General features: G+C 69.7%; 51 protein-coding genes (1 of these 51 cut by a window edge). 18 read left to right on the top strand and 33 right to left on the bottom strand.

All coding sequences use genetic code 11. The annotated features are described in order from the left end of the window. The 5 genes in view from ASD66_RS20960 to ASD66_RS20940 are tightly spaced (at most 1 nt apart) and all read right to left on the bottom strand, a layout consistent with a single transcriptional unit that may run on beyond the window. Nucleotides 1-86 carry the beginning of a type II secretion system F family protein gene (locus ASD66_RS20960; protein WP_056678802.1) on the bottom strand. 832 nt of this gene lie to the left of the window's left edge, so only the first 86 of its 918 coding nucleotides appear in the window; it begins with the start codon at nucleotides 84-86; its stop codon lies off the left edge, out of view. Then, nucleotides 86-955, bottom strand: coding sequence for a type II secretion system F family protein (locus tag ASD66_RS20955; RefSeq protein WP_056678806.1), 870 nt, complete (start codon nucleotides 953-955; stop codon nucleotides 86-88). The genes ASD66_RS20960 and ASD66_RS20955 overlap by 1 nt, the downstream gene beginning before the upstream one ends. Beyond that, entirely contained in the window at nucleotides 952-2268 is a 1317-nt protein-coding gene (locus ASD66_RS20950) for a CpaF family protein (protein WP_056678808.1), read from the bottom strand. The genes ASD66_RS20955 and ASD66_RS20950 overlap by 4 nt, the downstream gene beginning before the upstream one ends. A 1-nt stretch (nucleotide 2269) precedes the next feature. Further along, the gene (locus tag ASD66_RS20945) at nucleotides 2270-3049 is read right to left on the bottom strand and encodes a MinD/ParA family protein (protein WP_056892115.1); all 780 of its coding nucleotides are present in this window, start codon (nucleotides 3047-3049) and stop codon (nucleotides 2270-2272) included. Continuing rightward, nucleotides 3046-3801, bottom strand: coding sequence for an SAF domain-containing protein (locus ASD66_RS20940; protein ID WP_056678814.1), 756 nt, complete (start codon nucleotides 3799-3801; stop codon nucleotides 3046-3048). Before ASD66_RS20940 ends, ASD66_RS20945 begins: the two co-directional genes overlap by 4 nt. A 220-nt stretch (nucleotides 3802-4021) precedes the next feature. Here ASD66_RS20940 and ASD66_RS20935 point away from each other — a divergent pair, with 220 nt between their 5' ends. Continuing rightward, nucleotides 4022-4312: a WXG100 family type VII secretion target gene (locus ASD66_RS20935; protein ID WP_056678818.1), complete on the top strand. Its 291-nt coding sequence runs from the start codon at nucleotides 4022-4024 to the stop codon at nucleotides 4310-4312. A gap of 106 nt (nucleotides 4313-4418) precedes the next feature. Here the strand turns inward: ASD66_RS20935 and ASD66_RS20930 are convergent, their stop codons facing one another. Next, nucleotides 4419-8804: an FtsK/SpoIIIE domain-containing protein gene (locus ASD66_RS20930; RefSeq protein WP_056678821.1), complete on the bottom strand. Its 4386-nt coding sequence runs from the start codon at nucleotides 8802-8804 to the stop codon at nucleotides 4419-4421. Between the two features lie 233 nt (nucleotides 8805-9037). On the opposite strand from ASD66_RS20930, the gene ASD66_RS20925 reads away from it, so the two are divergent. From ASD66_RS20925 to ASD66_RS20915, 3 genes are read left to right on the top strand one after another with little or no spacing between them, the layout of a single operon-like run. Further along, nucleotides 9038-9415: a hypothetical protein gene (locus ASD66_RS20925; RefSeq protein WP_156388830.1), complete on the top strand. Its 378-nt coding sequence runs from the start codon at nucleotides 9038-9040 to the stop codon at nucleotides 9413-9415. Between the two features lie 4 nt (nucleotides 9416-9419). Further along, the gene (locus ASD66_RS20920; protein ID WP_056892114.1) at nucleotides 9420-12155 is read left to right on the top strand and encodes an alpha/beta hydrolase; all 2736 of its coding nucleotides are present in this window, start codon (nucleotides 9420-9422) and stop codon (nucleotides 12153-12155) included. 14 nt (nucleotides 12156-12169) lie between these two features. Next, the gene (locus tag ASD66_RS20915; RefSeq protein ID WP_056678831.1) at nucleotides 12170-12448 is read left to right on the top strand and encodes a hypothetical protein; all 279 of its coding nucleotides are present in this window, start codon (nucleotides 12170-12172) and stop codon (nucleotides 12446-12448) included. Nucleotides 12449-12595: 147 nt separating this feature from the next. Here ASD66_RS20915 and meaB read toward each other — a convergent pair whose 3' ends face one another. The 3 genes from meaB to ASD66_RS20900 are packed head-to-tail and all read right to left on the bottom strand — an operon-like array spanning nucleotide 12596 to nucleotide 17588. Further along, nucleotides 12596-13594 carry a methylmalonyl Co-A mutase-associated GTPase MeaB gene (meaB, locus tag ASD66_RS20910; RefSeq protein WP_056892113.1) on the bottom strand — a complete coding sequence of 333 codons (999 nt, stop codon included), beginning with the start codon at nucleotides 13592-13594 and terminating at the stop codon, nucleotides 12596-12598. Continuing rightward, nucleotides 13594-15765, bottom strand: a complete 2172-nt coding sequence (gene scpA / locus ASD66_RS20905; RefSeq protein WP_082599645.1) for a methylmalonyl-CoA mutase — start codon at nucleotides 15763-15765, stop codon at nucleotides 13594-13596. The genes meaB and scpA overlap by 1 nt, the downstream gene beginning before the upstream one ends. After that, nucleotides 15762-17588: a methylmalonyl-CoA mutase subunit beta gene (locus ASD66_RS20900; protein ID WP_056892112.1), complete on the bottom strand. Its 1827-nt coding sequence runs from the start codon at nucleotides 17586-17588 to the stop codon at nucleotides 15762-15764. Before ASD66_RS20900 ends, scpA begins: the two co-directional genes overlap by 4 nt. Before the next feature lie 150 nt (nucleotides 17589-17738). Between ASD66_RS20900 and ASD66_RS20895 the strand changes: the two genes are divergently transcribed. Both ASD66_RS20895 and ASD66_RS20890 read left to right on the top strand, forming a co-directional pair. Next, nucleotides 17739-18845, top strand: coding sequence for a glycosyltransferase (locus ASD66_RS20895; RefSeq protein ID WP_082599644.1), 1107 nt, complete (start codon nucleotides 17739-17741; stop codon nucleotides 18843-18845). Nucleotides 18846-18947: 102 nt separating this feature from the next. Then, complete coding sequence (locus ASD66_RS20890) at nucleotides 18948-20132, top strand: YibE/F family protein (protein WP_235530187.1); 1185 nt, start codon at nucleotides 18948-18950, stop codon at nucleotides 20130-20132. 116 nt (nucleotides 20133-20248) lie between these two features. Here the strand turns inward: ASD66_RS20890 and ASD66_RS20885 are convergent, their stop codons facing one another. Genes ASD66_RS20885 through ASD66_RS20875 form a run of 3 tightly spaced genes read right to left on the bottom strand, consistent with a single transcriptional unit; the run spans nucleotide 20249 to nucleotide 23798 of the window. Continuing rightward, nucleotides 20249-21025, bottom strand: coding sequence for a succinate dehydrogenase/fumarate reductase iron-sulfur subunit (locus ASD66_RS20885; RefSeq protein WP_056892111.1), 777 nt, complete (start codon nucleotides 21023-21025; stop codon nucleotides 20249-20251). After that, nucleotides 21022-22971 carry a fumarate reductase/succinate dehydrogenase flavoprotein subunit gene (locus tag ASD66_RS20880; protein ID WP_235530186.1) on the bottom strand — a complete coding sequence of 650 codons (1950 nt, stop codon included), beginning with the start codon at nucleotides 22969-22971 and terminating at the stop codon, nucleotides 21022-21024. Before ASD66_RS20880 ends, ASD66_RS20885 begins: the two co-directional genes overlap by 4 nt. Continuing rightward, the gene (locus ASD66_RS20875) at nucleotides 22971-23798 is read right to left on the bottom strand and encodes a hypothetical protein (protein WP_235530185.1); all 828 of its coding nucleotides are present in this window, start codon (nucleotides 23796-23798) and stop codon (nucleotides 22971-22973) included. Before ASD66_RS20875 ends, ASD66_RS20880 begins: the two co-directional genes overlap by 1 nt. A 150-nt stretch (nucleotides 23799-23948) precedes the next feature. Here ASD66_RS20875 and ASD66_RS20870 point away from each other — a divergent pair, with 150 nt between their 5' ends. The 4 genes from ASD66_RS20870 (at nucleotide 23949) to ASD66_RS20855 (ending at nucleotide 28460) form a co-directional block, all read left to right on the top strand. Beyond that, a complete protein-coding gene (locus tag ASD66_RS20870) occupies nucleotides 23949-24650 on the top strand; it encodes a succinate dehydrogenase cytochrome b subunit (RefSeq protein ID WP_056678843.1) in 702 nt (233 codons plus the stop codon). Nucleotides 24651-24665: 15 nt separating this feature from the next. Continuing rightward, nucleotides 24666-26720, top strand: coding sequence for a fumarate reductase/succinate dehydrogenase flavoprotein subunit (locus ASD66_RS20865; RefSeq protein WP_082563613.1), 2055 nt, complete (start codon nucleotides 24666-24668; stop codon nucleotides 26718-26720). A 26-nt stretch (nucleotides 26721-26746) separates the two neighbouring features. Continuing rightward, a complete protein-coding gene (locus ASD66_RS20860; RefSeq protein ID WP_056678846.1) occupies nucleotides 26747-27490 on the top strand; it encodes a succinate dehydrogenase/fumarate reductase iron-sulfur subunit in 744 nt (247 codons plus the stop codon). Between the two features lie 388 nt (nucleotides 27491-27878). Beyond that, entirely contained in the window at nucleotides 27879-28460 is a 582-nt protein-coding gene (locus ASD66_RS20855) for a hypothetical protein (RefSeq protein ID WP_056892110.1), read from the top strand. 59 nt (nucleotides 28461-28519) lie between these two features. Here ASD66_RS20855 and ASD66_RS20850 read toward each other — a convergent pair whose 3' ends face one another. From ASD66_RS20850 to ASD66_RS20820, 7 genes are all read right to left on the bottom strand, one after another. Further along, a complete protein-coding gene (locus ASD66_RS20850) occupies nucleotides 28520-29578 on the bottom strand; it encodes a YihY/virulence factor BrkB family protein (RefSeq protein WP_056892109.1) in 1059 nt (352 codons plus the stop codon). Between the two features lie 4 nt (nucleotides 29579-29582). Then, nucleotides 29583-30104, bottom strand: coding sequence for a 2'-5' RNA ligase family protein (locus tag ASD66_RS20845; protein WP_056892108.1), 522 nt, complete (start codon nucleotides 30102-30104; stop codon nucleotides 29583-29585). Nucleotides 30105-30113: 9 nt separating this feature from the next. Then, a complete protein-coding gene (trpS, locus tag ASD66_RS20840; protein ID WP_056678858.1) occupies nucleotides 30114-31175 on the bottom strand; it encodes a tryptophan--tRNA ligase in 1062 nt (353 codons plus the stop codon). A 12-nt stretch (nucleotides 31176-31187) separates the two neighbouring features. After that, nucleotides 31188-32429, bottom strand: a complete 1242-nt coding sequence (locus ASD66_RS20835) for an MFS transporter (RefSeq protein ID WP_200950137.1) — start codon at nucleotides 32427-32429, stop codon at nucleotides 31188-31190. A 121-nt stretch (nucleotides 32430-32550) separates the two neighbouring features. Then, entirely contained in the window at nucleotides 32551-36123 is a 3573-nt protein-coding gene (locus tag ASD66_RS20830; protein ID WP_056892107.1) for an ATP-binding cassette domain-containing protein, read from the bottom strand. A 122-nt stretch (nucleotides 36124-36245) separates the two neighbouring features. Continuing rightward, nucleotides 36246-36986 carry a D-Ala-D-Ala carboxypeptidase family metallohydrolase gene (locus ASD66_RS20825; RefSeq protein ID WP_056892106.1) on the bottom strand — a complete coding sequence of 247 codons (741 nt, stop codon included), beginning with the start codon at nucleotides 36984-36986 and terminating at the stop codon, nucleotides 36246-36248. A gap of 171 nt (nucleotides 36987-37157) precedes the next feature. Further along, nucleotides 37158-39374, bottom strand: coding sequence for an NADP-dependent isocitrate dehydrogenase (locus tag ASD66_RS20820; protein ID WP_056892105.1), 2217 nt, complete (start codon nucleotides 39372-39374; stop codon nucleotides 37158-37160). Nucleotides 39375-39563: 189 nt separating this feature from the next. On the opposite strand from ASD66_RS20820, the gene ASD66_RS20815 reads away from it, so the two are divergent. After that, complete coding sequence (locus ASD66_RS20815; protein WP_082563615.1) at nucleotides 39564-40757, top strand: MIP family channel protein; 1194 nt, start codon at nucleotides 39564-39566, stop codon at nucleotides 40755-40757. Nucleotides 40758-40854: 97 nt separating this feature from the next. Here the strand turns inward: ASD66_RS20815 and ASD66_RS20810 are convergent, their stop codons facing one another. Beyond that, nucleotides 40855-41568, bottom strand: a complete 714-nt coding sequence (locus ASD66_RS20810; RefSeq protein WP_156388829.1) for a hypothetical protein — start codon at nucleotides 41566-41568, stop codon at nucleotides 40855-40857. A 98-nt stretch (nucleotides 41569-41666) separates the two neighbouring features. Here ASD66_RS20810 and ASD66_RS20805 point away from each other — a divergent pair, with 98 nt between their 5' ends. After that, entirely contained in the window at nucleotides 41667-42647 is a 981-nt protein-coding gene (locus ASD66_RS20805) for a malate dehydrogenase (protein WP_056892103.1), read from the top strand. 98 nt (nucleotides 42648-42745) lie between these two features. Here ASD66_RS20805 and ASD66_RS20800 read toward each other — a convergent pair whose 3' ends face one another. The 3 genes from ASD66_RS20800 to ASD66_RS20790 form a co-directional block, all read right to left on the bottom strand. Beyond that, on the bottom strand, nucleotides 42746-43180 hold the full coding sequence (locus tag ASD66_RS20800; RefSeq protein ID WP_056892102.1) for a DUF3017 domain-containing protein: 435 nt from the start codon (nucleotides 43178-43180) through the stop codon (nucleotides 42746-42748). Nucleotides 43181-43182: 2 nt separating this feature from the next. Further along, the gene (locus tag ASD66_RS20795) at nucleotides 43183-44034 is read right to left on the bottom strand and encodes a bifunctional methylenetetrahydrofolate dehydrogenase/methenyltetrahydrofolate cyclohydrolase (protein WP_056679502.1); all 852 of its coding nucleotides are present in this window, start codon (nucleotides 44032-44034) and stop codon (nucleotides 43183-43185) included. A 227-nt stretch (nucleotides 44035-44261) separates the two neighbouring features. Further along, complete coding sequence (locus tag ASD66_RS20790; protein WP_056892352.1) at nucleotides 44262-44747, bottom strand: GNAT family N-acetyltransferase; 486 nt, start codon at nucleotides 44745-44747, stop codon at nucleotides 44262-44264. Between the two features lie 89 nt (nucleotides 44748-44836). On the opposite strand from ASD66_RS20790, the gene ASD66_RS20785 reads away from it, so the two are divergent. Continuing rightward, on the top strand, nucleotides 44837-45220 hold the full coding sequence (locus ASD66_RS20785; RefSeq protein ID WP_056892101.1) for a VOC family protein: 384 nt from the start codon (nucleotides 44837-44839) through the stop codon (nucleotides 45218-45220). Nucleotides 45221-45237: 17 nt separating this feature from the next. Here ASD66_RS20785 and ASD66_RS20780 read toward each other — a convergent pair whose 3' ends face one another. Together ASD66_RS20780 and ASD66_RS20775 are read right to left on the bottom strand one after the other, a co-directional pair. Continuing rightward, nucleotides 45238-45771, bottom strand: coding sequence for a DinB family protein (locus ASD66_RS20780; protein ID WP_056678883.1), 534 nt, complete (start codon nucleotides 45769-45771; stop codon nucleotides 45238-45240). 69 nt (nucleotides 45772-45840) lie between these two features. Then, nucleotides 45841-46605 (bottom strand): VOC family protein, encoded by a 765-nt coding sequence (locus ASD66_RS20775; protein WP_056892100.1) that lies wholly within the window; start codon nucleotides 46603-46605, stop codon nucleotides 45841-45843. Between the two features lie 17 nt (nucleotides 46606-46622). Here ASD66_RS20775 and ASD66_RS20770 point away from each other — a divergent pair, with 17 nt between their 5' ends. Then, on the top strand, nucleotides 46623-47015 hold the full coding sequence (locus ASD66_RS20770; protein WP_056892099.1) for a YchJ family protein: 393 nt from the start codon (nucleotides 46623-46625) through the stop codon (nucleotides 47013-47015). 167 nt (nucleotides 47016-47182) lie between these two features. On the opposite strand, the gene ASD66_RS20765 is transcribed toward ASD66_RS20770, so the two are convergent. The 3 genes from ASD66_RS20765 to ASD66_RS20755 are packed head-to-tail and all read right to left on the bottom strand — an operon-like array spanning nucleotide 47183 to nucleotide 48878. Further along, the gene (locus tag ASD66_RS20765; protein ID WP_056892098.1) at nucleotides 47183-47818 is read right to left on the bottom strand and encodes a YigZ family protein; all 636 of its coding nucleotides are present in this window, start codon (nucleotides 47816-47818) and stop codon (nucleotides 47183-47185) included. Next, a complete protein-coding gene (locus tag ASD66_RS20760; protein WP_056892097.1) occupies nucleotides 47811-48077 on the bottom strand; it encodes a hypothetical protein in 267 nt (88 codons plus the stop codon). Before ASD66_RS20760 ends, ASD66_RS20765 begins: the two co-directional genes overlap by 8 nt. Before the next feature lie 21 nt (nucleotides 48078-48098). After that, complete coding sequence (locus ASD66_RS20755) at nucleotides 48099-48878, bottom strand: sulfite exporter TauE/SafE family protein (RefSeq protein WP_056679509.1); 780 nt, start codon at nucleotides 48876-48878, stop codon at nucleotides 48099-48101. A 160-nt stretch (nucleotides 48879-49038) separates the two neighbouring features. Between ASD66_RS20755 and ASD66_RS20750 the strand changes: the two genes are divergently transcribed. Continuing rightward, nucleotides 49039-49662 carry a TasA family protein gene (locus ASD66_RS20750; RefSeq protein WP_056892096.1) on the top strand — a complete coding sequence of 208 codons (624 nt, stop codon included), beginning with the start codon at nucleotides 49039-49041 and terminating at the stop codon, nucleotides 49660-49662. Nucleotides 49663-49711: 49 nt separating this feature from the next. Further along, nucleotides 49712-50629 carry a signal peptidase I gene (locus tag ASD66_RS24285; protein WP_082599642.1) on the top strand — a complete coding sequence of 306 codons (918 nt, stop codon included), beginning with the start codon at nucleotides 49712-49714 and terminating at the stop codon, nucleotides 50627-50629. 3 nt (nucleotides 50630-50632) lie between these two features. Here ASD66_RS24285 and ASD66_RS20740 read toward each other — a convergent pair whose 3' ends face one another. Continuing rightward, nucleotides 50633-51424, bottom strand: coding sequence for a response regulator transcription factor (locus tag ASD66_RS20740; RefSeq protein WP_056892095.1), 792 nt, complete (start codon nucleotides 51422-51424; stop codon nucleotides 50633-50635). Between the two features lie 111 nt (nucleotides 51425-51535). Between ASD66_RS20740 and ASD66_RS20735 the strand changes: the two genes are divergently transcribed. Further along, nucleotides 51536-52003, top strand: coding sequence for a hypothetical protein (locus ASD66_RS20735; RefSeq protein WP_056892094.1), 468 nt, complete (start codon nucleotides 51536-51538; stop codon nucleotides 52001-52003). 125 nt (nucleotides 52004-52128) lie between these two features. On the opposite strand, the gene ASD66_RS20730 is transcribed toward ASD66_RS20735, so the two are convergent. The 3 genes from ASD66_RS20730 to ASD66_RS20720 all read right to left on the bottom strand — a co-directional run bounded on the left by ASD66_RS20730 (nucleotide 52129) and on the right by ASD66_RS20720 (nucleotide 55123). Then, a complete protein-coding gene (locus ASD66_RS20730; RefSeq protein WP_056892093.1) occupies nucleotides 52129-52836 on the bottom strand; it encodes a hypothetical protein in 708 nt (235 codons plus the stop codon). 258 nt (nucleotides 52837-53094) lie between these two features. After that, nucleotides 53095-53628, bottom strand: a complete 534-nt coding sequence (locus ASD66_RS20725) for a hypothetical protein (protein ID WP_056678910.1) — start codon at nucleotides 53626-53628, stop codon at nucleotides 53095-53097. 97 nt (nucleotides 53629-53725) lie between these two features. Then, nucleotides 53726-55123 (bottom strand): cystathionine beta-synthase, encoded by a 1398-nt coding sequence (locus tag ASD66_RS20720; protein ID WP_056678913.1) that lies wholly within the window; start codon nucleotides 55121-55123, stop codon nucleotides 53726-53728. Between the two features lie 73 nt (nucleotides 55124-55196). On the opposite strand from ASD66_RS20720, the gene ASD66_RS20715 reads away from it, so the two are divergent. Then, nucleotides 55197-56216, top strand: a complete 1020-nt coding sequence (locus tag ASD66_RS20715; protein ID WP_056892092.1) for an SGNH/GDSL hydrolase family protein — start codon at nucleotides 55197-55199, stop codon at nucleotides 56214-56216. Nucleotides 56217-56332: 116 nt separating this feature from the next. Here the strand turns inward: ASD66_RS20715 and ASD66_RS20710 are convergent, their stop codons facing one another. After that, nucleotides 56333-56770, bottom strand: a complete 438-nt coding sequence (locus ASD66_RS20710; protein ID WP_056892091.1) for a hypothetical protein — start codon at nucleotides 56768-56770, stop codon at nucleotides 56333-56335. Between the last annotated feature and the right edge of the window lie 10 nt (nucleotides 56771-56780).

Raw genomic sequence — 56780 nt, 5'->3', positions numbered from 1 at the left:
GCCGCGGGGCTCATGAACAGCAGTGCTCCGACCAGCACGCCCGCACCGACCAGGGCTCCGGCCAGCATCACCAGGATCTGGATCATCAGTCACGCCCCTTCGCGTCCAGGCTGCGCAGGAAGCGCTCCGGTGCCTCGAAGACCGACAGGCGACGCAGCCACATGATGCCGGCCGCGAAGAAGGCCAGCACGACGAGCAGGACGAGCTGACCGACCGGCGAACCGTACGGCTCGACGTACGCCGGGTTGAACAGCGCGAGGCCGACGACGAAGGCGATGGTGACGCCGACGACGATCTGCACACTGCGCTGGGTGCTGCGGCGCCCGGCGTTCACCCGTTGCCGCATCTCCAGCTCCTGACGTGCCGAGCCGGCCAGCGACGTGAGCACTCCGCGCAGGCCGGGGCCGCGGAGCCTGGAGTTGAGGATCAGCGCGGCAATGATCAGGTCTGCGCCGGAGTCGTCCATGTCGTCGGCGAATCGCTGCAGTGCCATCGGCAGCGGCACCCGCACCCGCAACCGGTCCGAGAGCGCGAACAGGTCTGAGGCGATGGCGGGTGAGGCGGCGTGCGCCGTCGCCGGGATCGCCTGCTCCAGGCCGACTGCTCCGGCCACGGTGTCGCGCAGGGACTCGGTCCAGGCGGCGAGGGCCTCGATCCGGGCCACCCCTTCTCGGGCGGCCCGGGTGCCCCCGAAGAGCCGGTCCCAGAACAGCACGAGCGCCGCGCACGCCAGGGCCACGACGATCCATTGCGTCAGGAGCAGCACCAGGAGTCCCGCACCGATGGCGAGCGGCAGCGTCCGGCCGGCCCCCTTGAGCTGGGCAAGGAGCTGTGAGGGTGCCGCCGCAACGCGCTCGGCGGGTCGCGGCGTGAGGGCGTGGACGAGCAGGAGCACACCACCCCCGACGGCGGCGCCGATGAGGATGACCAGGAGCAGGGTCGGGCTGGTGGTCACGGCGCCGTGTCCAGCCAGGTCGGCGCTGCCCCCGGGACATACCCGACCGCGGCCAGGTCATCGAGGCAGGAGATGCCCGCGGCCGGCTCAGCGACACCGTCGCGGCCGAGGGCGAAGACCTCGCTGGAGAGCACCCGCCCGTCGACGCCGTTGACCTCCCGGACAGAGGTGACGGTACGCCGGAGCAACCCACCCGCGGCGAACGTGTTGATCCGCTCGATGAAGACGACGAAGTCGATCGCGCCGCCGATCAGCATCATCGTGGCATCGGCGGGGAGCCGTTCGGCGCTCTGGATCGCGTAGGTGCAGATGCGGTTGAACACCTCGGCCGAGGAGTTCGCGTGGATGGTCGACAGGGAACCGTCGTTGCCCTGGCTCATCGCGTTGAGCATGGTCACGATCTCGTCGCCGAGCACCTCACCCACGATGACCCGGCTGGGGTTCATGCGCAGCGACCGGCGGACGAGCTCTCCCATCACGATCGCGCCCTGTCCCTCGGTGTTGGGCAGCCGCTCCTCGAAGGAGACCACGTTGGGGTGGAGGTCGGGGAACTCGCCGAGACCGAGCTCGAGGGCTCGCTCCACGGTGATCAGTCGCTCGGCCGGTTCGATCTCGTTGGCCAGGGCGCGCAGCAGCGTGGTCTTCCCCGCGTTGGTGGCGCCGGCGATCATGATGTTCTTCCTGGCCCGCACTGCGGCGGAGAGGAAGGCAGCCAGCTCGGGCGACATGGTGCCGTAGCCGACGAGGTCGTCGAGCATGACCCGGGACAGGCGAGCGCGACGGATCGACAGTGAGGGCCTCTGGCACACGCCCATCACCGCGGAGAGCCGCGACCCGTCCGGCAAGCGGATGTCGAGCTGCGGGTTGGAGGTGTCGAAGGCGCGGCTGGTCAGGCCGCTGTAGGCGCCGAGGGTCTGGACCAGCTCGATCAGCTCTTCGTCACTGTCGGCAACAGGTGCGCCGCGTTCCTCGCGACCGTTCGAGTAGCCGAGGAAGACGTTGTCGCAGCCGTTGATGTCGATGTTCTCGATGTCGGGGTCGTCGAGAAGGGGCTGCAGCCGCCCGACGCCGAAGAGCGCGGCATGCACCGCCTCCGCGAGGTGCCCCTCTTCGCCGGGAGTCATCGGGCTGCGCCCGGCGCTCACCTCTTCGCGGGCATAGCGGTCGAGCACCCGGCTGACCACGGCCCGGGCGAACTGCCGCTCGTCCTCCGCCGACATGGGCGGCAGGTTGTTCGCGGCGTCTTCACGACGCTGCCGGGCGAGGACCTCGGCAACCTCCTCGCGGAGGTTGCGCACGAGCTGTTGTTCCATCTCAGACCATCCCGATGCGCTGCTCGACGGACGGCACGCTGACCAGCGCCTGCGCGATCACGCGGGCCGACCTCGCAAGGAGCGTGCGCCCGGGGGCACCTGCACGGGTCGAGGTGAAGATGCCCGCGCCCTTGGCGTCCTCGGCGAAGACTCCGACGACCCTGGCCGGGATGCCCTCGGAGTCGAGGAGCTGCTGGAGGTGGGTAGCCGACTGGGTGTCGCGATAGGTCGTGGCGACCGCGATCAGCACCGGCGTACCGTCGGCGTCCCCCATCCGCAGGGACTTGCCGAACTGGAAGAGGCGACTGCGCAGGTGCGCCACCCCTTCCATGTCGGGTCGTACGACGACCAGCACGGCGTCGGCCTTGTGGATCACGGGGAGCGCGGCCGACCCGGCGCTCAGCTGACCGCAGTCGACGAGCACGTCCTCGGTGTGCCGCGCCAGCAGCGAGGGAAGCTGGGTCCACACCGAGCCGAGCCCGGTCAGCTGCTCCTGCGACGAGAGCCCCACCAGCACCGACTGGCCGAGGTTGGTCTGCTGGAGATGCTCGGACAGGTTGGTCTCGTCGGCGTCACGCCGGGCCGCAGCGGCCAGCGAGAGGAGGCCGTGGTCGGGGTTGAGCGGACCACCCTGCGGAGTCCGGCACCGCCAGAGGATGTCGCCGCCTGCCGGATCGGCGTCGACCAGCGCCACCGGCCGTGGCCAGACCGAGGCCAGCACCTGGCCGGCCAGGGTGACGCCGGGTGATCCCTTGGCCGAGCAGAGTGCGATCACGCTCACCGTGCGTCTCCGGAGCCAGAGGATTCCACGCTCAGCTCCGTGTCGGTCGACGCACCGCGCTGGAGCAGGGCCAGGCCAGCCTGATCGGCGCTCGCTGCGTCGACGACAGCGGCCGCGGCGGAGTCCGGGACGAGCAGGCTCACCGAGCCGGTGGACCCGCCCCCGAGGTCGTCGGCGCTCGCTGCACTGACGGAGAGCACCACGGCTTCGGTGATCGGCCGCGGCTCCTCCGACTTGTCGGAGCCGCCGACCCGGATCACCTGCACCAGGTCGCCCCCGCGCAGGCTCTTGCTCGGGGTGATCGCGGGGTTGAGCGGGACGGCGACCACGGCACGGTCCTCGCCGACCGGCTCCTCGCGCGTCAGCATCGTCTCGTCGATCAAGGTGTCCCGGCGGATCTGCACCTGTGCGTAGGTTCCACCGTCGAGCACCTGCTCCGCGAGGTCGCTGGGAATCAGCCGGAGCCCTTCGCTGGCCACCTTGACCTCCCGCAGGTCCGCCTTCGTGATCAGGGTGCCCGGCGGGATGTCGCGCGCCGCGGCGAGAACAGGCTCGCGGGAGTCCATCCGGACGGCCAGCAGGCCCGCGATCAGGGCGCCGCCGACGATGAGCAGGATGGCCAGCGCGGCCAGCCCGGGGCGCCGCTGGCGCGGGGGGTCGACCCGCCGACCCGCCGGAGTCGTTCCTCCGGACCGTCGGAACGCCCGGTTGCGCTGCTGCTCCGCGAGCGTTGATCCGTCGCCTGAACCCATGTGCCATTCCCCTAGTCGCTTACGAACCCCGGATGCTCGCTGCAACCGAGCAGCAGCCGTCATCGTAAGGGCCAACCTGGTCAGAGACCACCCAGCCCTACGGGCGTCGGCCCATGGTCTGCCCAGTCCTCCGGGGAGAGAAACCCATCGCGTCAAGGTTTCGCGGTGACGGCCTCGTGGAACGAGTAGCCGGACCAACACCTCGGACTAAGGAGCCATCATGGCTGCAGGAGACCACCGGATCGATCCCGAAGAGATTCGGTTGACGGCCAGCACCATCACGAAGATGGTTGCCGACCTGGAGACGAGCAAGAAGACCCTGGACAAGGCGGCAACGGACCTGACGGGCGGAGGGAGCTGGAGCACGCCGAAGGCGTCCCGCAAGTTCGACGAGCAGTGGAAGATGTGGAGTGACGGGCTCGAGAAGCTGCTCCACGTCGGCCCTGACTTCGCCAAGTGGCTGAACAACTACGCCAACGACGCCGACAACTTCGACCAGCACTACTCCTGATCGAACAAGCCGGAATGGGGCGGCACCCGGTGGGTGCCGCCCCGTTCGACATTTCGGCTGACGCTCTCGCTCGGAGCACGGCGACCCATTCGCTCAGGCCACGGCGCTAGGCGCGGAACGGCACCTGGACCACGGTCGCGTTGCCACCGGAGTCCAGCACCACTCCCCGGCCGGGATGTGTCTTCGACATCACCAGGCTGCGCGCCATGCGGGCGTCGTAGATGTCCGCGTCACTTGCGCTCTGGGGCGACAGCAACAGGCCCTGCCGCGACTTGCGGGCGTCGTACACCCAACCGCTGTAGCCGCTCCCGAGGTCGTTGACGTCGCCGGCCACGACGATCCGCCAGTTCCTGGCCCTGGCCAGGGACACGACGTCATCGAGGGCCTCGCCGACGTTGCCGCTGCGCATCATGTCGCCGTCGTCGACCAGCAGCACTCCCCCGGCGGGCAGTGCCGCGATCCAGGTGTCGATCTCTTCCACGCTCATCGTGTGGTGGTCGACCAGCGCCTCCTCGCCGAGCTCGTCCGCGAGAGCGTTGCCGACGCCGAGGACTCCCTTCACCGGCACGCCCGCTGCCCGGGCCGCGGCCGCCACGAACCTCAGTGCCGCGGTCTTCCCCGACTTCGAGGGTCCGGCGATCACCGCCGTCCCGGCACCGGACAGGTCAAGGCTGACCAGGGCAAGCTCGTCGCCTCCGATGCCGAACGGCAGGAGGCCGTCACGGACCGACGCGGCCGCATCACGCAGCAGCTCTTCCGTGTCGCCGTCGTGAGCGGCCAGGTCGGGCAGCTCCCGCAGCTGGAAGGGCCTCTGTGCCGCGGGTACGTCGGCATCACGTGCCTCGTTGCGCAGCGCGATCTCTCGCAGTGCCGCGTTCTGTCCGGCGCCGCTGACCTCCGCAGAGAGCAACGCGATCTGGCGTTCGACGACCGGGTCCGGGGTGAGCGCGCGACCGTCCGGCATGTTCTCCGGCACCTGCTTGGCCTGGATGCCGGCGGAGCTGAACTCGTCCCTGTCGGCCAGCCGGAGCACCAGCTTGTCCTCCACCAGCGGCCCCATCCGGCCGCTGACCAGGGTCCGGTCGCCGGAGACCACGACGGTGACGCCGACCGAGGGTCCGTCGCGGAGCAGGTTCTGCACCTGCTCCGCCATCCGGCCTCCGTCGACCTCCCCCAGGGTCGCCATGAAGCCGTCCCAGCGGTCGAGCAGGAAGACGACGTACGGCGGCCGCTCGTCCTGCGGCATGCCTTCGCGCAGCTCGGCCAGGTCCGAGACCCCGACGCGTCCCATCAGCGCCTGTCGTTCGTCGACCAGGGCGGTGAGCCTGTCGATCAGGCGCCCGGCCCGGCTGGTCTGGGTCCGGCTGACCACCGCGCCGGTGTGGGGCAGCGCCTGCAGGCCGAGCAGCGCGCCGTTTCCGCAGTCGAGTCCGTAGATGCTCAGGTCGGCCACCGGCACCGCGTCGGCGAGTGCCCCGGCGAAGGTGCGCAACGCCGTGGACCGTCCGCTGCGCGGGCCGCCGAGGACGTAGAGGCTGCCGTTGCGCCCGAGCTGGAACACCGCCGGGCGCTGCGCCTGCTCGGCCGGGAGGTCGATCAGCCCCCAGGCCGCCGGAGGAGGCAGTCGCGGGTCGCGCTCCTCCTCCGGCAGGGACGGCAGGTCGCCCAGGGTGATCAGGTCGGGGAGCGCGTCGAGCCACGGGCGGTGGGCCGGCGGGATCGCCATCCGGTCGGTCAGGCTGCCCACTGCGTCGACCAGCGCCGAGAGGTCGGTGTCGGCCTCGTCGGTCTCCACGGACTTGTCCGTGGGACGTGCCGGCAGCGGCAGGCCGAGGTGGTCCCAGTCGACCGCCCACGCCAGGGGCTCGACGAACTCCGGTTGCTCCTGTGCCGTCGCGTCCGGGCTGCGGCCGCCGACACGACCGCTCTGGAACGGCATCAGCGTGGAGGCCCCACTGCGCACGTAGGCGCGACCCGGCTGGTGCTTGCCGATCATCGCCGCGTCCGAGGAGTCGATGACGTCCTCACTGTCGCCAGCGTCGGTGACCCGCAGCGAGATGCGCAGGTTGGTGTTGGCCTTGATGTCCGCGGACACCACGCCACTGGGTCGTTGGGTGGCGAGCACCAGGTGGATGCCGAGCGAGCGACCTCGCTGGGCGATCGAGACCAGGCCGTTCACGAAGTCCGGCAGCTCGGCGACCATGCTGGCGAACTCGTCGATCACCAGGACCAGCCGCGGGATGGGCGGCAGGTCCGGTTGCTTGCCGCGCAGGGCCCAGTAGTCCTCGAGGTCCTTGGCGCCCGGGCCGGCGAGCAGGTGCTCCCGGCGATGCAGCTCGGCACCGAGCGAGACCAGCGCCCGACCCACGAGGTGCGTGTCGAGGTCGGTCACCATGCCCACGGTGTGCGGGAGCCGGGCACAGTCCTTGAACGCCGACCCGCCCTTGTAGTCGACGAGCACGAAGGTGAGGTCGTCCGGCCGGTTGGCCACGGCGAGCGAGGCGACCAGTGTCTGCAGCAGCTCGGACTTTCCGGAGCCCGTCGTACCGGCCACCAGCGCGTGGGGGCCGTCGCGTCGCAGGTCGAGGCGGAACGGTCCGTCGTACCCGGCACCGACCACCACGTCGGTGGTCGGGCTGCCGGCCCAGCGGAGCGCGATGCCCTGCGGGGTCGGCGGGTCGAGGTCGATCTGTTCGAGGAGCCGCGCCGACGAGGGCAGGCCGGCCGAGTCCTCCTGGGGCGTGGTGTCGCGCAGCGGAGCCAGGCAGCGGGCCACCGTCTCGCACCACGTCGGCTCGACGAGGTCGGGTACGACGCCCAAGGTGTCCTCGGCGGTCGTCTCATGGATCCGCAGGCCGTCGGTCTCGATCACGGCCACGGCCTTGCACTCGGCCGGGAGCTGGCGGGCCTCCGCATCAAGGCAGATCACCCGGACGCCGACGAGGGGGCCTCGGCGGAGCAGCTCGACGACGGCCGGCAGGGCGCGGAGTCGGCGCGCGCCGTCGAGGAAGACGACGTAATCGGGTCCGACCCGATCCTTGCTCTTCGCGGCGCCGCTCGCCTCACGTTGCTCGATCACGGCGAGGATCTCGTTGAGCCGCCTGCCGACCGACTCCTGCCGGGTCCCGACCGCCGCACTCACCCCGTCGGCCTCGTCGCGGGCGTGCGGGAGCCAGCGCACCCAGTCCCACTTCTCCTCGCCGGCATGGTCGCTGATCACCACGAGCCTGACGTCGCGAGGGCTGTGCAGCAGGGCGACCTGGGCGATCAGCCAGGACGCGAGAGGTACGGCGGCCTCGGGGTTGCCGGCCACACCGATGACGCCCAGCTGGGCGAGCCCCAACCAGGTGGGCACGGCCACGAGCGGCGGCAGCTCCGGGGCCTCCTCGCTCTTGTCGTGGTGCTGCTCCACGGTCAGCTCGGGAGCCATCTCGGTCAGCCCGAGCCGCAGCCGGAGGTGGTCGCCATCGTCGGGTCGCCGCTCCCACAACCGAGGGCCCGGACCGATCGCCTGGCTGATCCAGTCTGCGGGGTCGGGAAGCTCGAAGCGCTTCTCCGTGCGTTCGAGCACCCGGGCTGCCGCGATCCGCTTCTCCAGCGCCACGACTGTGGCGTCGTACTCGACGACCTTCTGGCGATACTCCTTGCGGTTGTAGACCTTGTCGCTGATGAAGTTCGCCAGCGCGAGCAGCGGCGACATCAGGCCGAAGAGCAGGTAGCGCATGTTGTCGAGGAGCAGGGCCATCGGCACGGCCATCACGGCCGGCGCCAGCACCATGACCCACGGCAGCGGACGCCCGCGCGGCTCCTCCGGCCTCGTCGGCATGTGGAAGGCCCGCTCCCGCGGCGGCGGCATGATCCGGGGTGGGCGGTTGAACTCGATCAGGGCCTCGGCGGCGTTCATCGCCACGTCGGCGCGGCCCGAGCCGAGCGGTGCCCGGGCCAGCACGGTGTCGCCGATCAGGAGATGCCCACCCTCGGGCCACGCGGTGGCCTCGGTGATCTCGACCTCCTCGAGCGAGGCGACGACACCGTCTGCGACCTCGACCGTCACCGACCCGTCAGGGGTGGCGTCGACGCGGAGCGCGGCAGGTGGCAGGCGTACGTCGGGCAGCGACCACTCCGGCGAACCGCAGCCGATGGTGGTGTGGCCGAGTGGCAGTCGGTGAATGCGCCCGGCCCCCGGCCCGGCCACCACGCGCAGCTCCGCCACCCCGGAGGGGACCGCCCGGGTGATCCGGTCAGCCGGTTCGAACAGCGCGACCACCGATCCGGCGTGGACACCGGCCTCCCCCGTCGGGGTGGCCGGGTCGACCCGCTGGCCGTCGACCCACAAGGGGATTCGCTTCGCGAAGTCCGGATGCACCTGCTCACCGAGGAGGTCCAGGAGCGGAGGCAGCAGGGCTCCCACGGGCGCCTCGGCGTCACTGTCGACGACAGCGTTGACAGCGCGGCCGTTGCGCCCGTCCAGCAGCGTGAGCGTCAGCCGCACGTCGTACCCACCTTCCCCGAGGATGCCTGGCGGTCAGTATGCCGTCACGCGTCACATTCGCACGACAGACGTTTCGATGTGCAAGGCCGGGGAAGACGCTGAGCTCAGGACCGATCCGCGCGACGTAGGGTGCCCAGATGATTCGCAGAGCCAGCTTGGTCCTTGTTTCGTTGACCCTCGTCCTCTCCGGTTGCGGCACGGACGACGACTCGCCCTCCGGGAAGGAATCCGACATGACACCCGATGAGGCCTACGCGGCACTCGAGAAGGTCAGCCTCGACCTCCTGAACGAGGTCGCCCAGCCCGGCACCATCGAGAAGGGCGAGCAGGGCCGCCCCGTGCCCTGCGGAGGTCCGGGCGGCAACGAGCGGAACAAGATCAAGTTCAGCTACTCGGCCACGGCCTCTGCCGCCGATCCGGCCACGGTCATGGAGTCGGCACGCACGACGCTCACCGGCCGCGGTCTCGAGGTCGCCGGACCCGACTCGACCGCAGTCGGCGATCAGCTGTCCTTCAGCGGAGATGCCTTCACCGCCGGTCTGACGCTGCGCAAGAACGGGCTTCTCGAGGCCGGCGGCGAGACCGCGTGCCTGGACGACCCCGACCAGTGACCCGATGACCGACCACTTCAGCCTCGACGTCGACCCGGAGTCTCTCCGGGCCGCTGGTCGACGCCTGAAGCGGATCGTGACCATGCTCGACGAGCGGGCACCCAAGGTGGTCGCCACACCCGACCAGATCGGCGACCAGTGGACCGGCCCACCGGCCAGCAAGGTGAAGTCCGAGATGACCACGCTCGGCGAGACGCTCACCAGCGCGAGGCCCAAGGTGAAGAGCGCCATGCGGGCCGCCAACCACCTGGCCACCCTCTACGACGACGCCCTCGAGCAGCTCCCCTCGCTGAACAGGCGATGGGCGGAGACCGTCGCCGACCACAAGGCGGCACTCGCCCAGGCCAGCTCGGACCAGGCCAAGGCGGTCAAGGAGGCAACCAGGTCCGGTGAGATCGACATCGCCGACGAGGTCCGCATCCGGAAGATCAACGGCGGACAGACCCGGGCCGCCGCGTCGGCCATGTCGGCGGCACAGGCCAGGCTGACCACGGAGTTCGAGGACCTGCAGGCCGACCTCCGACGCGACACCCGCGATGCTGCCCGGGAGTTCCGCGAGAATCTCCTCGTGAAGGCGCCGGCGCTGGATCCGAACGGCCCGATCTCCAACCGGGGCAGGGTCCTGTCCCTCACCCAGTGGCGCGCGCAGGCGAAGGAAGCGCTTCTCACCGACCTGCCCCTCACCGACGGTCACTACGACGCGGTGGCCGAGGAGGAGGAGTGGCGAAACGCCCTCAAGACCCATGGCCTCGAAGTCCCCGCCGACTTCGACAAGGAGCACGGCAAGGAGCTGGTGGCGGCGCTGGACGACAAGCTCGCCGAGCTGGAGGGGCTCGACGACAAGGCCCGCTCCGAGGCAATCACCAAGTGGGCCTCGGGCCTCGACCCCACCGACCTGTCCCTCCTGGCCATCCTCGACGCCGAGCGCGTCGGCAACCTCGACGGCATTCCCAACCAGGCGCGCTACGCCGCGAACCGGGTCAACCTGACCGCCGGGATCGAGGCCGAGAAGGAGCAGCTCGCCAAGTACTGGGACCCGCCACCCGGCAAGGACGATGACGGGTGGGCCGAGTACACCCGTCTCAACGGCCGCATCGACATGCTCGAGGAGCTCCTCTCGGGCAAGGCCGACTACGTCGACCCGGACACAGGCGCCAAGGTGCAGCGGCCCTATCAGACGCTGGTCTTCGTGCCACCGACGTACGACGGCGACAAGGTCACCGACGACGGCAGGCTGGCTGCGGTGATGGGCAACCTGGACAAGGCCAAGTACGTCGGCACAGTGGTTCCCGGCATCACGAACCGGATCGACAACTTCGACGCCACGCTCGACAAGGCGATCAACACCCACGAGATGGCCCCCGACAGCGCCACCATCGCCTGGCTGGGCTACGACACTCCCGAGTTCAAGGACGCTTCGTCGACCGAGAAGGCCGAGATCGGTGGGGCGAACCTGAAGAGCTTCACCGACGGGCTGGTCCGGGCCGAGGGGTCGGAGCTCTCGATCATGGCCCACAGCTACGGCACCCTGGTCACCTCGAAGGCGCTCCAGGCGGGGATGCGCCCCGACCGGGTCGTGCTCTTCGGCTCCCCCGGGCTCGGCGAGAACATCAAGACCAGGGACGACCTCGGCATCCCCGACGACATCCCGATCTACGCCCTCCGTGCCCCCGGCGACCCGGTCTCCATCACTGCCGGCCACGGCACGGACCCGGTCGACATGGAAGGCATCATCCGGCTGGACACGGACTGGTCGGGCCCGGAGGACGTGACCGGTCACTCGCAGTACACCAACAGGAAGACGCAGTCCCTGATCAACATCGCCGGGGTGCTCCAGGGCTGGACGGTGCGCCCCGACGGTTACAACGGCCCGGGCAACTTCCTGGTCGAGGGCGGCAACCCGCTCGACGAGGACGGACTGGCCGGCCCCTACAACGAGAACCTCCGCGCCCTGGTCGACGAGCTCCAGGCCGAGGTCCCCAACGAGAACCTCGAGCGCTTCGTGTCGCACCTCGAGACCAGGCTGCAGAACATCGTGGAGGGCGGCACGAAGCCCGGCTTCGATGACATCCCGGAGCTGACCGACTTGATCCGGACTGCGATGAGCGACTCGCAGCTCGGCGAGCACCTCACCGAGCAGGAGCTGGAGCAGGCGCTCATCGACGCGGGGTTCGCCGACAAGACGGGAGACCTGGTCGGCGACATCGTGCGCGACAAGGTCGGTGACTTCGACCAGCTCGACGACCTCAGCATTCCGATCACCATCCCGCTCCCGGGACCCGGTCCCTTCGGCGGGCCGTTCACGTTCAACCTGAACGTGCCCGACGGTGCCAACGAGCATCTCGCCGACATCCTGGGCAACGTCACCGACAGTGGCCTGACCAAGCTGAGCGAGCTCGCCGTGAACGTTCTCCCCGGCATGGAGGGCCTCCTCGACACCGCTGACGTCATCTACACCACGGTCGACGGCGTCAAGAAGACCATCACCCTCGTCAAGTCCACGCCGGCCATTCTCAGGACGGCCCTCCACCTCACCACGGAGAAGGCGAAGGAAGAGGTGATCGAGACGATCGCCGAGCTGACCGTCGGGACCCTCACCACCGTGGACCACGTGGTCGAGGGAGGTCGCAACGTGATCGAAGGCGGACGAGAGGCGCTCGACGACGGTCGTGAAGCCCTGGAGGACGTGGGCGAGAGCATCAGCAAGAGCAAGCTCAACCCGGGCAACTGGCATCTCTGACCGAGGAGGCAACGATGGCGACACGCATGACCGAAGAGGCGGCGCGGGTGGTGCGCACCCGGTTCAGCTCGACCAGCCAGTCACTGAACGGCGCCGCGCTCGACCTGCGCGCGCTGCAGGAGGAGATCTCGTCCGGCGCCGGGGAGTTCCGCCCGGAGATCTCCGACGACGCGGGAAACTTCCAGCGGTCCTGGCGAAGCGTCCTGGAGATCCTGAGCGACAGCTCGGCGGTCATCGCCGGCAACACCAACGCCCAGTACCTCGACCTGACCGACGTCGACAACGGCAGTTGACCTGTCGCCAGTTCAAGTCGACCCGTCGCCAGTTCAAGTTGACCTGTCGCCAGTTCATCCCGAACGGGGAACATTCGCGACGGGTCGACCGAAACTGGCGACAGGTCGACCGAAACTGGCGACAGGTCGATCGGAACTGGCGACGGGTCAGTGTTCGTCGTAGGCCGCGAGGATGCGGTCGGCGGCCTCGGGCGCGGCCATGTCGCCGGCCAGCACCGCGGTGCGTACGTCGTCACGCACGGCGGCCACACCCGGTGAGCGGCGCAGGCGCTCGGCGAGCTCGTCGCGCACCAGTGCCCAGGTGAAGTCGAGCTGCTGGTCGGCACGCTTGCGGGCCAGGCCCTTCTCGCCGAGGTGCTCGCGGTGGTCGAGAACGCGCTGCCAGACGTCGTCGACGCCGATGTTCGTCAGGCCGGAGCAGGTCACCACCGGAGGCGCCCACTCCCCCTTGCCCTGCACCAGGCGCATCGCGCCGGCCAGCTCACGGGCCGCGACCCGGGCCTCGCTCTCGCCCGCGTTGTGACCGCCTGCGTCGTCGGCCTTGTTGACCGCGATCACGTCGGCGATCTCGAGGATGCCCTTCTTGATGCCCTGCAGCTGGTCGCCGGTGCGGGCCAGGGTGAGGAACAGGAAGGTGTCGACCATGCCGGCCACGGTCACCTCGGACTGGCCGACACCGACGGTCTCGACGAGCACGACGTCGTGTCCGGCCGCCTCGAGAATGATCATTGCCTGCGTCGTCGCGCGGGCCACGCCACCGAGGGTGCCCGCCGACGGCGACGGACGGATGTAGGCGCCGGGGCTGGCCGAGAGCCGCGCCATCCGGGTCTTGTCGCCGAGCACCGAGCCGCCGGTGCGCACCGACGACGGGTCCACGGCGAGTACGCCGACCTTGCTCCCGGCCTCGACCAGGGTCATGCCGAGCGCCTCGATGAAGGTCGACTTGCCGACGCCGGGCACGCCGGAGATGCCGACCCGCACGGCGCCACCGGAGTCGGGGGTCAGCTCGGCGAGCAGCTCGCGCGCGGCCACACGGTGGTCGGGACGCGACGACTCGACCAGGGTGATCGCCCGCGACACCGCGGCACGCTGCCCCTCACGGACGCCTGCGACGAGCGCGGGTACGTCGACCTGCCGGCGAGACATCAGTGGGAGAGCTTCTCCAGCAGGTCGATCGCGGACTCCGCGATGACCGTGCCGGGGAGGAACACGGCGGCCGCGCCCATCTCCTTGAGGGTCTCCACGTCGTCGGGCGGGATGACCCCGCCGATGACGATCATGATGTCGGGACGCCCGAGGTCGGCCAGTGCCTGCTTGAGGGCAGGCAGCAGCGTGAGGTGGCCCGCGGCGAGCGAGGACACACCGACGATGTGCACATCGGCGTCCACGGCCTGCTGCGCGACCTCCTCGGGCGTGGAGAACAGCGGACCCACGTCGACGTCGAAGCCCATGTCGGCGAAGGCGGTGACCACGACCTTCTGCCCGCGGTCGTGGCCGTCCTGGCCCATCTTCGCGACGAGGATGCGGGGGCGACGGCCCTCGTCCTCCTCGAACTTCTCGGTCGCGGCGACGACCGCGTCGACCGCGGAGTTGCCGCCCTCGGAGGCTTCGGACCTGTACACACCGCTGATCGTACGGATCACGGCCTGGTGCCGACCGTAGACCTTCTCGAGAGCCTCGGAGATCTCGCCCACGGTGGCCTTCGCACGAGCCGCGTCAACGGCCAGGGCGAGCAGGTTGCCGTCGAGCGAGCCCTTGCTGGCACCCCGCTCGGCCGAGTTCGTCAGGGCCTCCAGCGAACGGCGTACGTCGTCGTCGTTGCGCTCGGCACGGAGCCGCTCGAGCTTGGCGATCTGCTGCTTGTAGACGTCGTCGTTGTCGACCCTGAGGACGTCGAGCTGGTCCTCGGCGGCGAGCCGGTAGGTGTTGACCCCGATCAGCTTCTGCGCGCCCGAGTCGATGCGGGCCTGGGTGCGGGCCGCCGCCTCCTCGATGCGCATCTTCGGGATGCCCTGCTCGATCGCGGCCGCCATGCCACCGGCCTTCTCGGCCTCCTGGATGTGCTTCCAGGCGCGCTCGGCAAGGTCGTGCGTGAGCCGCTCGACGTAGTAGGAACCGGCCCACGGGTCGATGATCTCGGTGGTCCGCGACTCCTGCTGCAGCAGCAGCTGGGTGTTGCGGGCGATGCGGGCCGAGAAGTCGGTCGGCAGCGCGATCGCCTCGTCGAGGGCGTTGGTGTGCAGCGACTGGGTGTGGCCCTGGGTCGCGGCCATCGCCTCGATCGCGGTGCGCTGCACGTTGTTGAAGACGTCCTGTGCGGTCAGCGACCAGCCGGAGGTCTGCGAGTGCGTGCGCAGGCTCAGCGACTTCGGGTTGGCCGGGTCGAACTGGCGCACCAGGCGGGCCCACAGGGCACGCGCGGCACGCATCTTCGCGACCTCCATGAAGAAGTTCGTGCCGATCGCCCAGAAGAAGCTGAGCCGCGGCGCGAACTGGTCGATCGTCATGCCGGTCTCGAGGCCCGCGCGGATGTATTCCACACCGTCGGCCAGCGTGTAGGCGAGCTCGAGGTCGTTCGTCGCCCCGGCTTCCTGGATGTGGTAGCCGGAGATGGAGATCGAGTTGAAGCGCGGCATCTTCGCCGAGGTGTAGCTGAAGATGTCGGAGATGATCCGCATCGACGGCGCCGGCGGGTAGATGTAGGTGTTGCGGACCATGAACTCCTTGAGGATGTCGTTCTGGATGGTCCCCGCGAGCTGTTCCGGCTTCACCCCCTGCTCCTCGGCGGCGGCGATGTAGAGCGCCAGCACGGGCAGCACGGCACCGTTCATGGTCATCGACACCGACATCGTGTCGAGCGGGATGCCGTCGAAGAGGGTGCGGGTGTCGTAGATCGAGTCGATCGCCACACCGGCCATGCCGACGTCGCCGCGCACCCGCGGGTGGTCGGAGTCGTAGCCGCGGTGCGTGGCCAGGTCGAACGCGACGCTGAGGCCCTTCTGCCCGGCCGCGAGGTTGCGGCGGTAGAACGCGTTGGACTCCTCGGCGGTCGAGAAGCCGGCGTACTGGCGGACCGTCCACGGCTGGGTGGTGTACATCGTCGGGTAGGGCCCGCGCAGGAACGGGCTCAGGCCCGGCCACGTGTCGAGGGCGTCGAGGCCCTCGAGGTGCTCGGGGCCGTAGACCGGTAGCACCGGGATGCCCTCGGGGCTCTGCCAGGGCTCGGCGGCGCTCTCGGTCCGTGGGTCTCGAGACGGTTGCTGCGCAACCTCCTCCACCAGCGGCAGGCCAGCGAAGCTCTTCGGGACGGTGCTCATGCGAGGTGCTCCCTCGTGGTGTTCAGGAAGGTGAGTGCGTCCACACCGACCGCGGCCGAATCGTCAACCAGGTCTGGGGAAACGGTCTTGTCGCCGGCCTTGCCGGCCAGCACCACGTGACGCGCACCGGCCTCGCGCAGCTTGGCGACCAGGTCGGCACCCCACTCGGCGTACGTCGGGTCGGCGCCGGCCAGGCAGACGACCGGCTGGCCGTCGTACGCCGCGAGCACGGCGTCGACGCCGTCGGTGGCACCGGCCACGACCACACTGATGCCACCCGCGGCGAACAGGTTGCTGGCGAAGGTGGCGCGGGCGGTGTGCGAGGCGACGCTGCCCATCGTGGCCAAGAAGACCGGGGTCGCGGCGGGCTCGTCGCGCAGGGCCTCGAACGGCGCACCGTAGCGGCGTACGGCGTCCATGGCCGGGTGCCCCGGACGCTCGGGCAGGGCCTCGCCGAGGTTCGGGAACTCGCTGATGCCGGTCAACGGGCGGGTGCGGTGGGCGATCTGGTCGTCACGCTCGGCCACCACCGCGTCGATCCGCGACTGGAACGAGCCGTCCTCGAGCGCGGCCAGGATTCCGCCCGCCTCCTCGATGCGGCCGAACTCCGCCCAGGCCGCCTCGGCCAGGTCGTCGGTCAGCTTCTCTACCGCGTACGAGCCACCGGCCGGGTCGACGACCTTGGCGACGTGGGACTCGGAGATCAGCAGTGACCCGGTGTTGCGGGCGATCCGGCGACCGAACGCGTCGGGGATGCCGAGGGCGGAGTCGAACGGCAGCACCGTCACGGCGTCCGCGCCACCGACACCGGCGGCGAACGAGGCCACCGTGGTGCGCAGCATGTTCACCCACGGGTCGTACTTGCTCATCATCGGGCGCGAGGTGACCGCGTGCTGGCGCTGGCCGTCGCCCTGGTCGGCGGGGGCCAGGCCGCTCAGCTCCGCCACGCGCGACCAGAGGCGGCGGGCTGCGCGGAACTTCGCGATGGTCGGGAACTGCTCGTCGGTGGCCGCGTAGCGGAACTCCACCAGGCGCAGCGCATCGGCCACCGAGCGGCCGTTCGCGGTCAGGTGGCGGAGGTAGGTCGCGCCGACGGCGAGGCTGTAGGCCAGCTCCTGCGCGTCGGAGGCACCGAGGTCGTGCACGGCGGTCGCGTCGACGACGACGCCCAGGGCACCGATCTCCTCGGCCTTGGCGGCCACCAGGTCGAGCACGTCGAGCGAGATGGCGCCTTCACCGCGCACCTGCGCGGCGATCGGGTCGGCGGCCAGGTTCGTGCCCTCGGCCGGGGTGACGCCGCGGTCGGCGTAGAGCGCAGCCAGCGCCTCCGCGGCGGCGAACGGGTCCTCGGGGGCGTCGAGCACCACGGGGGCCAGGTCGATGAACACGCCCTCCAGGGCGGCCTCGAGGTCCGCCGCCGTGAGCGTCGTACCGACCTCGAGCCACAGGGACGTCGAGCCGTTCTCCAGGTCGACCAACGCCGCCTCGTTCAGGGCCTTCGCGTCCAGACCGAAGAGGTAGGGGCGGATGTCCCAGCCGATCTCGGGCCGTGCGGCCAGGCGGCCGCGGGTGAAGGGAGCCGCGCCCGGTACGCCGGTCGGGGCGAGGCCGGCGACCGAGTCGAGGGTGCCGATCGGTGCGACCGAGATGCCGTCGAGGGTCCGCCGCGCGAGCTTCTCCCAGACGGCGGCGTCGGGGGCGTCGTCGGCAAGCTTGCGGGTCTTGCGCAGCACGGCCGCGGTGCTCTTCTCCCAGTCCGCGGCGGAGTGCTGGTCCTCGGGACCAGCCAGGGCGAGGCGGTCCGGATCAGGGCCAGATGTCATGGTCCGCACAATAGGGAACCCACAGCCTGACGGCCACTCGATGTGAGATCTCCCATCAACTGGACAGTAACTGCCCTCGGGTACCTGGCCGACGTCCGCACGCCACCCCGTGTTCGCGTCGCGTTGTCCCGGACCGGTCACGATCGACCCATGGAACCTCAGCGGATCTCCATCGTCACCGAGTCGTTCTACCCCGCCGTGGACGGCACGACGCGCACCACCAAGCAGGTGGTGGACCGGCTGGTCGACCTCGGTCACCAGGTTCAGATCATCGCGCCCGGCCCCGGGCTGGCCACCTACCGCTCGTCGCCGGTGGCCCGGATCCGCCCCCTCGACAAGCCCGGTCGCCAGGTGGCCGCCGCGCTCGCCGGCTTCGGCCCCGACCTGGTGCACGTGGCCTCCCCGGGCATCCTCGGCCGCAAGGCGCTCAAGCACGCCCAGCTCCAGGACCGGCCGACGATCGTCGTGCAGCAGTCGCCGGTGCCGGCCCTCACCGCGGAGCACTGGCTGCGTACCGTCCACGCCCGCGCCGACCAGGTGGTCGTGACCTGCGAGTGGATGCGCGCCCGCCTCGGCGTGCTCGGCGTCGAGGCCCCCGTGTGGGCGCCGGGCGTCGACGTGGCCGCGTGGAGTCCCGCCCTGCGCGACTCCTACCTGCACGACCGCTGGTCGCGCCGCACGGTCGAGCCGGTCCCCCGGGTGGTCGTCGGGTACGTCGGCAGCCTGCACAAGCGCCACGGCGTACGCCGACTGGCCGAGCTGGCCTCCCTGCCGGGGATCCGGCTGGTCGTCATCGGCGACGGACCGCAACGCCACTGGCTGGAGACCCACCTGCCCGACGCGAAGTTCACCGGCGCCGTCGAGCCCGGCGACCTGGTCACCGCAATGGCTTCCCTCGACGTGCTGGTGCACCCCGGGGAGTTCGAGACCTGTTCCCACGCGTTGCGCGAGGCGGCCGCGTCCGGCGTACCGCTCGTCGCCCCTCGTTCCGGTGGCGCCCTCGACGTGCTGCGCCACCTCGAGACCGGCCTGTTCCACGACCCCACCTCCGCCACCGGATTCCGTGAGGCCGTCGCCAGCCTCGCCGCCGACACCCGACGCGGCCTGCTGGGAGCCCGCGGACGCGAGCTCGCGGTGCAGCGCAGCTGGGTCGACGCGGTCGACGAGCTGGTGGCCGAGCAGTACGGGTGGTCTCGAGACGGTCGCCGCGCGACCTCCTCGACCAACGGGCGTGGGAGGGGCGTCCGCGTCGCCTGACCTGCACTCGGGCAGGATTCAGCCATGGCCGGTGCACACAGCTCTCACTCGAAACGCAGCTCCGGACCCGGACACGGGCACGGGCACTCGCACGGTGGCCCGGTGCCGGACGTCGCGGTGGGGGTGCTCCCCCGGCTGCTGCTCCTTGGCCTGCTCGGACTCGTGGCCCTGGGCACCGTGGCCGGGCTCTTCGCCCTGTGGCCCGGGGACGGCGACCGCCCCGAGGCCGTGCAGTACTCCGCAGCCGGCACCACGTTCCCGCAGGCGACGGTGGTCTCGGTCAGCGACCCGTGCCCCGTCATCGTGGCCGACCCCTCGTTGCCACCCGGCGAGAACGAGTCGTTCCCCGAGCACTGCAACGAGCTGACCGCGTCGGTTGACGGCGCCGACGTCGTGATCCAGGTGCCGCCGTACGTCGCGAAGTCCGGCCTCGAGAAGGGCGACAAGGTCAAGCTGGCCAAGACCCCGAGGGAGGGTGCCGAACCGACGTACGGCTGGGTCGGTGCCGAGCGCAACTTCCCGCTGGGCGCGATGGCGCTGGCCTTCGTGCTCGTGGTCGCGATCGTGGCCAGGCTGCGCGGAGTGATGGCCCTGCTCGGCCTGGTCTTCGCCGGGTTCGTGGTCGCCAAGTTCATGCTGCCCGCACTGCTCGAAGGCGGTTCCGGCATCGGGGTCGCGCTGGTCGGCTCGAGCGCGATCATGTTCGTCGTCCTCTACCTGACCCACGGGGTGTCGATCCGCACCAGCACTGCCCTGGCCGGCACGTTGAGCGGCATCGCGATCATCACGCTGCTCGGCCTGTGGGGCGTCGACGCAGCCCGGCTGAGCGGCGTCGCCGACGAGACGAACGCATACCTCATGCTCAACGCACCGGACCTGAACTTCCAGGGGCTGTTGACCTGTGCCGTGATCATCGCCGGCCTCGGCGTGCTCAACGACGTGACGATCACGCAGTCGTCCGCGGTGTGGGAGCTGCGGGCCGCGGCACCCGGCATGACGCGCACGCAGCTGTTCACCAGCGGCATGCGGATCGGCCGCGACCACATCGCCTCCACGATCTACACGATCGTGTTCGCCTACGCCGGCACGGCGCTGGCGGTGCTGATGCTGCTCTCGCTCTACGACCGGCCACTGATGGACACGTTGTACGACGAGAGCATCGCCGCCGAGGTGGTCCGCACCCTGGCCTCGGCAATCGGTCTCGTGCTGGCCGTGCCCGCGACCACGGCGATCGCCGCGCTGACCGTGTCAGGTCCGGTCGACTCCGAGCCGGTCGAGCCCGGCTAGAGGGAAGTGCTGATCAGGGCAGTCGCCGTACGACGGCCGCGGAGCCCGGCGGGCTGCCTCAGGTCCGGGGTCTCGACACACCGGCTCGTTCCTCGCCGGCACTCGACCAACGGAGCTCAGGGCTCGACGCGGCCGTCGTTGTCCTTGTTGCGGAGGCCGATCTTGTCGCCCAGCCACACCAGCGGGTCGAACTTGCGGTCGACGACGCGCTCCTTCATCGGGATGATCGCGTTGTCGGTGATCTTGATGCCCTCGGGGCAGACCTCGGTGCAGCACTTGGTGATGTTGCACATGCCGATGCCGGCCGCCTCCTGGGCGAGGGCCCGCCGGTCGTGGGTGTCGAGCGGGTGCATGTCGAGCTCGGCGTACCGGAGGAAGAACCGCGGCCCGGCGAAGGCCTGCTTGTTGTCCTCGTGGTCGCGGATGACGTGGCAGGTGTCCTGGCACAGGAAGCACTCGATGCACTTGCGGAACTCCTGGCCGCGCTCGACGTCGACCTGCATCATGCGGCGCTTGTTGTCTGCGTCGCGCGGGCCGAGCTCGACGCCGGGCAGCTCGCGGGCCTTCTCGTAGTTGAACGAGACGTCGGTGACCAGGTCGCGGATCACCGGGAATGCCCGCATCGGGGTGACCGTGATCGTCTCGGACTCGTCGAAGTCGGAGAGCCGGGTCATGCACATCAGTCGGGGGCGGCCGTTGATCTCGGCGCTGCAGGACCCGCACTTGCCGGCCTTGCAGTTCCACCGGACGGCGAGGTCGCCGGCCTGGGTCGCCTGCAGCCGGTGGATCGCGTCGAGCACGACCTCGCCGGTCTCGACCGAGACCGTGTAGTCCCCGAGGTCGCCGCCGTCGCTGTCGCCGCGCCACACGCGCATCTTGAGGTCGTAGCTCATGACTGTTTCCCTTCCTCGGGGGTCTCGACAGGTTCGACCGACGGAGCTTTGGGCTCCCCGGCAGCTGGCGGCTCCTCGAAGAACGTCCGCAGCTCGGCGGGCATCTCCGGCAGCGGCTTCTCGTGCAGGTCGACCCCGGCACCGTCGGCGTGAAGCGTCACCACCAGGTTCTTCGTGCCCCACACGGGGTCGGGTCCGGGGAAGTCGTCGCGGGTGTGTCCGCCGCGGGACTCCTGCCTGGACAGGGCCGCCTTGGCGATGGACTCGCTGACCAGCAGCATGTTGCGCAGGTCGAGCGAGAGGTGCCAGCCAGGGTTGTACTGGCGGTGTCCTTCGACGACCATCCGGCTGGCCCGCTGCTTGAACTCCTCGATCGCGCCGAGCGAGGCGCTCAGCTCGTCGGCGGTGCGGATGATCCCGACCAGGTCGTTCATCGACTGCTGCAGGTCGTGCTGGATCGTGTAGGGGTTCTCCCCGCCTCCCTGGGCGTCGGCGGCGACGTCGAACGGCGCCAGGGCGCTGGCCTCCGCGGCCTTCACGTCGACCGGGTCGATCGCGGGTGGTGCGCTGGCCGTCGAGACGGCGTACGCAGCAGCGCTCTCGCCGGCGCGTCGGCCGAAGACCAGCAGGTCGGAGAGCGAGTTGCCGCCGAGCCGGTTCGACCCGTGCATGCCGCCGGAGCACTCGCCCACGGCGTACAGGCCGGTGACGGCGCTCAGCTCGGTGTCGGCGTCGACCTCCACACCGCCCATCACGTAGTGGCAGGTGGGCCCGATCTCCATCGGCTCTGCCGTGATGTCGACGTCGGCCAGCTCCTTGAACTGGTGGTACATCGACGGGAGCCGGCGGCGGATGAACTCAGGGCTGCGCCGCGACGCGATGTCGAGGTAGATGCCACCGTGCGGGGTGCCGCGCCCGGCCTTGATCTCGGAGTTGATCGCGCGGGCCACCTCGTCGCGTGGCAGGAGCTCGGGTGGGCGCCGGTTGTTCTTCTTGTCGTCGTACCAGCGATCGGCCTCCTCGATCGTGTCGGCCGTCTCCGCCCTGAAGAAATCGGGGATGTAGTCGAACATGAAGCGGGTGCCCTCGGAGTTCTTGAGGATGCCGCCGTCGCCGCGCACCGACTCGGTGACCAGCAGGCCCTTCACCGACGGCGGCCAGACCATGCCGGTCGGGTGGAACTGCACGAACTCCATGTTGATCAGGCTGGCGCCGGCCCGCAGCGCCAGGGCGTGACCGTCACCGGTGTACTCCCAGGAGTTCGAGGTGACCTTGAACGACTTGCCGATGCCCCCGGTCGCGAGGATCACGCTGGGTGCCTCGAAGGTGACGAAGCGGCCGGTCTCGCGCCAGTAGCCGAAGGCCCCGGCGACCCGGTCGCCGTCCTTGAGGATGTCGGTGACGGTGCACTCCATGAACACCTCGATGCCGAGGGCCACCGCTCGCTGCTGGAGGGTGCGGATCATCTCGAGGCCGGTGCGGTCCCCGACGTGCGCCAGGCGCGCGTACTTGTGGCCGCCGAAGTCGCGCTGGGAGATCAGCCCGTCGTCGGTGCGGTCGAAGAGTGCGCCCCAGTCCTCGAGCTCCATCACCCGCTCGGGTGCCTCCTGCGCGTGCAGCTGGGCCATCCGCCAGTTGTTGAGCATCTTGCCGCCGCGCATGGTGTCGCGGAAGTGCACCTGCCAGTTGTCGTCGGGGTAGACGTTGCCCATCGACGCGGCGATGCCGCCCTCGGCCATCACGGTGTGGGCCTTGCCGAGCAGCGACTTGCACACGATCGCCACCCTGGCGCCGGCGTCGTGGGCCGCGATGGCCGCCCGCAGCCCGGCGCCGCCCGCGCCGAGCACCACCACGTCGAAGGTGTGGTGCTCCATCCCCCCTCGGGAACTGCCCGACATCTCGTTGCCGGTCATCGGGTGCCGCGTTCCCTCGTGTGCCGAGCCCATCAGAAGAACCTCACGTCGTCGATCGTCCCGGTCGCCAGCAGGTAGACGTAGAGGTCCACCAGCGCGACCGAGAAGAGGGAGTACCACGCGAACTTCGCGTGACTGCCGTTCAACCGGGACACCCAGGTCCACAGCTTGTAGCGCACCGGATGCTTCGAGAAATGTCTCAACCGGCCGCCGACCGCGTGGCGGCACGAGTGGCACGACAGGGTGTAGAGCCAGATCAGCGCGACGTTCACGATCATCAGCAGGGTGCCGAGGCCCATGTGGCCCCACTCGTGGTCCTCGTTGCGGAACGCGAGCACCGTGTCGTAGGTGAGGACGACGGCGACCACCATGGCGGCGTACCAGAACCAACGGTGCAGGTTGTTGAGGATCAGCGGCAGCCGGGTCTCGCCGGAGTAGGACTTGTGCGGCTCGGCGACGGCGCACGCGGGCGGCGAGAGCCAGAACGCCCGGTAGTAGGCCTTGCGGTAGTAGTAGCAGGTCATCCGGAAGCCGAGCGGGAAGATCAGGATGATCAGGGCGGCCGAGAGCGGGAACGCCCGGAACGGCTGGCCGAAGTCGGACGCACCGTCGACGCAGTCACCCAGGCAGGGAGAGTAGAACGGCGAGAGGTACGGCGAGGCGTAGTAGTCGGAGCCCATGAACGCCCGCCAGGTGGCGTAGATGACGAACGCGGTGAACACGATGAACGTGGCCAGCGGGGCGAGCCACCATCTGTCCTCGCGCAGTGTCTTCTCTTCGATACGCGCCCTGGTGGGCCCAGTCACCCCTGCGTCGGTCGACGCCATCGCCACCTCCGAGTTCATGTTCTGAATGACCATGGCAGGAAGTCGCGTCGAGTGGAAGGGGCCGCGCGCAAAGAACGAACCGACCCGGCAAAAGTTCCAACCCACGAGTAACGGGGGGAATCTCACACCCGGTTAGGGCGGCCTCAACTCCCATGGCCCGATCTGGAGCGGTACCGTGCCACCGTGGCAATCCCGACTCTAGTAAAAGGCAGCCGGTCGACGCGATCGACGATCGCACTGAAGCTCCTGATGGCCGTCACCGGCCTGGTCTTCATCGGCTACGTGCTGCTGCACATGTACGGCAACCTCAAGGTCTTCGCCGGCCAGGAAGCCTTTGACGAGTACGCGCACCACTTGCGGACCTTCGGGGAGCCGATGCTCCCGCACGAGGGACTGCTGTGGATCATCCGCGCAGTACTCCTGCTGTCGATCATCGGCCACGCCTACGCGGCCTTCACGCTCTGGGGCCGTGCCAACAGGGCGCGCACCCAGAAGTACGTCGTGAAGAAGGCCGTCGCAGCGACGCTCAGCTCGAAGATGATGCGTTGGGGCGGGGTGACGCTGCTGCTGTTCGTGATCTTCCACCTGCTGCACTTCACGACCCGCACCATCAACGTCAACGGCGACAAGGACTCGCCGTACGAGCGCGTGGTGAGCTCGTTCCAGCCCGAGATGTGGTGGGTCACCGTGATCTACCTGCTCGCCATGGGCGCCCTGGCCATGCACCTGCGCCACGGCGTGTGGAGTGCCTGCCAGACCCTCGGCCTGACCAACAACGCCAAGAGCCGTGCCCGCGCGAACTTCGCCGGTGTATTCCTCGCAGTGGTGATCGCCGGCGGCTTCGCCCTGGTGCCGCTGTCCATCCTCCTCGGCATCGTCGACTAAGGACTGATCGCACAAATGACTGACTCTCATTCCGAGTTCTCCTCCGACGTCGACTCGCACGCGGACGCTCCCACGATCGACCCGGACCTGATCGACGACGCGATCGACTACTACACGCCGGGCGAGCCGATCGTCGACGCCAAGGCACCGACCGGCCCGATCGACCAGCGCTGGAGCACGCGCAAGTTCGAGGCCCGCCTGGTCAACCCGTCCAACCGTCGCAAGCTCGACGTGATCATCGTCGGCACCGGTCTGGCCGGCGCCTCGGCCGCGGCCACACTCGGCGAGGCCGGCTACAACGTGAAGTCCTTCTGCTACCAGGACTCCCCGCGTCGCGCGCACTCGATCGCGGCCCAGGGCGGCATCAACGCGGCCAAGAACTACAAGGAGGACGGCGACTCGGTCCACCGTCTCTTCTACGACACCGTCAAGGGCGGCGACTACCGCTCGCGCGAGTCGAACGTCTACCGCCTCGCCGAGGTCAGCACCAACATCATCGACCAGTGCGTCGCCCAGGGCGTCCCGTTCGCCCGCGAGTACGGCGGCCTGCTCGACAACCGCTCGTTCGGTGGCGTCCAGGTCTCCCGCACGTTCTACGCGCGCGGACAGACCGGACAGCAGCTGCTGATCGGCGCCTACCAGGCCCTCGAGCGCCAGGTTGCCGCCGGCACCGTCACGACGTACACCCGGCACGAGATGCTCGAGGTCATCGTCGCGGAGGACGAGGCCGGTCAGAGCCGGGCCCGCGGCATCATCGTGCGCGACATGGTGACCGGCGAGATCGAGACCCACCTCGCCGACGTCGTCGTACTCGCCTCCGGCGGCTACGGCAACGTCTTCTACCTGTCGACCAACGCGATGGGCTGCAACGTCACCGCCGCGTGGCGGGCACACCGCAAGGGCGCCTACATGGCCAACCCCTGCTACACGCAGATCCACCCGACCTGCATCCCGGTCTCGGGCCCGCACCAGTCGAAGCTGACCCTGATGTCGGAGTCGCTGCGCAACGACGGCCGGATCTGGGTCCCGAAGAACAAGGCCGACTGCGCCAAGGACCCGCGCGAGATCCCCGAGGAGGACCGCGACTACTACCTGGAGCGGATCTACCCGAGCTTCGGCAACCTGGTCCCCCGCGACATCGCCTCCCGCGCCGCGAAGTACCAGTGCGACGACGGCCGTGGTGTCGGTCCTGAGGTGGAGGGCGTACGCCGTGGCGTCTACCTCGACTTCGCCGACGCGATCGGCCGACTCGGCCGTGACGCGGTCGAGGAGAAGTACGGCAACCTCTTCGACATGTACGCCCGGATCACCGGCGAGGACCCGTACGAGACCCCGATGCGGATCTACCCGGCCGTGCACTACGTCATGGGCGGCCTGTGGGTCGACTACGACCTGCAGAGCTCGATCCCGGGCCTGTTCGTGACCGGCGAGGCGAACTTCTCCGACCACGGCGCCAACCGTCTCGGTGCCTCCGCACTGATGCAGGGCCTGGCCGACGGGTACTTCGTGCTCCCGCACACGATCCGCGACTACCTTGCCGACGGACCCTTCGAGAAGCTCGAGGAGTCGCACCCGGCCGTGGTCGAGGCGAAGGCCGCGGTGGAGGAGCGGATCAACCACTTCCTCACCGTGGGCGGCACCCGGAGCGTCGACTCCTACCACCGCGAGCTCGGCCACATCATGTGGGAGTACTGCGGCATGGAGCGGACCGAGGACGGCCTGAAGAAGGCGATCGACCTCATCCGCACCCTGAAGGACGACTTCTACCGCAACGTGAAGGTGCTCGGCACCGCCGACAGCCTCAACCAGAGCCTCGAGAAGGCCGGCCGGGTGGCCGACTTCATCGAGCTCGGTGAGCTGATGTGCATCGACGCGCTGAACCGCCGCGAATCCTGTGGTGGACACTTCCGTGCCGAGAGCCAGACCGAGGACGGCGAGGCGCTGCGTCACGACGACGCGTTCGCCTACGTCGCGGCCTGGGAGTTCGTCGCGGACGGCGAGAAGCCGATCCTGCACAAGGAAGACCTGACCTACACCGCCATCGAGATGAAGCAGCGGAGCTACAAGTGAGCGCGCCAGACGGAACGAAGACCGGTATGAAGCTGACCCTGAACATCTGGCGCCAGCCCGACGCCACGTCCCCCGGCAAGATGCACACCTATCAGGTCGAGGACGTCTCGGAGGACATGTCGTTCCTCGAGATGCTCGACGTGCTCAACGAGCAGCTCAACGCTGCCGGCGAGGACCCGGTCGCGTTCGACTCGGACTGTCGCGAGGGCATCTGCGGCATGTGTGGCCTGATGATCAACGGCCAGGCGCACGGACCCGTCACCACCACGACCTGCCAGCTGCACATGCGGTCGTTCAAGGACGGCGAGACGATCACCATCGAGCCGTGGCGTGCCGACGCGTTCCCGGTGCTCAAGGACCTCGTCGTCGACCGTGGCGCGTTCGACCGGATCATCCAGCAGGGTGGCTACATCTCGGTGAACACGGGTTCCGCACCCGAGGCGCACTCGGTCCAGGTGCCCAAGGAGGACGCGGACCGCGCGTTCGACATGGCCACCTGCATCGGCTGTGGCGCCTGCGTGGCCGCGTGCCCGAACGGCTCGGCCTCCCTGTTCATGGGTGCCAAGATCACCCACCTCGGCCAGCTCCCCCAGGGCCAGGCCGAGCGCGACAAGCGCGTCGTGAACATGGTCGCCCAGCACGACCACGAGGGCTTCGGTGGCTGCACCAACATCGGTGAGTGCACGTCGGCCTGCCCCAAGGAGATCCCGCTCGACGTGATCTCCCAGCTCAACAAGGACCTGCGCACCGCGATGAAGCACGGTCGCTGAGCAGTTCAGCATCGATCAACCAGGGCCATCCGGATCTCCGGATGGCCCTGTGTTGTCTACGGGCTCCGTGCTGTCTACGGGCCCCGTGCTGTCTACGGGCCCCGTGCTGCCTACGGGCCTTGTGCTGTCTGCCTGTCCGCGGGCCACTCGCGCGAGGGCATGCCGGTCTCCTACTACGTCTGCCGGGCCGATTGGCTCCTTCTGTCATGCGTAGTTGAGGCCAATCGGCCCATCAGACCGAGTGCACGCCCGACTGCTCCGGGGCCGAGCAGACCGCCGGCGCCGGTGTGGGTGTCGGTGGCCATGCCTAGCGTGTCGGGCCATGACAGCAGACGACGACTCAGCAACACCCCACGCATCCGAAAAAGCTTCAGATTCCGATGCCGTGATGATCAGCGAGCGGGAAGCAACGACGATGCTGGGTGCACTCGGCCTCGCCCGGGAGCCGGCCCGGCGCGCCCTCAAGGCCGGTCTGGCAGGAGACGCCCTGCGACTGCGGGGAAGCCTGCTCTATCGCGCTGCGGCCGTTCAGGCGCTCGTGCGGCCGCCCGTCCCTGAGTCCGCGCTACCGGCGGAGCTGCAGCAGGGATGCTTCGTCGCCCGCATCGACCCGTCGCGTGTTTCCGGACTCGTCACGGACTCCGAACGACGGGCGGCAGTCTGTGATGGGTGGCGGGTCTCTGCCATCACCCGGCTCTTCTTCCGGCTGCGCGCACAGCGTATGGACCCGATGCCGTTCCTCGCCACGGTGAGTGGCTTCGTCGTGGTCGGAGGACTGGTCACGGCGGCCGTTCCGCACCGTGACGTGGCCGGAGCCGAGAGGACCCGGTTCTCCCTGGACCCACCGGGTCCGTGGTACCCCAGCCTGCACGGGCGGCTCGTCCCCACGCCCCCTGGCGGGCCATGGACGTTGATCCCTACGGCCGCAGGAGCCCTTCCCTGGCTCGGGTCGTCCCTGCCCGCCGGCTGAGCAACCTCGGGAGGCGGTGGGGTCGGCGGGGGTCGCGGGGCCGCGGGGGATCTGACGACTCAGCCCCGCTTGCGACGCACCACACCGATCACGGCGAGCATGGATCCCGCACCGGCGACGAAGGCGGCCTTGGGACTGCGCACGAAGGAACTGGACCCGGTGGGTACGACGAACTGCCCGATGGGTCCCTCGGCCGCAGCCTCGATGGCCTCCTGCTCGCGGGCCTGGGCCTCCCTGATGGTCCGCGCTGCCGTCGAGGTGTAGGCCCAGGCGGCGGCGTACATGACGACTCGCGAGAAGTAGTTGATCCAGACCACCAGGATCAGCGCGATCCCGAACGCCTGGAACGCCGGCTGCGACTTGGTCGAGGCGATCAGGAACGTCGAGAGCTGCTTGAGCACCTCGAACCCGAGCGCACCGAGCAGGGCCCCGGACCACAGCGAGGGGCGCGGGACCTCCGGGTCCGCGAGCAACTTGAAGATCGCGAAGAACAGCACCATGCTCGCGCCCACCCCGACCGCCACCGAGATCACCTGCAGCAACGGCGCGAGGCCGACACCGAGACCCACCAGATCCAGCAACTCCCTGGAGAACCGGGCGATCACACTCGAGACCGCCACGCTGAGGATCATCACCAGGCCGATCAGGGCGAGCGAGACGAGGTCGCGGAGCTTGCCTACGACGAAGTTCGGCTGTTCGCGCTGAGGCGTCTCGAACATCACCAGCAGTGCCTCACGCATGCCGGACAACCAGCCGAGTCCGGCGTAGAGCACACCGGCCAGACCGATCAGCCCGACGGCACCGGCCGAGTCCTGGATCGCCTTCAGCGAGATCTGGCCGTCGGCGTTGCCGATCATGCCGGGCAGCACACCGGTCAGGGCGTCGGTGAGGTTGTCCTGCGCGTCGGGGTAGACCTTCGCGACGTAGCCGACCACGAAGAACGCCAGGGCCAGGATCGGGAAGAAGGACAGGAACGCGAAGTAGGTCACCGCACCGGCCTGGAGGTTGCCCTTGACGTTGCCGAAGTGTTCCACCATCCGCATCAGGTGGTCGAAGATCGGACGTCGGGCCCGGAGTCGGGTGATGCGCTCGTCGAGGCGTTCTTTCAGTGAAGGCACGCGTTCAGGCGATCACGGCGGAGCCGCCCAGCGCAAACGATCTGTCCACCTGCCAGCCGATCTGGTCGTCGTGCACGTAGAGATGGAACTCGTCCGCGGGGAAGCGACACTCGAAGCCGGCCAGCTCGGTGAACGCACGATCCAGCGTCTGGTCGTCGAGGTGGTGGGCGATCGTCACGTGCGGGTGGTAGGGGAACTCGAGCTCGCTGGCCAGCGGGCCACGGCGTACGGCGAACGCCAGCTGCTCGCACGCGGAGATGCCTTCCACGACACCGACGAAGACCACGGGAGACACCGGACGGAACGACCCGGTCCCGCGCAGGTGCACGGTGAACGGGGCTGCGGACCCGGCCACCGAGCGCAGGTGGTCCTCGACCAGGTCGAGGTCGTGGCACTCTGTCGGCGGCACCAGCGTGATGTGCGTCGGGATCATCGTGGCCGTGGCGTCGCCGATGGAGGTTCGGTAGTCCTGCAGCTGGGTGGCCCAGGGCTCCGGAATGGCGATCGCAACACCAATGGTCGACACGGAACGACCCTAACGCCTGCCGGGTGCCACGAAGCCCACCCGTTCATAGACGTCGGCGAGGGTCTTCTCCGCGACCGCGGACGCCTTCTCGGCACCCGAGGCGAGCACGTCGCTGAGGGTGTCCTTGTCCTCGAGCAGCTCGAGGGTCCGGTCCCGGAACGGCGTCACGAACTCGACCACGACGTCGGCCAGGTCCTTCTTGAAGTCGCCGTACCCCTTGCCGTCGTACGACCCCGCGATGTCGTCGATCGCGCGACCGGTCAGGGCCGAGTAGATCGTGAGCAGGTTGGAGACGCCCGGCTTCTCCTCGACGTCGAAGCGCACCTCCGACCCGGAGTCGGTGACCGCGGAGCGGATCTTCTTCGCGCTCACCTTGGGGTCGTCGAGCAGGTCGATGATGCCGCTGGGCGAGGACGCCGACTTCGACATCTTCGAGACCGGGTCCTGGAGGTCGGTGATCTTCGCGGTCGCCTTGAGGATGTAGGGCTCGGGCAGCCGGAACGTCTTCTTGTAGCGGTGGTTGAACCGCTGGGCGAGGTCGCGGGTCAGCTCCAGGTGCTGGCGCTGGTCCTCGCCGACCGGCACGTAGTGCGGCCGGTAGAGCAGGATGTCGGCGGCCTGGAGGATCGGGTAGGTGAACAGCCCGACGGACGCGGCGCCCTCTCCCCCCTTGGCTGACTTGTCCTTGAACTGGGTCATCCGTCGGGCCTCACCGAAGCCGGTCAGGCACTGCAGCACCCAGCTGAGCTGCGAGTGGGCGGGCACCTGGCTCTGGATGAAGATCGCCGCACGGGACGGGTCGATGCCCATCGCGATCAGCTGGGCGGCCGCACGAAGACACCGCTCACGCAGCACCTTCGGGTCCTGCTCCAACGTGATCGCGTGCTGGTCGGCGATGAAGAAGAACGGCTCGTAGTTCTCCTGCAGGTCCACCCACTGGCGCAGGGCACCGAGGTAGTTGCCGAAGTGGAACGAGTCAGCGGTGGGCTGGATGCCGGAGAGAACCCGCGGGCGAGCAGTGCCCGTCCCGGCGCCGGCCACAGCAACCTGAGGGGTGGTCGAGGTGGACATGCGGGCATTCTGTCAGGACTGCGGCAGTGCCTCGACGTGACCCTCGCGGCGGTGCAGGACGAGCGAGACCACCAGCACGACGAACCCGGCAACCGACAGCGCCACACCGACCAGCGCGGGCGAGCGATAGCCCCACCCGGCGGCGATGACCAGACCGCCGAGCCAGGCGCCCAACGCGTTGGCCACGTTGAGCGAGGCGTGGTTCATCGCGGCACCGAGGGTCTGCGCGTCACCGGCCACCTCCATCAGCCGCAGCTGCAGGTTGACCACCAGCACCGAGCTGATCGCGGAGATCGCGAACGCGAACGGCAGCGCCCACCAGCCGTACGGCGTGACCGCGGCGAACAGCAGCAGCACCACACCCATGCCGAGGGCGGAGCCGAGCAGCGAGCCGAAGACCGACCAGTCGGCGAGCTCGCCGGCCAGCCAGGTCCCGAACGTCATGCCCAGGCCGAACATCAACAGGAAGATCGGCACCGCAGACTCACGGAGCTCCCCCACCTCGGTGATCGTCGGCGAGATGTAGGAGTAGACCGCGAACATGCCGCCGAAGCCGACCGCACCGGCCAGCAGGGTGAGCCAGACCTGGACCCGGGAGAACGCCGCGAGCTCACGCCGTCCGCTCGCCCCGGGGTCGGCCGGGATCGAGGGCACCGAGGCCAGGATCATCGAGATCGTCACGACGCCGAGCACGGAGACCGCGACGTACGCCGAGCGCCAGCCGAGGTTCTGCCCCATCCAGGTGGCCGCGGGCACCCCGATCACGTTGGCGATCGACAGTCCGAGCATCACCAGGGCGACGGCCCGGCCCTTGCGGCCGGGGGCGGCCAGCTGGGCCGCGACCAGGGAGGCCACTCCGAAGTAGGCGCCGTGCGGGAGCCCGGAGAGGAAGCGGGCCGCGGTCAGCAGCTCGTAGTTGGACGCCAGGGCGCTGAGCCCGTTGCCGATCGCGAAGGCAACCATCAGCGAGACCAGCAGCGCCCGACGCGGCAGCCTGGCACCGAAGAACGCCAGCAGCGGCGCGCCCACCACGACACCCAGGGCGTACGCCGAGATGACGTGGCCGCTGGTCGGGATGCTGACGTCGACGCCGTCGGCGATCTGCGGCAGCAGGCCCATCGTGACGAACTCGGTGGTGCCGATCGCGAACCCACCCATGGCCAGGGCGAGCACGGCCAACCCGAAGTGGGTCGACGTCTCGGAGGACCGGGTCGGGGTGCGGGGTTCGGCGGCGGGGCGCTCTGTGGCTGGCATGCTCATCGCATTCTCCAACCGGCTCACGCCGACCGCCTATTCCGTGTCGCTGGGCACACACACGCCACCACTAACACCGTTGGTTGAGGAGGTCGCGCCGGCGACCGTCTCGAAACCACGCTCACCCGGCCAGATGACCCCACCGTGGAGCGAGCTCGCTCCACGGTCCGACCGCGGCGACCTCGCCGTCGACCAGCACGACCACCCGGTCGGCACGCGAGAGCGCGGCACGCTTGGCGGTCGCGCCGATCACCGTGGCCCCGCGGTCGCGCAGGGCCTGCCAGAGCTCGACCTCGGTGCTGGCGTCGAGCGCGCTGGAGACGTCGTCGGCGAGCATCAGCTCGGCGTCGGTGGCCAGGGCGCGGGCCAGGGCCAGACGCTGCACCTGTCCGCCGGAGAGCCGGACACCTCGGTGACCGACCAGGGCGTCCTTGCCGCCGGCCTCCTCGATGTCGGACCCCAGCCGCGCCACCCCGACCGGGGCGTCGAAGGCGCGCTGGTGGCCGAGTCGCACGTTCTCGTCGAAGGTGCCCGACAGCACCCGCGGCACCTGGGCCACGTGGGAGACCTGGCCGGGGCGCAGGAACCTCTCCGGGTCGTCGACGTCGCGGTCGTTCCAGAGGATCTCGCCGCGGTGCCCGATCAGTCCGGCCAATGCGGCGAGCAGGCTCGACTTGCCCGAGCCGACCTGACCGACCAGCAGCACCAGTTCTCCGGCCTCGACGGTGAGGTCGACCCCGGAGACACCGAGCGTGCCGTCGTCGTGCAAGGCCGAGAACCCCCGCAGCTCGAGCTGTTGCAGAGGAACCCGGCTCGACGGAGCGGGCTCGGGTGCGGCACCGGAGACGAGGTCGACGCCGGGCGGCAGGTCCATCAGGTCGACACCACCAGCGAACCGGCTGGTCTCGACCTGCCAGGCACGGGTGCCCGGGGCCTCGGTGACGACCATGCCGGCGACGCGGCCGAACCAGTCGAAGCCGGCCACGGCGTTCGCGACGAGGAGCGCGGTGGCCAGGCCCCAGCCGCCGCCGAAGTAGATCGCCCAGGCGGTGACCACACCGCACTGCACCATCACGATCGGCACGCCGTCGAGGAACGCCTGGACCCGGTGCTCCTTCACCGCGGCGTTGACGCGTCCGGCGTCGACGTCGCGCAGGTGGCGGTGCACCGACGGGGTCGCTGCGGCGAGCTTGACGGTGCGGGCGGACTCGAGCGCCGAGACCAGCGCACGGCCGAACCTGGCGCGGGCCGCGGACGCCTCCGCCGCGGAGCGTCCGGCGATCGGCCGGCCGATCGAGGAGGCCAGGGCCGAGGTGACCATCACCGCGAGCAGCACGGCACCGGCCACCCACGTGCCGGCCAGCAACGCGGTGAAGGCGGCGATCAGCATGCCGTTGATGAAGTCGACCCAGCGGTCGGCGTAGCGGGCGTAGCGGTCGGCGTCCATGGAACGCGCGACCACCTCACCGGGAGGCGTACGCACGAGGCGCTCCTGGGCGGTCTGGCCGTGCAGCACCGACATGCGGGTGCGCAGCATGACCTCGATCCACCAGCGCGGGTAGCGCCAGAACGCGTCGGCCAGCATGAACGGCATCGCCAGCAGGCAGGCGACCAGCGCCACGCTGAGCAGCCCGGGGGTGTCGCCGTCCTGGAGGTCCTCGACGATGTGGCCCCAGACCAGGCCGGTCACGGCTCCCTGGGCGCCGATCACCGACACCATCAGGAACAGCACGGCCCCGGCGATGCCCCAGGACGGGCGCACCAGCAGCGCGTGGAAGATGCCCTTGGCCAGCGACGGTCCGTTGCCGACCTCGCGCACCGGGGGCGGCGTACCGGTGCGGCGTCGGCCACCGACCGCGGCGGCCTCGGCGGCGCTCTGGGCCGCATGGTCGAGGGTGGAGTGCTCGACCGGCGCGGGGGCGTCGTCGTCCTCGTGGTCGACCAGGTGCTGGATGCGGCTGTCGTGCAGCAGGTCGCGGAACGCCCCGGGCTCGAGGGCCAGGGTGGCGCGGAGCCCGTCCTGCACGACGCGGCCGTGGTCGAGCACCGCCACGTGGGGTGCCCGCTCGATGGTGCTGAGCCGGTGCGCGATCAGCACGCCGGTGCGCCCGCGCAGCAGCCGGTCGGCGGCGGCGACGACGCGGTGCTCGGTGAGGGGGTCCATGCGGGCGGTCGCCTCGTCGAGTACGACGACGCGCACGTTGCGGATCAACAACCGGGCGAAGGCGACCAACTGCTCCTCCCCCGCCGACAGCGAGGTGCCGCCCGGGCCGAGCAGGGTGTCGAGGCCAGCGGGGAGGCCCGCGACCCAGTCGTCGAGGCCGAGCTCGGCGACCGCGCGCTCGATCTCGTCACGGGAGGTGTCGCCGAAGAGCGTGATGTTCTCGGCGAGGGTGCCGGCCAGGATCTCGGTGCGCTGGGTGACCACGCCGACCGCGGAGCGCAGCTGCTGGAGGTCGAGGTCGAGAACGTCGACGCCGCCGAGCAGCACCGCACCGCGCGGCGGCTCGACCGCACGCGAGATCAACGAGGCCAGCGTCGACTTGCCCGAACCGGTGCGGCCGACCAGCGCGATCGTGTCGCCGGCCGGGAGGAACAGGTTGATGTCGCGCAGGGCGAAGGTGCCCTCGTCGTACGCGAAGGTGAGCCCGCGGATCTCGAGCTCGAGCCGGTCGGCGGACGGGAGCGGCCGGCCACCTTCGGGCTCGGGCTCGGAGGCCAGCATCTGGCGCAGCCGGATGACGGCACCGAGGCCGGCCTGGAGGTCGGGCAGGTGGTTGGCCAGCATCGCGATCTGGCCGACGAAGGTCGACGTGACCAGGAAGAGGGTGACCAGCTTGGCGACGGAGAGGTCGCCGTTGCCGGCCAGGGCGATGCCCGCGACGCCGATGCCGGCGAGGAGGGCGTGCAGCAACAGGCCGGCGCGCAGGGCCAGCCGGCGCTCGATGTCGAGCACCGCCCGGAACTTCGTGTGCACGGCGGAGGAGAGCTTGGCGACGCGTGCGATGACGTGGGCCTGGCCGAGGCTGGTGCGCAGGTCGTCGCGCCCGGCGATGCCCTCCTCGAGTGCGGCGGCGTGGTCGGTCCACGCCATCTCCTCGATCACCTTGCGACGGGAGATCTCGCCCAACAGTGGCTTGATCGCGAACCAGGTGACCACCCCGAGTGCCGGGAACAGCAGCCACGAAGGCCACCAGGTCACACCGGCCACGATCCACATCGGCACCACCCCGAAGACGGTGCGGGCGAACATCCACAGCTGCCAGCGCACGAGGTTGCCGACCTCGTGGGTGTCGTCGTCGACCCGGTCGAGGATCTCGCCCACGGCCTGCTCGGAGAGGGTGGCCAGCGGCTGGCGCATGGCCGCGCTGAGCAGGTCTTCACGGAGCCGGCCCTCGGCGCGGTCGGAGAGCCCGACCCACACGATCTTGCCGAACGTGTCGATGATCGAGGCCCCGATCACGCACGCCGCCAGCAGCCACACCAGGCCGCTCGTCGGGTGCTCGGCGAGCCGGCCGATGACGACCGTTCCGAAGGTGGTGGAGATCGCCGCGATGGCCGCGCACACCAGTGCCGCGGCGGCGATCGGCGACTTCATGCGACGCCAGTCGACCCGCCGCGCCTCGTCGACGGGTGCGGGTCGCGACGGGGCGACGGGCGGCCGGTCGGGGGCGGTGGTGAGGGTCTCGGTCATGACCTGTCGAGACTACGTCTCCGCACCGACAGACTCATCTGGTTTTCGGCACAGGTACGGCGTCCGCCAGGTCCACCGGCGGAGCCACCCGTCGGGTCAGATGCCGCAGTCAGATGCCGCAGTCAGATGCCGCAGTTCGGCGCGCTCCACGTGCGACCGGACCGGATGTCCACGTGCACGTGGTCGTTGTGGTCCGGATAGCCCGGACCGAAGATCGTGCCGTAGCCGATGTAGCGCGCATTCTGGGCGATCCGGCAGAACGTCGAGTTGCCGTTCTCTGGCACCAGGTCGAGGGCGCGACCATAGGTGTGCTGACCGGTGCCCGAACCGCCGACCTGGCGGTCACAGGCCTGGGAGCGGAAACCTGACGTGACGCGGATCGGGTTGTCGCCCATACGGTGGCGGAGTGCCTCGGCGCGCCACATCGACCGCAACAGGTTGGTCTTGACCGTCGTCGCACTCACCGAGCCACCGCTGTAGCCGCCGGCCCCGCAGCCCCCGTCGACCTCGCTCCACGCGAAGTGGAGCGGGGAGCAGTCGGCGTCCTGCAGCGCATAGATCTTCGACTGGGTGGCCGGGCCGGCGACACCGTCGGGGCTCAGTCCGTAGGCGGCCTGGAAGTTCCTCACTGCCTGGGTGGTCTGCGGGCCGTAGCTGCCGTCGATGGCCATGTTGACGCCGTAGCCGGCCCATCCGGCGACGCGCTCCTGGAGCTTGGCGACGTCGGACCCGGTGGTGCCTGAGCGCAGCGTGCGGCTCCACGTGTAGCAGGCGTCAGCACTGGCCGGTGCGGAGCCGAGGAGGACGAGGCTGGAGAGGGCCAGCACCAGGGCGGCGACGAGGCTGGACATGCGGATCGGCATGGTTCACTCCTGTTCCCGAGAACGGCCCGAAGGCCCGTGGCCGACAGTTCATCGTGCTCCGGGCCACTTGTGAAGAGCGCGGGGGTGAACAGTTCCGGGGCGGAGAACGAGAACGGTGTGGATCACAGTCACTGGGTGACTGCGATCCACACCGTTGGTGGCGCGTGGTGATCAGACGCTGAGCGAGCCGATCAGGTCGTTGAGCGTGGCCGAGGGACGCATCACGGCGTCCGTCTTGGCCTCGTCGACCTTGTAGTAGCCACCGATGTCCGCGGGCGAGCCCTGGACGCCGATCAGCTCGGAGTTGATCGCCTCCTCGTTGCTGCGCAGGTTGCCGGCCAGCTCCGCGAACGCCGCCGCGAGCTCGGCGTCCTCGGTCTGCTTGGCCAGCTCCTCGGCCCAGAACAGCGCGAGGTAGAAGTGCGAGCCTCGGTTGTCGATCGAGCCGACCTTGCGCGACGGCGACTTGTTCTCCAGCAGGAACGTGCCGGTGGCGCGGTCCAGGGTGTCGGCCAGGATCTGCGCACGGGCGTTGTCGTTGACCTGCGCGAAGTGCTCGAAGCTGACCGCCAGCGCCAGGAACTCGCCGAGGCTGTCCCAGCGCAGGTAGTTCTCCTTGACCAGCTGCTGCACGTGCTTGGGCGCCGAGCCGCCGGCGCCGGTCTCGAAGAGCCCACCACCGTTGATCAGGGGGACGACGGACAGCATCTTCGCCGACGTGCCGAGCTCGAGGATCGGGAAGAGGTCGGTGTTGTAGTCACGCAGCACGTTGCCGGTCACCGAGATGGTGTCCTCGCCCTTGCGGATCCGCTCGATGGAGAACGCGGTGGCCTCGATCGGCGCGAGGATGCGGAGGTCGAGGCCCTTGGTGTCGTGGTCCTTGAGGTACTTCTCGACCAGCGAGATCAGGTTGCGGTCGTGGGCACGGGTCTCGTCGAGCCAGAACACGGCCGGCGTCTTCGAGGCACGGGCCCGGGTGACGGCGAGCTTGACCCAGTCGCGGATCGGCACGTCCTTGGTCTGGCAGGCGCGCCAGATGTCACCGGCCTCGACGTCGTGCTCGATCAGCACGTCGCCGGCCTTGTTCAGCACCTGCACCTTGCCGGCGGAGGCGACCTCGAAGGTCTTGTCGTGCGAGCCGTACTCCTCGGCCGCCTGGGCCATCAGCCCGACGTTGGGCACCGAGCCCATCGTGGTCGGGTCGTAGGCGCCGTTGGCCCGGCAGTCGTCGATCACGGCCTGGTAGATGCCGGCGTAGCTGCTGTCGGGGAGTACGGCGAGGGTGTCGGCCTCGTTGCCGTCGGGACCCCACATGTGGCCCGACGTGCGGATCATCGCCGGCATGGAGGCGTCGACGATGACGTCGCTGGGCACGTGGAGGTTGGTGATGCCCTTGTCGGAGTCGACCATCGCCAGGCGCGGGCCGTCGGCGATGCCCTTCTCGAACGCGGCCTTGATCTCCGCACCGTTCTCGAGCTTGTCGAGGCCGGCCAGGATTCCGCCGAGTCCGTCGTTGGCGGACAGGCCGGCCTCGGCCAGCTGGTCGCCGTACTGCGCGAAGACATCGGGGAAGAAGGCCTTGACGACGTGGCCGAAGACGATCGGGTCGGAGACCTTCATCATCGTGGCCTTGAGGTGCACCGAGAACAGGACGTCGTCGGCCTTGGCCCTGGCGATCTGCGCCTTGAGGAACTCCTGCAGCTTGGCGACGTGCATGACGGTGCCGTCGACGACCTCACCGGCGAGCACCGGGATCGACTCGCGCAGCACGGTCGTCGTACCGTCGGCGGCGACGTGCTGGATGCGGAGGTCGTCGTCGGCCTCGAGGATCACGGACTTCTCGTTGTGCCGGAAGTCGGCCTCGGCCATGGTGGCCACGTTGGTCTTCGAGTCGGCGCTCCAGGCGCCCATCGAGTGGGGGTTCTTGCGGGCGTAGGCCTTGACCGACGCGGGCGCGCGACGGTCGGAGTTGCCCTCGCGGAGCACCGGGTTGACCGCGGAGCCCTTGACCTTGTCGTAGCGGGCGCGGATGTCCTTCGCCTCGTCGGAGTCGGAGTCCTCCGGGTAGTCGGGCAGGTCGAAGCCGGCCGCCTGGAGCTCCTTGATCGCGGCCTTCAGCTGCGGGATCGAGGCGCTGACGTTGGGCAGCTTGATGATGTTGGCCTCGGGCGTCTTGGCCAGGGCCCCGAGCTCGCCGAGCGTGTCGGGGACCTGCTGCTCGGCGGGGAGGCGGTCGGTGAACTGCGCGAGGATCCGGGCGGCCAGCGAGATGTCGCGGGTCTCGACGTCGACGCCCGCGGTGGAGGCGTACGCCTGGATGATCGGGAGGAACGAGTGGGTCGCCAGCATCGGCGCCTCGTCGGTGTAGGTGTAGAGGATCTTGGCCATGGGTGCGGCGACTCCTGATCGGTCTGTGCCCCTGGGTGGGGTGTGCCTGTGCGGTCAGTGGGTTTCTTGACATCAAGATACCTGACACGGGGTCGCGTCCAGCCTCGCACCCGACACCTCATCGGTCTAGAGTTCTGGGTGCGCCCTGAAACGTCAGGGGTCAACGTCGTGCGACAAAGGGGTTCTCGGATGACCGACACACCAGCCACACCTGAACCGACACTGGTCCAGAAGCTCTCCGCCGAGGTCCTCGGCACGTTCGTCCTCGTCTTCGTCGGCGTCGGCGCCGCGATGTCCCTCGCACCCGATCTGGAGGGTGGGGGGACCCTGGGCGTCGGCATCGCCGGTGTCGCCCTGGCCTTCGGCTTCGCGGTCCTCGTCATGGCGTACGCCGTCGGCCACATCTCCGGTGGCCACTTCAACCCCGCCGTCTCGGTCGGTGCCGCCATGGCCGGCCGGCTCTCGTGGGTCCAGGCCGGCTTCTACGCCGCCGCCCAGCTCGTGGGCGCGATCGTCGCGGCCGCCGCACTGTTCATCGTCTTCAAGGGCATCGACGGCTGGGACGCCGAGGGCGCCATGGGTCAGAACAACTACGGCGACGAGAGTGGCAGCGGCATCGCCCTGTGGTCGGCGCTGTTGGTCGAGGTCATCGGCACCGCGATCTTCCTCTACGTGATCCTCGCCGCGACCGACAAGCGCAACCCGAGCACCGCTGCCGCTCCGGTCGCCATCGGCCTCGCCCTGACCGGCATTCACCTGGCCCTCATCCCGCTGACCGGCACGTCGGTCAACCCGGCCCGTTCGATCGGCCCGGCGCTCTTCGCCGGCACCGACTCACTGGTGCAGGTCTGGGTCTTCATCGTCGCCCCGCTCCTCGGTGCCGCGATCGCCGGCTTCACCTACGCCCTGATCTTCGGCAGCGACGGCGAGCCGGTCGCCGGCTCCGGCCTCAACTTCGGTGGCGGCAACGCCCAGGCCACCGGTTTCGCCGGCGGCTGGGACCCGAACGCCCAGCACCAGCAGGGCGGCTGGGACCAGAACGCGCAGCAGGGCTGGGACCCCAACCAGCAGCAGTGGGCCGGCCAGGCACCGCCCCAGCAGGGCGCCCCGGACCAGCAGTGGGGTCAGGGCGCACCCGAGCAGCAGTGGGGACAGCCCGCTCCGGAACAGCAGTGGGGACAGCAGGCGCCCGAGCAGCAGTGGGGTGCCCCGCAGGCACCGCAGGCTCCCGAGCAGCAGTGGCCCGCGCCCCAGGCGCCGCAGGCACCGCAGGCTCCCGAGCAGCAGTCGTGGGGCCAGCCGGCTCCGGAGCCCGAGCCGTGGACTCCCCCGGAGGACGACGGCTCGCGGACCCAGATCCGCCAGCCCGACGACCCCAGCTGAGAAGACCCATCTGATCCGGGTCAGCTGACACAGAACAGACGAGGGGCCCCGACATCGCAGCCGCGATGTCGGGGCCTTCGTCATGTCGAGGACGGAGTCAGCGCTGCACGTCCACCAGCTCGAGTCCTTCGGCTCCGGCGCGGTCCACCTCGACCAGGCCGACGCCCTCGGCGTACGACGACACGTAGGGCTCTGCTCCCTCTTCGACTCCGGTCTCCTCGACCTCGACCACGTCGTCGAACTCGCCGTACGGCGTGAAGGTGGTCGCGTTCGTCGCACGCACCTCCGCGGCGCGGGTGATCGCTCCCCCGACGAACTCGGCGGCGTACCCGTCGCCGTGACGAGGCCCGTCGGCCATCGCCAGGGTGGCCTCGGCGCCGTCCTCGCCGGCCCGCCAACCGTCGGGCCCGGTCGTCCCGAAGATCCAGACGTTCCCGTCGCGGTCCTGGGCGTAGTAGGAGTCGGTCGTCTCGAGCACCCGACCGCGCCGCCCCAGCGTCTCGTGCCGTACGACGACCGTCCGCACGCCGGCGATCGTCGACGTCTGGTCGGTGACCGTGGTGGTCGCGGTGCTGGCCCGGGCGCTGCCGGTGACCTCGTAGGTCCACGTGGTGCCCGGAGCCAGCGGCAGCCAGCGGTTGTCGATGCGCACGGTGAAGTCGGCCGGGTCCGGCGACGGGGTCGGGATGGTCAGCGAGTCGATGCCGGTGGGGTCGATCCGTTCCGGCGCCGAGCCGCAGCCGCACAGCAGGGCGAGGGCCAGGCCGGGGGCCACGACCGGGCCGACAACTCGGGCAACCAGGAGACGCATGGCGCACAGCATCCCATCCGTGAGACCCCGGCGGTCGGGGGCTCCCGCCCGCTGCTAGCGTCAGGAACGATCACCCGCATCTTCGAAGGAGACCCCCTGTGAGCACACCGCTCAAGGTGGCCGTGACCGGCGCAGCCGGCCAGATCGGCTACAGCCTGCTCTTCCGTCTCGCCAGTGGCGCCTTGGGCGACCGGCCCATCGAGCTGCGACTGCTCGAGATCACGCCCGCGCTCAAGGCACTCGAGGGTGTCGTCATGGAGCTCGACGACTGCGCCTTCCCGAACCTTGCCGGCGTCGAGATCGGCGACGACCCCAACAAGATCTTCGACGGCGTCAACCTCGCCCTGCTCGTCGGCGCGCGCCCGCGCGGACCGGGCATGGAGCGTTCCGACCTGCTCTCCGCCAACGGTGCGATCTTCACCGGCCAGGGCAAGGCGCTCAACGAGGTCGCCGCGGACGACGTACGCATCGGTGTGACCGGCAACCCGGCCAACACCAACGCGCTGATCGCGATGACCAACGCGCCCGACATCCCGCAGGAGCGGTTCTCGGCGCTGACCCGTCTCGACCACAACCGCGCGATCTCGCAGCTCGCCGCGAAGACCGGTGCGTCGGTCAACGACATCAAGAAGATGACGATCTGGGGCAACCACTCGGCCACCCAGTACCCCGACATCTTCCACGCGGAGGTCGGTGGGAAGAACGCCGCCGAGGTCGTCAACGACCAGACCTGGCTGGCCGACACGTTCATCCCGACCGTCGCCAAGCGTGGCGCCGCGATCATCGACGCCCGTGGCGCCTCCTCGGCCGCCTCGGCAGCCTCGGCGACCTGCGACGCCGCCCGCGACTGGCTGAACGGCTCCCCCGAGGGCGACTGGGTCTCGATGGCCGTGCGCTCCGACGGCTCCTACGGCGTGCCCGAGGGCCTCATCTCCTCGTTCCCCGTCACCACCAAGGACGGCAACTGGGAGATCGTCCAGGGCCTCGAGGTCAACGAGTTCTCGCAGACCCGCATCGACGCCACCGTCGCCGAGCTCGCCGAAGAGCGCGCCGCGGTGACCGAGCTCGGCCTGATCTGAGGCAGCACCCGCATCACGCACGAAGCCGGCACGAGTTGGAGACAACTCGTGCCGGCTTCCTGCATTTCAGTCGGGCTGCATTTCAGCCGGGCTGCGGTTCAGCCGGGCTGGTCGGGGATCGAGGCGACCAGCACCAGCAGGGACACCGCCATCACCACCAGGATCGTGGCGTCCAGTCCCTTGCGGCGCACCCGCAGCATGCCGGCGTCGTCGTCGTTCAGCGCCAGACGGGCACCGGCGGCGACGAGCAGTGACAGGGCCAGCCAGCTGACCCCGGAGCGCCACGACCCCGTCGCGGCCACGACGACGCCGATCAGGGCACCGGCCAGCGCCACGAGGTAGATGATGCCGCCGATCGTCGACGGCTTCTTGATCTCGGTGACCGCGCGCGGCGCCGGGGGTTCGGCGACAGGTTCCGCCACCGGGTCAGCCACCGGGTCAGCCGCCGGATCCGCCACCGGTCCAGCCGGCTCCGCCGCCGGCTGGCCCGCCGGGTCTTCCTGTGGCGACACGTCCTCGGGCTGCTCGGCCACGATCAGGCCAGCGTGCTCTCGGCGATCGAGACCACGTTGGCCAGCAGCATCGCGCGGGTCATCGGGCCGACACCGCCGGGGTTCGGCGAGACCCATCCGGCGACGTCCCAGACGTCGTCGGCCACGTCGCCGGCGATCTTGCCGTCGACCCGCGAGACCCCCACGTCGAGCACGGCGGCACCGGGCTTGACCATGTCCTTGCTGATGATGCCGGGCACGCCGGCGGCGGCCACCACGATGTCGGCATTGCGCACGTGGGCGGCCAGGTCGACGGTGCCGGTGTGGCACAGCGTGACCGTGGCGTTCTCGGAGCGGCGGGTCAGCAGCAGGCCGAGTGGACGACCGACGGTGACACCTCGGCCGACCACGACCACGTCGGCGCCGGCGATCGGCACGTCGTGGCGACGCAGCAGCTCGACGATGCCGTGCGGCGTGCAGGGCAGCGGCGCCTCGTTGCCGAGCACCAGCCAGCCCAGGTTGGTCGGGTGCAGGCCGTCGGCGTCCTTCGCGGGGTCGATCAGGCCGAGCACCCGGTTCTCGTCGCGGCCGCGGGGCAGCGGCAGCTGCACGATGTAGCCGGTGCAGGCGGGGTCCTCGTTGAGCGTGCGGACGGCGTCCTCGATCTCGGCCTGGGTGGCCACCTCGGGAAGGTCGACGCGGATCGACTCGATGCCGACCTCGGCGCAGTCCTTGTGCTTGCCGTTGACGTACCACCGGCTGCCGGGGTCGTCACCGACCAGCACCGTGCCGAGCCCGGGGGTGATGCCCCGTTCCTTGAGCGCGGCGACCCTGGAACGCAGTTCGTCCTTGATCGCCGCAGCAGTGGCCGTCCCGTCGAGCTTCTGTGCAGTCACGCCGCCCATCCTAGGGAACGGCCCCGCACCCGCGGTCACGGGTCGAGCCGCCTGTCGATCTGCCCCGCGCCGGGCGCCACGGACAAGTCGTCCGGGCACTAGGTCTGCCGGGCCGATCGGCTCCTTCTGCTCTTGGTAGATGAGGCCAATCGACCCGCCAGACCGAGCAGCCGTTGGGTTGTCCCGCGTCCAGGACGGCGGGCATGGCCCGGCGAGCATGGGTCGGATCACGCCAGGTCGAGGAACATCACGTGCAGGCCGACGTAGCCGTGCGCCTTCGAGCGGAAGGCTCCCGGCACGGTGCCGACGATCTCGAAGCCGAGCGCCTGCCACAGCCCGACCGCCGCGGTGTTGGTCTCGACCACCGCGTTGAACTGGATGCCTCGGAAGCCGTGGTCGCGGTGCCACTGCACGACGTACTCCCCCAGCCGGCGCCCGACGCCCTTGCCGCGGGCCCGCGGCGAGACCATGAAGCTGGCGGTGCCGATGTGGGCTCCGTACGACGGCCGGTTGGGGCCCATCTTCGCGGTGCCGAGGATCGTGCCGGACTCCTCGAGCACGACGGTGTGGCCGGGCTCCGGTTCGAGCCAGAGCGCCTGAGCCTGCTCGGAGGTGAGGTCGGTCGGGTAGGCGTAGGTCTCGCCGGCCCGGACAATCTCGTCGAAGACCGGCCAGATCTGCGGCCAGTCGTCGACGGTTGCGGGGCGGATCATCGTCGGCTCCGTGCCCGGGGCCAACCCGGATTGGGGATGTGCCGTCTCGTCGGCCGCGGAATCATGGGGACATCAGGAGGAGGTGCCCCATGGCCCTGGCAAAGAGCGCTGTCGCCGTGATGCTGCCCATCACGGACCCCGACCGTGCGCAGAAGTTCTACGGAGAGACCCTCGGGCTGCCCTACGACGGGATGACCTCGGAGGGCGCACCGCGGTTCACGCTCAGCGGCGGATCCGAGCTGGTGCTGCTGCCGCGTCCGGCCGGAACGCAGTCGGAGAGCACCGCGATGAGTTGGGAGGTCCACGGGATCGAGTCGGAGGTCACCGGGCTCGCCGAGCGCGGCGTGGTCTTCGAGGACTACGACCTGCCCGACCTGAAGACCGTCGACCACATCTGCGTGATGGGAGCCGAGAAGGCCGCCTGGTTCAAGGACCCGGACGGCAACGTGCTGTGCATCCACGAGTCGACCTGAGCCGCTGACCGCCGTCCTCACTCGCCGGTGGCTCCGTCGATCGACTCCCGGAGCAGGTCGGCGTGGCCGTTGTGTCGTGCGTACTCCTCGACCATGTGCAGCAGGATCCAACGCAGGCTGAACTTCTCGCCGGTCCTCCGGTCGAGGCGCACCGACAGCAGGTCGAGACCGTGCTCGGGGATCACCCGGTCGAGGATCGCGTTCGAGGCGGCGATCGCGTCGTCGAAGAGCGTGCGGATCTGCTCGGGGGTGTCGTCGACGGCACTGTGCCAGTCCCAGTCCACGTCGGCCTCCCAGTCGACGCCCTGCCAGTAGTCGGCGTCCTCGTTTCCGAGCAGTCGCCCGGAGAACCAGCTGTCCTCGCACAGCGCGAGGTGCTTGAGCATGCCGCCGAGCGTCATCGTCGACGGCGCCAGCGTCTGGTTGAGCTGTTCGCTGTTCAGGCCGGCAGTCTTCGCACGCAGGGTGTCGCGGTGGTAGTCGAGGTAGGCGCGCACCATGGTGGCTTCGTCGGCGGCCAGGGGCGGATCCAGACGTTCAGTGGCTGTCATGCGGCTCACCGTAGCGTCGCGGGTTCGGGCCGGGACAGCGCTTTTCGGCGGGATGGTCCGGCTGGTTCCTCACCCACCGAGATCCGGTCGGCGATCAGTGATGCAGTACGCCGACCCGGCGGGGTCGCGCATCACGGTCCACTCCGACTCCTCCCGCACCAACTGGCCGCCGAGCTGCGCGTGGCGGCGTACCTCCGCTGCCCGGTCCTCGGCGGCCAGGTCGAAGTGGGCCCGCACCGGACCGGAGCTCTCGCCCAGCCGTTGGAGCAGCAGCCGCAGCGGCGTCCCCGGTGGGCGCTCGAGCGCGGTGAACTCGTCATGTCCCGGCGACGGCACGTGGGCCCATCCGGTGACTGCCGCCCAGAACGCACACTCCTGGTCATGGCCCGCCGACGGAATGTCGAGGCAGACCTGGTCGACCGCGCTCGACCTGTCGTGAGTTCTGGTCGACCCGTCGTGAGTTCTGGTCGACCCGTCGTGAGTTCCGTGCTCCACGAAGCAGAAGACGAAGCCACCCGGCGAGCTCAGCACCAGGTAGCCCTCGGGCAGGATCCGGTCCGCCACCACGGTCGCACCGAGGGACACCGCCTCTGCCGCGGCCGCCTCCGGGTCGCCGACGTGGAGGTCGAGGTGCAGCCCGTGCGCACCCTCGTCGAGCCGCTGCACCTTGAGGTACGGCTCGCCGGTCGGCGGCACCAGCGTGGCGAACTCGCGGCGCGCGCCACGCGGGGCGGAGACGCGGCAGCCGGCCACCTCGCTCCAGAACATCACGCCTCGTTCGAAGGACGACCCCGGCAGGTCGAGGAACGCTGAGATCCACAACGGTGAGTCCATGCCGCTACCGTACGAGCATGTTCGCTGTCGATGCGTGCCCCTGCGGCTCCGGTGCGTTGTACGACGCGTGCTGCGGGCGTTTCCACCGCGGTGCGGAGCAGGCCTCGACCGCCGAGGAGTTGATGCGCTCGCGCTACGCGGCGTACGCCGTCGACGACCTCGACTACGTCTTTCGCACCTGGCATCCGCGGACCAGGCCGGCCGACCCGAAGCCGCAGCCCGGCACCACGTGGACCGGCCTCGAGATGGTCGACGTGGTCGCCGGTGGCCCCGACGACGACTCGGGCATGGTCGAGTTCCGGGCGCACTTCACCACGCCCTCAGGGGTCGACGTGCTCCACGAACGCAGCACGTTCGAGCGCCGCGCAGGTCGTTGGTTCTACCTCACCGCCGCCCCCCTCGCCGGTTGACGAGCGAGCGTCCCCCCTCGGTGGTCGAGTGCCGCCGAGGAACGAGGCGGTGTATCGAGACCACCCCCACCCAGGTCTCGATACGCTCGCTGGCGCTCACTACTCGACCACCAAGAAGACTCGCTGGCGCTCACTACTCGACCACCGAGAAAACTCGCCCGCGCTGACTACTCGACCAACGAATCGACCCAGCGCGAGCCGACCTCGACGGGCTCCGAGGCTCCACCGGTCAGCTCGGCGACCAGCGGGACGAACGCGTCCGATGAGCCGGCAGGTACGCCGAGCAGCAGCGTCACCGAAGCGCCGTACGCGACGTCGAGCACCGTGATCCCACGGGCCCGCAGCTCGGTCTCGAGTCGACCGGCGGCAGCGTGCTCGACGACCAGCGAGTGCTCCACGACCAACGCGCGCTGCAACGTGCCGACCGAGTCGAGGCCGGCGCGCACCGCGTCGCCGTACGCCCGGACCAGGCCGCCGGCGCCGAGCAGGACGCCGCCGAACCAGCGAGTCACCACGACCACGACGTCGGAGACCTCGCGCCCGCGGAGCACGTCGAGCATCGGGGCGCCTGCCGTACCGGCCGGCTCCCCGTCGTCGGAGGAGCGCTGCACGTCGGCGGCCGGCCCGAGGACGAACGCCGAGCAGTGGTGCCGGGCGTCCCAGTGTTCCTTGCGCAGCCGGTCGACCACGGCACGCGCGGCGGACTCGTCGGTCACCCGCTCGACCGTGCAGAGGAACCGCGACCGCTTGACCTCGATCTCGGCCGACCCGTCGCGGGCCACGGTGAGGTAGGAGTCAGGCACCCAGCTGGCTCTCGCGTTCGGTGGCGCACTGTGCGAGTCCCTGGGCCACGGCGGCACGCCGGCGCTCGATCTCCTGGCCGACTCCCGCGACCGCGGCAAGGGCGCCACGCACCCGGGCGGTGGAGTCGACGATCCGGTCGCGCACCGCGAGGTCGCTGAAGAAGTTGTCGAACCAGACGTCGAAGCGCAGCGTGCGCCTCTCACTGCGGGCCTGTTCGGCGTCGGCCAGTCGCTTGGCGATCTCGTCCCCGTTGGTCATGTCGGCATCGTAGGCCGCGGGTCACCACACGCCGAGGACGTCGCCGCCGATCTTGACGATGAACGCGGAGACCACGACCACGAAGAAGACCCGCACGAACCCGGCACCCTTGTGGACCGCCACCCGGGCGCCGAGGTAGCCGCCGACCAGGTTCGCCACCCCCATGAACAGTCCGATCTTCCACATCACCGCACCCTGCGGAATGAAGATCACCAGCGAGGCGAGGTTCGTGGCCCAGTTGGCCAGCTTGGCCTTGGCCGAGGCCTCCAGGAAGTTGTAGCCGAGCAGGCCGACCAGGGTGAAGACGAAGAACGAGCCGGTGCCCGGCCCGAGCGCACCGTCGTAGAACCCGATCGCCAGGCCGGTCAGCGCGGCCAGGATCGTGTGCCGGTGCCCGGAGAACCGCAGCTCGGTCAGCTCCCCGGCCTCCGGCTTGAGCAGCACGTAGGCGCCGACCAGGATCAGCACGGCGAGGATGATCGGGTTGAACGCCGACTTGGGGATCAGCGTCGCCACCAGCGCCCCGCCCATGGCCCCGGCGAAGGCCGCCAGCATCAGCGGCAGGAACGTCTTCGGGTCGGGCTTGATCCGGCGGTAGAACGTGGCCGAGCTGACCGTCGTACCGCAGATCGAGGCGAGCTTGTTGGTGGCCAGGATGTGCACCGGCGCGGCCCCCGGCAGCCCGATCACGAGGGCCGGCAGCTGGATCAGTCCCCCGCCGCCGACGACCGCGTCCACGAAGCCCGCCGCCAGGGCCGCCAGCACGAGCAGGCTGATGACGGTCAGCGTCGGCTCGGGCACCACGCCACCCTAGACCGACCGGAGACCGGTGGAGTCTTGCGGATCTCTTGAGGATTCGCTGAAGGTACGCCGAGCCCGTGCTTGAGGTGCGACGACCAGAGTTCTGGTTGTCGCAGAAGAAAGACCAGCGGGGCTGGTCACTCACACGAAGGAACACACCATGCGCAGCATCTCCAAGCCGGGCCGCAAGCACTCCGTCAAGATCCTCGCCTCGGCCGGACTCGTGATCGCCGCGGCCGGTGTCGCGGGCCTGGGCACCTACGGTTCGTTCACCTCGACCACCAGCGCCAGCACCAACGTCGGCACCGGCACCGTGAAGCTCGACCTGGCCAACCAGGCCACCCGCGGTCTCGACATCGCGGTCACCAACATGGTGCCCGCCGACTACGCCCAGCGCGCCGTCCAGTTGACCCGCTCGGCCACCTCCGAGAGCTTCGGCAGCGTCACCCTCAAGACGAGTCTGACCACCGACAACCTGCTCAAGACCGGCGCCGACGGCCTCAAGCTGCAGATCGACGCGTGCTCGGCCCCGTGGGTCAAGGCCGCCGGCAGCAACGACCTGACCTGCTCGGGCACCACCACCGTCGTGCTCGCCTCGGGTGCCGCCACCCAGACGGACGTCGCACTGCCGAAGGCGCTGGCCGACCTCGACAGCGCCACCAGGGTCGCGAACCTGCGCATCCAGCTCTCGCTCCCCCAGACGGCGAACAACGACTACCAGGGCCTGAGCAACGCCGTGAACGTCGACTTCACCGCGACCCAGCGCGCCGGCCAGGCCCAGTGACGCAGGCCCGCTGACCCAGGCTCGACCAGACCACGAACAGGAGAAGACCATGACGCTCCACCGCCTGCGCCTCGCGCTCACCCGGTTGCTCAGCCTGGCCGTCTCCGCGGTCCTGGTCGGGTGCCTGTTGGTCTTCGGCCTGATCGCCCTGGGCCCGCACGTCTTCGGCTACCGGACGGCCACGATGCTGACCGGCAGCATGGACCCCGGCATCACGCCGGGCGACGTCGTGGTCTCGTTGCCGAAGCCGGCCGACGAGGTCGAGGTCGGCGACGTGATCAGCTACCACATCCCCGTCGAGGACCACCGGGTCGAGACGCACCGGGTCATCGAGGTGATCGGCAACGACGACGGCACGATCGCCGTCCGCACGCAGGGCGACGCCAACGCCGCCGCCGACCCGTGGGTTGCCACCCTCGACGGCGACACCGTCTGGGAGAAGAAGGCCGTCGTGCCGTGGATCGGCAACGGCATTCGTGCCCTGCGCAGTCCCTTCGTGCAACGACACGTCTTCTGGGGCGCACTCGCCCTCATGCTCCTCGTCGGCCTCAGCATGATCTGGAGCCGCGACGACGAGCAGCAGGAGCAGACGGAGCAGCCGGTGGTCGTGACGATCCTGGAGCCCGACCAGTGGAGCTACACCGCGGCCCTGGCCGCGCTCGCCGAGGACCTCGACGCCGACTACGCGCTGACGTACGCCGGGCAGTGGTCCGACCTGTTGCCCCGACGCATCGACCGGGTCCACGCCGCGGTCCGGGCACGGGACGCGCTGACCGCCAACGACGCCGTGCTCAGCCTCAAGGTGTCGTCGGCCAGCATCGGTGCCGTCGACCTGGCCGAGACCGCCGCACTGCTGGAGGAAGCGATCGCCGACTCCGCCTGGGAGCTCGCGGACGACCTGCTCACGGGACTTCCGCAACTGGCCGACCGAAGCCGCCACGACCTGCAGACCTGCATGGCCGCGTGAGGGTCAGGCCGGCGTCTCCATGCGATATCCGACTCCCCGCACCGTGCGGATGAACCGCCGATCCGGCTGCTCCCCGAGCTTCTTGCGCAGGTTGCCGACATGCACCTCGACAAGGTGGGTGTCGCTGGCCCACTCGTTGCCCCAGACCGTGCGCAGCAACGCCTCGCGGCTCCACACCCGGCCGGGGCGGCGGACCAGCTCGGTGAGCAGGTCGAACTCGATGCGGGTCAGCTCGGTCTCCACCTCGTCGACCCACACCTGGCGGGCGTCGACGTCGACCGCGATCACGCCGTGGCGCAGCACCTCGTTCTCGACGTCCGGCTGTGCCGCCGGCTCGGCAGTGGGCGTCTCCGTCGCGGGCGCCACCGGCGCGGCCTGCTCCGTACCGATCTGTGCCGTACCGATCTGCGCCGAGCCTGACTGCGTCGTACGGCGCGGACGCCGGAACAGCGCACTGACCCGGGCCCGCAGCTCGCGCGGGCTGAACGGCTTGACCATGAAGTCGTCGGCACCCGTCTCGAGGCCGATCAACTTGTCGATCTCGTCGCGGCGGGCCGAGATCATCACGACGTACGCGTCACTGTGCTGGCGGATCCGCCGACAGGCCTCGATCCCGTCGAAGCCGGGCAGGCCCAGGTCGAGCGTGATCAGGTCAGGGTCGAGGCTGAGTGCGGCTTCGACGCCGGCCGGCCCGTCCTCGGCCGTGCTGACGGTGAAGCCCTGGCTGGTCAGGGTGTGCTCGATCAGCCCGCGAATGTCCGAGTCATCCTCGATGACCAAAGCTGTCCGTTCCATTCCTCGATCCTGCCAGCATTCCTTGAGGAAACCTTGAGGCCCGACGCGCGTCGGCCTTGAAGTGCCGCCACCAGACTTGAACCCGAGCCACCCACCGAGATGACTGGAAACATGACTGCCTCCGACTTCGTACGCCGCGCACTCACCGTGCTCGCCGTCGCCGCCTGCCTGCTCGTGGTGAGCGGCGCCGCGGAAGCGAAGTTCACCGGCAGCAGCAGCGCCGCCGTCCAGGTCGGTACGGCGAGCATGGTCGCGCCGACCGCAGTGACCGGCAAGTGGGCCTGCCGTTCGTCGGTCCTGACCGAGGGCACCACCTTCACGGTCACGGGATTCGTCGACGCGGGCCCGGCAGGGGCGAGCTACCACTACCAGGTGTTCCGCAACCAGGGCACCACCGCGGTGTACACGATGACGTCGACGACGAGGTCGGCCACGGTCGCGACGCCGACGATGGGCGTGGACGGCGCGGCGACCACGTGGACGCTGACCGTGCACGCGGTGCTCGGCAACTGGACCAGCCAGGTGTGGAGCAAGACCATCACCTGTCCCGCACTCAGCGCGGCGAACGGCAACCTCTGACCACTGGTCACCTCTGAACCGCATGGCACATCCGGGGGGATGGCAAAAGGGTGGAAGGGCTCGATGAGCCCTTCCACCCTTTGTTCACTCAGGTCTTTCACTCAGGCGCGTGGCCCGAGCAGGTGTCAGCCGACCTTGATCGCCGAGACGTCAGCGGTCACGGTGAACGAACCGCTGCCGGTCGAGCTCTGGTCGTCGTTGTAGCCGAAGCCGATGACCGTCAGCTCGGTGGCCTCGGTGACGGTGATGACGCGCACCGACTGGCAGGTGGCCTCACGGTCGCCGGCCGGGAAGGCCGAGGTGAAGCAGGTGCCGAAGTCCTGGCCGAAGGCGTCGGCCTCGGAGACCGGACCGCGGACGGCCAGCTGCAGGTGCGTGCCGTCGGTGCGGACCGAGTCGGCAGCGACGGTGTCGAAGAAGCCGAAGGCGTTGATCATGTAGGTGCCGGCCTCGGGCAGGTTGATCGTTCCGACCTCGGTCTTGCGGGTCTTGAACGAGCCACCGAGGTCAACGATCGTGCCGCCACCGGCGAAGGAATCGGCCAGCGCGGCGCCGTCCTTGCCGTCCTTGCCGTCAACGCCGTCGGTGCCGTTCTTGGCGCTGGCGTTGACCTTGGCCTTCAGGTCGGCGTTGAGGTCGGTCGCGGAGATCGTGCCGTTCTGGATCTTGGCCGAGGTCACCGAGCCGGACGCGAGGTCGGCGGAGGTGATCGAGAAGTTCTTGATGTCGGCGCCGGTGATGGCCTTGGCGGCGACGGCGCCCGTGGTGGTCGCGAGGCCGAGAACGGCGGTGCCGGCGACGACCGCGATGACGCGGTTCTTGAGAATCGACATGGAGTAGTACTCCCCCAAAATTAGGTATGAATGAATGCTGGGGAAGCAGAACACGCAGCGTCGCCGTGGCGCGCCTCGTACTCGCCAGTTCACGAGATCGACTACGGCAAATGACCCGGATGGTATCCGCGGTTGACCGATCGTCCGATGACAAAACGGACATCGCGTCGCCCCGGAGGTCCCGGGTCGACGCGATGTCGAGTTCCTTCCAGCGGCCGGTTGGCACGGGGCCGGAGTCAGAGGATCAAGGCACGGACGTCACAGGCCACGGCACTGGTTCTCCTTGTTCCCCTCGACCCGGTTGTTGCCGCCGATGGGGCGCGGGCTGTTCGACTTGCACTGCAGGTTGCCGTCGACGACGTTGCCGCGCACGGTGAACCGGCCCCGGTTGGAGAACAGCTGGATGTCGCCGTTGACCCTGGCTCCGGCGACGATGCCGCCGTACGTACCGCTCTTGAGCTGGATGTTTCCGTCGACACGTGAGCGCACCCCGTCACGCATCCGGACCACCACGCGCTTGGCATTTCCGGCCTGGATGTTGCCGCCGACCTTGACCCCGCTGGCGACCAGGCGGGCGTTGCGATAGACCTTCACGTCGCCGTCGACGCGCGTTCCGTTGAGCGCGCAGACCGCACCCCTGGGCACGATCACGTTGCCGTCGACGTACCGCGCCCCGATCGAGCCGCGACAGACACGGTCGTCGCCGGCCTGGGCCGGGCTTGCGGTGAGCGAGACGAACGAGGCGGACAGGGCGATCGGGAGTACGGCGGCGAGAGTGAGCATGCGCTTCATGACAGAACCTTTCGTCGAGGAGTTGCCTTGATCCTCGACAGCCACCGTGAAGCAGTCATGAGACGGACCTGAGAGCCCTCTTACCCGCGCCGTCAGGTCACGCCTTCGCGAGAAAGGCCAGCAGGTCCTGCCGGGTGAGCACGCCCACCGGCTTGCCGTCCTCCTGCACGAGCAGCGCGTCGGCGTGCTCGAGCAGCGCCACCGAGTCCCGTGCGGCCTCGGTCGAGCCGATCGTCGGCAGGGCCGGCGACATGTGCTGCTCGACCGTGTCGGTGAGCTTGGCGTCGCCGGCGAAGAGCGCGTCGAGCAGGGTGCGCTCGGAGACCGACCCGGCCACCTCGGCGGCCACGATCGGCGGCTCGGCGCGCACCACGGGCATCTGCGAGACGCCGTACTCCTGGAGGATGTGCACCGCCTCGGCGATGGTCTCGTTGGGGTGGGTGTGCACCAGGTCGGGCAGCTGGCCCGACTTGCCGCGCAGCACCTCGCCGACGGTACGGCGATCGGCGTCCTCGGAGCCCGACGCGAAGCCGTACTGGCCGAGCCACTCATCGTTGAAGACCTTGGTCAGGTAGCCGCGGCCGGAGTCCGGGAGCAGTACGACGATCACCGCGTCGGTGCGGCCTTCGGCGGCCAGCTCGGCGGCGAGCTGCTTGGCGGCGAAGGCGGCCATCCCCGATGAGCCGCCGACCAGCAGCGCCTCCTCGCGGGCCAGGCGCCGGGTGAAGGCGAAGGAGTCGGCGTCGGAGACCTCGATGATGCGGTCGGCGATGTCGCGGTCGTAGGTCTCGGGCCAGAAGTCCTCACCCACGCCCTCGACCAGGTAGGGGCGGCCGGTGCCGCCGGAGTAGACCGAGCCGGCCGGGTCGGCGCCGACTATCTGCACCTCCGAGTTCTGTTCCTTCAGGTAGCGGCCGATGCCGCTGATCGTGCCGCCGGTGCCGACGCCCGCGACGAAGTGGGTGATCCTGCCCTCGGTCTGCTTCCAGATCTCGGGGCCGGTGGTCTCGTAGTGGGAGCGCGGGTTGTGCGGGTTGGAGTACTGGTCGGGCTTCCACGCCCCCGGCTGCGAGGCCAGCCTGTCGGAGACGTTGTAGTAGGAGTCGGGGTGCTCCGGTGCGACCGCGGTCGGGCAGACCACCACCTCGGCGCCGTACGCCTTGAGCACGTTGCGCTTGTCCTCACTGACCTTGTCGGGGCAGACGAAGATGCACTTGTAGCCCTTCGCCTGCGCCACCATCGCCAGCCCGACGCCGGTGTTGCCCGACGTCGGCTCGACGATCGTGCCGCCGGGCTTCAGCTCGCCGGAGGCCTCGGCCGCCTCGATCATGCGCGTCGCGATGCGGTCCTTCACCGACCCGCCGGGGTTGAGGTATTCGACCTTTGCCAGCAGGAGAGGTCCTTCGTCGGTCGACGGGTCCAGGTCCAGCGAGCGGGAAAGCCTCAGCAGCGGGGTGTTGCCGATGAGGTCAAGGAGTGAGTTCACGTAGTCCACTCGCTCAGGCTAGCGCCGGTCGCTCTGCCACGGCGACCGCCGCCGGTTGAGGAGGCCCAACTAGACTCTCGCCGTGGGGAAGACAGCGGCAGCCAAGAAGCTCGCCTCTGCTGCGATGTACGGCGGCGGGGGCCTTTCTGCGTTGGGGGCCGGCCTGTACGGCGTCCTGCGCGCCGAGGCGAAGCTCGCCAGGAAGGCGATCGGCGACGCCCAGGGCGTTCCGCCGAACGCGACCGGCTGGTACGGCCGCGGCCGGCCCGGTCCCGCCCTCAAGGTGGCGCTGATCGGCGACTCCAGTGCCGCCGGGTACGGCGTCGGGCAGGTCGTCGAGACCCCGGGCGCCAACCTGGCCAGCAGCCTGGCCGCCCGCGCGGACCGCCGCGTATACCTGCGCTCGTTCGCCGTCGTCGGCGCCCAGTCCAAGGACCTCGCCGCGCAGGTCGAGCAGGCGCTGCCGATCGAGCCCGACGTCGCGGTGATCCTGATCGGCGCCAACGACGTCACCCACACCGTGCGCCCGTCACAGTCGGTGGCGTTCCTCTCCGAGGCGGTACGCCGACTGCTCGGCGCCGGCGTGGCAGTGGTGGTCGGCACGTGTCCCGACCTGGGCACCATCAAGCCGATCAACCCGCCGCTCAAGCAGGTGGCCCGCAACTGGTCACGCCGTCTGGCCGCGGCCCAGTCGATCGCGGTCGTCGAGGCCGGCGGCCGCACCGTCTCGCTCGGCTCGATCCTCGGTCCGGAGTTCGCGGCCGCACCCGCACTGCTCTTCGGGCCCGACCAGTTCCACCCCTCCGCCGAGGGGTACGCCTCGCTCGCCGCCGTACTCCTGCCGTCGGTGATGGCCGCACTCGACCTGATCCCCGAGTCGGAGGCCTCCCCCGAGGCGCTGCGCGGTGAGGGCGTCCTGCCGATCGCCCGTGCCGCGGTCGAGGCGGCCCGCACGCCGGGCACCGAGCTCGACGGCACCGAGGTGGCCGGCTCGCGCCGCGGCGTACGCGGTCTCTGGGTCGAGCTGCGGCACCGTCGCCGTCACCCCACCACGACCACCGAAGAGCCCCACGAGGCCGAGGCGGCGCACGCCGAGAAGTAGGCAACAGCGACGCTTTGCCGCGCGAGAGTTGCAGTTTGTACCTGTGGCCCCCGTCGGCTGGTCGAAACTGCAACTCTCGAGGCCAGACCGGGCGAAGACCCGCCCGCAGCGGGCGCCTACTCGGTCGGGTTCTCGCAGTGGAAGACGTCGCGCGATCCGCCGGCGTGGTACTCGTAATCCCGACCACCGGCCGACAGCACGACGCGCTGCCCGTCGACGAGCGCCTGGGTGTACATCGAGCCCGGCTTCGCGCAGCCGATGCTGCCGTCGCGCCAGGTGACCTGCTCGACCCGGACGACGTCGACCTCGCTCGCGTCGACGCCCAGCATTCCGGCCAGGTCCGCGACCGCGTCCTGCGCGACCTGCGGCAGTGCGGGCCCGGACGACGACGCCGATCCGGACGTGGACTGTGACGCCGAGTCCGAGGGATCTGTCGAGCTCATGGTGTCCTCCGCGGTGGTGTCGTCGGGCTCGGATGATTCGGTGCCACACCCGCCGAGGGCCAGCGTGGCAGACACGGCAAGCACTGCCCCGGCGTACTGCCAGATCCTCATCGTGTCCTCC

Source organism: Nocardioides sp. Root151 (assembly GCF_001427925.1).
Lineage (GTDB): Bacteria > Actinomycetota > Actinomycetes > Propionibacteriales > Nocardioidaceae > Nocardioides.
This window is presented reverse-complemented; position numbering and strand designations above follow the sequence as displayed.

Excerpts from the sequence above, each read along its gene's own strand:
- ASD66_RS20950 (WP_056678808.1), bottom strand. The coding sequence starts at position 2,268 with ATGGAACAACAGCTCGTGCGCAACCTCCGCGAGGAGGTTGCCGAGGTC.
- ASD66_RS20940 (WP_056678814.1), bottom strand. The coding sequence starts at position 3,801 with ATGGGTTCAGGCGACGGATCAACGCTCGCGGAGCAGCAGCGCAACCGG.
- ASD66_RS20935 (WP_056678818.1), top strand. The coding sequence starts at position 4,022 with ATGGCTGCAGGAGACCACCGGATCGATCCCGAAGAGATTCGGTTGACG.
- ASD66_RS20925 (WP_156388830.1), top strand. The coding sequence starts at position 9,038 with ATGACACCCGATGAGGCCTACGCGGCACTCGAGAAGGTCAGCCTCGAC.
- ASD66_RS20920 (WP_056892114.1), top strand. The coding sequence starts at position 9,420 with ATGACCGACCACTTCAGCCTCGACGTCGACCCGGAGTCTCTCCGGGCC.
- ASD66_RS20915 (WP_056678831.1), top strand. The coding sequence starts at position 12,170 with ATGGCGACACGCATGACCGAAGAGGCGGCGCGGGTGGTGCGCACCCGG.
- meaB (WP_056892113.1), bottom strand. The coding sequence starts at position 13,594 with ATGTCTCGCCGGCAGGTCGACGTACCCGCGCTCGTCGCAGGCGTCCGT.
- scpA (WP_082599645.1), bottom strand. The coding sequence starts at position 15,765 with ATGAGCACCGTCCCGAAGAGCTTCGCTGGCCTGCCGCTGGTGGAGGAG.
- ASD66_RS20900 (WP_056892112.1), bottom strand. The coding sequence starts at position 17,588 with ATGACATCTGGCCCTGATCCGGACCGCCTCGCCCTGGCTGGTCCCGAG.
- ASD66_RS20895 (WP_082599644.1), top strand. The coding sequence starts at position 17,739 with ATGGAACCTCAGCGGATCTCCATCGTCACCGAGTCGTTCTACCCCGCC.
- ASD66_RS20885 (WP_056892111.1), bottom strand. The coding sequence starts at position 21,025 with ATGAGCTACGACCTCAAGATGCGCGTGTGGCGCGGCGACAGCGACGGC.
- ASD66_RS20880 (WP_235530186.1), bottom strand. The coding sequence starts at position 22,971 with ATGGGCTCGGCACACGAGGGAACGCGGCACCCGATGACCGGCAACGAG.
- ASD66_RS20875 (WP_235530185.1), bottom strand. The coding sequence starts at position 23,798 with ATGGTCATTCAGAACATGAACTCGGAGGTGGCGATGGCGTCGACCGAC.
- ASD66_RS20865 (WP_082563613.1), top strand. The coding sequence starts at position 24,666 with ATGACTGACTCTCATTCCGAGTTCTCCTCCGACGTCGACTCGCACGCG.
- ASD66_RS20860 (WP_056678846.1), top strand. The coding sequence starts at position 26,747 with ATGAAGCTGACCCTGAACATCTGGCGCCAGCCCGACGCCACGTCCCCC.
- ASD66_RS20855 (WP_056892110.1), top strand. The coding sequence starts at position 27,879 with ATGATCAGCGAGCGGGAAGCAACGACGATGCTGGGTGCACTCGGCCTC.
- trpS (WP_056678858.1), bottom strand. The coding sequence starts at position 31,175 with ATGTCCACCTCGACCACCCCTCAGGTTGCTGTGGCCGGCGCCGGGACG.
- ASD66_RS20835 (WP_200950137.1), bottom strand. The coding sequence starts at position 32,429 with ATGCCAGCCACAGAGCGCCCCGCCGCCGAACCCCGCACCCCGACCCGG.
- ASD66_RS20830 (WP_056892107.1), bottom strand. The coding sequence starts at position 36,123 with ATGACCGAGACCCTCACCACCGCCCCCGACCGGCCGCCCGTCGCCCCG.
- ASD66_RS20825 (WP_056892106.1), bottom strand. The coding sequence starts at position 36,986 with ATGCCGATCCGCATGTCCAGCCTCGTCGCCGCCCTGGTGCTGGCCCTC.
- ASD66_RS20820 (WP_056892105.1), bottom strand. The coding sequence starts at position 39,374 with ATGGCCAAGATCCTCTACACCTACACCGACGAGGCGCCGATGCTGGCG.
- ASD66_RS20815 (WP_082563615.1), top strand. The coding sequence starts at position 39,564 with ATGACCGACACACCAGCCACACCTGAACCGACACTGGTCCAGAAGCTC.
- ASD66_RS20810 (WP_156388829.1), bottom strand. The coding sequence starts at position 41,568 with ATGCGTCTCCTGGTTGCCCGAGTTGTCGGCCCGGTCGTGGCCCCCGGC.
- ASD66_RS20790 (WP_056892352.1), bottom strand. The coding sequence starts at position 44,747 with ATGATCCGCCCCGCAACCGTCGACGACTGGCCGCAGATCTGGCCGGTC.
- ASD66_RS20785 (WP_056892101.1), top strand. The coding sequence starts at position 44,837 with ATGGCCCTGGCAAAGAGCGCTGTCGCCGTGATGCTGCCCATCACGGAC.
- ASD66_RS20780 (WP_056678883.1), bottom strand. The coding sequence starts at position 45,771 with ATGACAGCCACTGAACGTCTGGATCCGCCCCTGGCCGCCGACGAAGCC.
- ASD66_RS20775 (WP_056892100.1), bottom strand. The coding sequence starts at position 46,605 with ATGGACTCACCGTTGTGGATCTCAGCGTTCCTCGACCTGCCGGGGTCG.
- ASD66_RS20770 (WP_056892099.1), top strand. The coding sequence starts at position 46,623 with ATGTTCGCTGTCGATGCGTGCCCCTGCGGCTCCGGTGCGTTGTACGAC.
- ASD66_RS20760 (WP_056892097.1), bottom strand. The coding sequence starts at position 48,077 with ATGACCAACGGGGACGAGATCGCCAAGCGACTGGCCGACGCCGAACAG.
- ASD66_RS20750 (WP_056892096.1), top strand. The coding sequence starts at position 49,039 with ATGCGCAGCATCTCCAAGCCGGGCCGCAAGCACTCCGTCAAGATCCTC.
- ASD66_RS24285 (WP_082599642.1), top strand. The coding sequence starts at position 49,712 with ATGACGCTCCACCGCCTGCGCCTCGCGCTCACCCGGTTGCTCAGCCTG.
- ASD66_RS20740 (WP_056892095.1), bottom strand. The coding sequence starts at position 51,424 with ATGGAACGGACAGCTTTGGTCATCGAGGATGACTCGGACATTCGCGGG.
- ASD66_RS20735 (WP_056892094.1), top strand. The coding sequence starts at position 51,536 with ATGACTGCCTCCGACTTCGTACGCCGCGCACTCACCGTGCTCGCCGTC.
- ASD66_RS20730 (WP_056892093.1), bottom strand. The coding sequence starts at position 52,836 with ATGTCGATTCTCAAGAACCGCGTCATCGCGGTCGTCGCCGGCACCGCC.
- ASD66_RS20725 (WP_056678910.1), bottom strand. The coding sequence starts at position 53,628 with ATGAAGCGCATGCTCACTCTCGCCGCCGTACTCCCGATCGCCCTGTCC.
- ASD66_RS20710 (WP_056892091.1), bottom strand. The coding sequence starts at position 56,770 with ATGAGGATCTGGCAGTACGCCGGGGCAGTGCTTGCCGTGTCTGCCACG.